The sequence below is a fragment of the Croceitalea sp. W27 genome (assembly GCF_055693185.1).
This window is the reverse complement of record NZ_CM146327.1, coordinates 2,630,755-2,688,425: the sequence shown is the minus strand read 5'-3', so window position 1 is coordinate 2,688,425 and position 57,671 is coordinate 2,630,755. Positions and strand designations below refer to the sequence as shown.

42 protein-coding genes and 1 tRNA gene (2 of these 43 only partly in view) are annotated in these 57,671 nt (G+C 37.4%); 30 read left to right on the top strand and 13 right to left on the bottom strand.

Features of this window, described 5'->3' with window-relative positions:
- Both ACZ1GR_RS12165 and ACZ1GR_RS12160 read left to right on the top strand, forming a co-directional pair.
- Window positions 1-1,478: the 3' portion of a hypothetical protein gene (locus ACZ1GR_RS12165; RefSeq protein WP_472609233.1), read on the top strand. Its footprint begins 649 nt before the window's first position; 1,478 of the gene's 2,127 nt are visible here — the last part of the coding sequence; its start codon lies beyond the left edge, outside the window; it ends in the stop codon at window positions 1,476-1,478.
- Window positions 1,479-1,481: 3 nt separating this feature from the next.
- Window positions 1,482-7,079 (top strand): T9SS type A sorting domain-containing protein, encoded by a 5,598-nt coding sequence (locus ACZ1GR_RS12160; RefSeq protein WP_472609232.1) that lies wholly within the window; start codon window positions 1,482-1,484, stop codon window positions 7,077-7,079.
- Between the two features lie 195 nt (window positions 7,080-7,274).
- On the opposite strand, the gene ACZ1GR_RS12155 is transcribed toward ACZ1GR_RS12160, so the two are convergent.
- Window positions 7,275-8,366 carry a Fic family protein gene (locus ACZ1GR_RS12155; protein ID WP_472609231.1) on the bottom strand — a complete coding sequence of 364 codons (1,092 nt, stop codon included), beginning with the start codon at window positions 8,364-8,366 and terminating at the stop codon, window positions 7,275-7,277.
- Window positions 8,367-8,613: 247 nt separating this feature from the next.
- Here ACZ1GR_RS12155 and ACZ1GR_RS12150 point away from each other — a divergent pair, with 247 nt between their 5' ends.
- The 14 genes from ACZ1GR_RS12150 to ACZ1GR_RS12085 all read left to right on the top strand — a co-directional run bounded on the left by ACZ1GR_RS12150 (window position 8,614) and on the right by ACZ1GR_RS12085 (window position 21,211).
- Window positions 8,614-9,474 (top strand): hypothetical protein, encoded by an 861-nt coding sequence (locus ACZ1GR_RS12150; RefSeq protein ID WP_472609230.1) that lies wholly within the window; start codon window positions 8,614-8,616, stop codon window positions 9,472-9,474.
- The gene (locus ACZ1GR_RS12145) at window positions 9,471-10,790 is read left to right on the top strand and encodes a hypothetical protein (protein ID WP_472609229.1); all 1,320 of its coding nucleotides are present in this window, start codon (window positions 9,471-9,473) and stop codon (window positions 10,788-10,790) included. The genes ACZ1GR_RS12150 and ACZ1GR_RS12145 overlap by 4 nt, the downstream gene beginning before the upstream one ends.
- 23 nt (window positions 10,791-10,813) lie before the next feature.
- Window positions 10,814-11,803 (top strand): hypothetical protein, encoded by a 990-nt coding sequence (locus ACZ1GR_RS12140; RefSeq protein WP_472609228.1) that lies wholly within the window; start codon window positions 10,814-10,816, stop codon window positions 11,801-11,803.
- Window positions 11,804-12,178: 375 nt separating this feature from the next.
- Complete coding sequence (locus tag ACZ1GR_RS12135; protein ID WP_472609227.1) at window positions 12,179-12,754, top strand: Crp/Fnr family transcriptional regulator; 576 nt, start codon at window positions 12,179-12,181, stop codon at window positions 12,752-12,754.
- 178 nt (window positions 12,755-12,932) lie between these two features.
- The gene (locus ACZ1GR_RS12130) at window positions 12,933-13,598 is read left to right on the top strand and encodes a peroxiredoxin family protein (protein ID WP_472609226.1); all 666 of its coding nucleotides are present in this window, start codon (window positions 12,933-12,935) and stop codon (window positions 13,596-13,598) included.
- Between the two features lie 80 nt (window positions 13,599-13,678).
- Window positions 13,679-14,464, top strand: a complete 786-nt coding sequence (locus ACZ1GR_RS12125) for a hypothetical protein (RefSeq protein ID WP_472609225.1) — start codon at window positions 13,679-13,681, stop codon at window positions 14,462-14,464.
- An 87-nt stretch (window positions 14,465-14,551) separates the two neighbouring features.
- Window positions 14,552-15,631 (top strand): zinc-dependent alcohol dehydrogenase, encoded by a 1,080-nt coding sequence (locus ACZ1GR_RS12120; RefSeq protein WP_472609224.1) that lies wholly within the window; start codon window positions 14,552-14,554, stop codon window positions 15,629-15,631.
- A gap of 90 nt (window positions 15,632-15,721) precedes the next feature.
- Entirely contained in the window at window positions 15,722-16,195 is a 474-nt protein-coding gene (locus tag ACZ1GR_RS12115) for a YybH family protein (protein ID WP_472609223.1), read from the top strand.
- 12 nt (window positions 16,196-16,207) lie between these two features.
- The gene (locus ACZ1GR_RS12110) at window positions 16,208-17,320 is read left to right on the top strand and encodes a DUF2911 domain-containing protein (protein ID WP_472609222.1); all 1,113 of its coding nucleotides are present in this window, start codon (window positions 16,208-16,210) and stop codon (window positions 17,318-17,320) included.
- A 108-nt stretch (window positions 17,321-17,428) separates the two neighbouring features.
- On the top strand, window positions 17,429-17,818 hold the full coding sequence (locus ACZ1GR_RS12105) for a nuclear transport factor 2 family protein (protein ID WP_472609221.1): 390 nt from the start codon (window positions 17,429-17,431) through the stop codon (window positions 17,816-17,818).
- A 275-nt stretch (window positions 17,819-18,093) separates the two neighbouring features.
- Window positions 18,094-18,768: a ZIP family metal transporter gene (locus ACZ1GR_RS12100; RefSeq protein ID WP_472609220.1), complete on the top strand. Its 675-nt coding sequence runs from the start codon at window positions 18,094-18,096 to the stop codon at window positions 18,766-18,768.
- Window positions 18,769-18,928: 160 nt separating this feature from the next.
- Window positions 18,929-20,104, top strand: a complete 1,176-nt coding sequence (locus tag ACZ1GR_RS12095) for a glycoside hydrolase family 5 protein (RefSeq protein WP_472609219.1) — start codon at window positions 18,929-18,931, stop codon at window positions 20,102-20,104.
- Window positions 20,105-20,189: 85 nt separating this feature from the next.
- A complete protein-coding gene (locus ACZ1GR_RS12090; RefSeq protein WP_472609218.1) occupies window positions 20,190-20,756 on the top strand; it encodes an aldose epimerase family protein in 567 nt (188 codons plus the stop codon).
- Window positions 20,729-21,211 carry an aldose epimerase family protein gene (locus tag ACZ1GR_RS12085; protein ID WP_472611816.1) on the top strand — a complete coding sequence of 161 codons (483 nt, stop codon included), beginning with the start codon at window positions 20,729-20,731 and terminating at the stop codon, window positions 21,209-21,211. Before ACZ1GR_RS12090 ends, ACZ1GR_RS12085 begins: the two co-directional genes overlap by 28 nt.
- Before the next feature lie 23 nt (window positions 21,212-21,234).
- On the opposite strand, the gene ACZ1GR_RS12080 is transcribed toward ACZ1GR_RS12085, so the two are convergent.
- The 8 genes from ACZ1GR_RS12080 to ACZ1GR_RS12045 all read right to left on the bottom strand — a co-directional run bounded on the left by ACZ1GR_RS12080 (window position 21,235) and on the right by ACZ1GR_RS12045 (window position 35,738).
- Window positions 21,235-22,323, bottom strand: a complete 1,089-nt coding sequence (locus ACZ1GR_RS12080; RefSeq protein ID WP_472609217.1) for a formylglycine-generating enzyme family protein — start codon at window positions 22,321-22,323, stop codon at window positions 21,235-21,237.
- Window positions 22,324-22,514: 191 nt separating this feature from the next.
- Window positions 22,515-24,953 carry a hybrid sensor histidine kinase/response regulator gene (locus ACZ1GR_RS12075; protein WP_472609216.1) on the bottom strand — a complete coding sequence of 813 codons (2,439 nt, stop codon included), beginning with the start codon at window positions 24,951-24,953 and terminating at the stop codon, window positions 22,515-22,517.
- Between the two features lie 151 nt (window positions 24,954-25,104).
- On the bottom strand, window positions 25,105-28,137 hold the full coding sequence (locus ACZ1GR_RS12070; RefSeq protein WP_472609215.1) for a DNA polymerase III subunit alpha: 3,033 nt from the start codon (window positions 28,135-28,137) through the stop codon (window positions 25,105-25,107).
- Window positions 28,138-28,271: 134 nt separating this feature from the next.
- Window positions 28,272-29,486, bottom strand: a complete 1,215-nt coding sequence (locus tag ACZ1GR_RS12065; protein WP_472609214.1) for a DNA polymerase Y family protein — start codon at window positions 29,484-29,486, stop codon at window positions 28,272-28,274.
- A gap of 118 nt (window positions 29,487-29,604) precedes the next feature.
- Window positions 29,605-30,327 (bottom strand): hypothetical protein, encoded by a 723-nt coding sequence (locus tag ACZ1GR_RS12060; RefSeq protein WP_472609213.1) that lies wholly within the window; start codon window positions 30,325-30,327, stop codon window positions 29,605-29,607.
- The gene (locus tag ACZ1GR_RS12055; RefSeq protein WP_472609212.1) at window positions 30,324-34,319 is read right to left on the bottom strand and encodes a BspA family leucine-rich repeat surface protein; all 3,996 of its coding nucleotides are present in this window, start codon (window positions 34,317-34,319) and stop codon (window positions 30,324-30,326) included. Before ACZ1GR_RS12055 ends, ACZ1GR_RS12060 begins: the two co-directional genes overlap by 4 nt.
- A 362-nt stretch (window positions 34,320-34,681) precedes the next feature.
- The gene (locus ACZ1GR_RS12050; RefSeq protein WP_472609211.1) at window positions 34,682-35,320 is read right to left on the bottom strand and encodes a hypothetical protein; all 639 of its coding nucleotides are present in this window, start codon (window positions 35,318-35,320) and stop codon (window positions 34,682-34,684) included.
- 22 nt (window positions 35,321-35,342) lie between these two features.
- Complete coding sequence (locus tag ACZ1GR_RS12045; RefSeq protein WP_472609210.1) at window positions 35,343-35,738, bottom strand: BfmA/BtgA family mobilization protein; 396 nt, start codon at window positions 35,736-35,738, stop codon at window positions 35,343-35,345.
- Between the two features lie 872 nt (window positions 35,739-36,610).
- Here ACZ1GR_RS12045 and ACZ1GR_RS12040 point away from each other — a divergent pair.
- From ACZ1GR_RS12040 to ACZ1GR_RS12010, 7 genes are all read left to right on the top strand, one after another.
- Window positions 36,611-38,179, top strand: coding sequence for a sugar porter family MFS transporter (locus ACZ1GR_RS12040; protein WP_472609209.1), 1,569 nt, complete (start codon window positions 36,611-36,613; stop codon window positions 38,177-38,179).
- Window positions 38,180-38,200: 21 nt separating this feature from the next.
- Window positions 38,201-39,118 carry a glycoside hydrolase family 127 protein gene (locus ACZ1GR_RS12035; protein ID WP_472609208.1) on the top strand — a complete coding sequence of 306 codons (918 nt, stop codon included), beginning with the start codon at window positions 38,201-38,203 and terminating at the stop codon, window positions 39,116-39,118.
- Between the two features lie 203 nt (window positions 39,119-39,321).
- On the top strand, window positions 39,322-40,800 hold the full coding sequence (locus ACZ1GR_RS12030) for a sulfatase-like hydrolase/transferase (protein ID WP_472609207.1): 1,479 nt from the start codon (window positions 39,322-39,324) through the stop codon (window positions 40,798-40,800).
- Window positions 40,797-41,924, top strand: coding sequence for a galactokinase (gene galK / locus ACZ1GR_RS12025; RefSeq protein WP_472609206.1), 1,128 nt, complete (start codon window positions 40,797-40,799; stop codon window positions 41,922-41,924). Before ACZ1GR_RS12030 ends, galK begins: the two co-directional genes overlap by 4 nt.
- Window positions 41,924-42,961 (top strand): UDP-glucose--hexose-1-phosphate uridylyltransferase, encoded by a 1,038-nt coding sequence (locus ACZ1GR_RS12020; RefSeq protein ID WP_472611815.1) that lies wholly within the window; start codon window positions 41,924-41,926, stop codon window positions 42,959-42,961. The genes galK and ACZ1GR_RS12020 overlap by 1 nt, the downstream gene beginning before the upstream one ends.
- 10 nt (window positions 42,962-42,971) lie before the next feature.
- Window positions 42,972-44,063: a formylglycine-generating enzyme family protein gene (locus ACZ1GR_RS12015; RefSeq protein ID WP_472609205.1), complete on the top strand. Its 1,092-nt coding sequence runs from the start codon at window positions 42,972-42,974 to the stop codon at window positions 44,061-44,063.
- Window positions 44,060-45,091 carry an aldose epimerase family protein gene (locus ACZ1GR_RS12010; RefSeq protein WP_472609204.1) on the top strand — a complete coding sequence of 344 codons (1,032 nt, stop codon included), beginning with the start codon at window positions 44,060-44,062 and terminating at the stop codon, window positions 45,089-45,091. The genes ACZ1GR_RS12015 and ACZ1GR_RS12010 overlap by 4 nt, the downstream gene beginning before the upstream one ends.
- Window positions 45,092-45,232: 141 nt before the next feature.
- Here ACZ1GR_RS12010 and ACZ1GR_RS12005 read toward each other — a convergent pair whose 3' ends face one another.
- On the bottom strand, window positions 45,233-46,480 hold the full coding sequence (locus ACZ1GR_RS12005) for a site-specific integrase (protein WP_472609203.1): 1,248 nt from the start codon (window positions 46,478-46,480) through the stop codon (window positions 45,233-45,235).
- Window positions 46,481-46,719: 239 nt separating this feature from the next.
- Window positions 46,720-46,800 (bottom strand) — tRNA-Leu (locus ACZ1GR_RS12000).
- 151 nt (window positions 46,801-46,951) lie between these two features.
- On the opposite strand from ACZ1GR_RS12000, the gene ACZ1GR_RS11995 reads away from it, so the two are divergent.
- From ACZ1GR_RS11995 to pth, 3 genes are all read left to right on the top strand, one after another.
- On the top strand, window positions 46,952-47,893 hold the full coding sequence (locus tag ACZ1GR_RS11995) for a ribose-phosphate pyrophosphokinase (RefSeq protein WP_472609202.1): 942 nt from the start codon (window positions 46,952-46,954) through the stop codon (window positions 47,891-47,893).
- A 69-nt stretch (window positions 47,894-47,962) separates the two neighbouring features.
- Entirely contained in the window at window positions 47,963-48,616 is a 654-nt protein-coding gene (locus ACZ1GR_RS11990) for a 50S ribosomal protein L25/general stress protein Ctc (RefSeq protein ID WP_472609201.1), read from the top strand.
- A gap of 89 nt (window positions 48,617-48,705) precedes the next feature.
- Entirely contained in the window at window positions 48,706-49,335 is a 630-nt protein-coding gene (gene pth, locus ACZ1GR_RS11985; protein ID WP_472609200.1) for an aminoacyl-tRNA hydrolase, read from the top strand.
- Between the two features lie 5 nt (window positions 49,336-49,340).
- Here pth and ACZ1GR_RS11980 read toward each other — a convergent pair whose 3' ends face one another.
- Together ACZ1GR_RS11980 and ACZ1GR_RS11975 are read right to left on the bottom strand one after the other, a co-directional pair.
- Window positions 49,341-49,982, bottom strand: a complete 642-nt coding sequence (locus ACZ1GR_RS11980; protein ID WP_472609199.1) for a fibronectin type III domain-containing protein — start codon at window positions 49,980-49,982, stop codon at window positions 49,341-49,343.
- 38 nt (window positions 49,983-50,020) lie between these two features.
- Window positions 50,021-53,788, bottom strand: a complete 3,768-nt coding sequence (locus ACZ1GR_RS11975; RefSeq protein WP_472609198.1) for a reprolysin-like metallopeptidase — start codon at window positions 53,786-53,788, stop codon at window positions 50,021-50,023.
- Window positions 53,789-53,841: 53 nt separating this feature from the next.
- Here ACZ1GR_RS11975 and ACZ1GR_RS11970 point away from each other — a divergent pair, with 53 nt between their 5' ends.
- From ACZ1GR_RS11970 to ACZ1GR_RS11955, 4 genes are all read left to right on the top strand, one after another.
- Window positions 53,842-54,768, top strand: coding sequence for a bifunctional riboflavin kinase/FAD synthetase (locus ACZ1GR_RS11970; protein WP_472609197.1), 927 nt, complete (start codon window positions 53,842-53,844; stop codon window positions 54,766-54,768).
- Between the two features lies 1 nt (window position 54,769).
- Window positions 54,770-56,086, top strand: a complete 1,317-nt coding sequence (locus ACZ1GR_RS11965) for an HTTM domain-containing protein (RefSeq protein ID WP_472609196.1) — start codon at window positions 54,770-54,772, stop codon at window positions 56,084-56,086.
- A 54-nt stretch (window positions 56,087-56,140) separates the two neighbouring features.
- Window positions 56,141-57,409, top strand: coding sequence for a serine--tRNA ligase (gene serS, locus ACZ1GR_RS11960; RefSeq protein ID WP_472609195.1), 1,269 nt, complete (start codon window positions 56,141-56,143; stop codon window positions 57,407-57,409).
- 158 nt (window positions 57,410-57,567) lie between these two features.
- Window positions 57,568-57,671 carry the 5' portion of a DUF6090 family protein gene (locus ACZ1GR_RS11955; RefSeq protein ID WP_472609194.1) on the top strand. The gene runs 613 nt beyond the window's last position, so 104 of the gene's 717 nt are visible here — the first part of the coding sequence; the start codon lies at window positions 57,568-57,570; the stop codon falls past the right edge of the window.

Sequence of the window (57,671 nt, the reverse complement as noted above, 5' to 3'; positions counted from 1 at the left end):
CTTTACCCCAGCCTTTGGGCTTTGCGAGCATATTTGCTGATGGCAACGTGTTACTGAACTGGAACTTTAATTTGCTGCAAAAAACCTACAGCAGTTATATTTTGGAAAAGTCAACGGATGGTAACTCCTTTCAGAAAGTGAACGGACAGCCTATCTTCAATGCACAAAATTCAGAGGAAAATGAGCAAGTTTCCCTATTTTATAATGACAGTATTCCCAATAACAAAACATTTTACTATCGTGTAAAGGGTATCACTCCTTTTGGTGAAACAGGGCCTCCTTCGCAAGTTGAATCGGGTATGGGTTTGGCTTCGCTCGATTATACGCCGCACATTCTCAGAAAGAGAATGCCCGATGAAAATACGGTTGAGCTAGAGTGGGAATTTGCAGAGGAAGGTAATTCTGAGATTATTGGATTTAAATTGAAAAGGGCCAACAAGGCAGAGGGACCTTATGAAACTGTACTGTCCAATATTTCGGCTAATTCCCGAACGGCCACCTTTACCGGTTTAAAGCGCATCAACTATTTCTCGGTGGTGGCAATAGGAAAAAATGGTGCTGAAAAACCATCATTCCCCGCTATAGTACAACCTTTGGATTCTACCCCACCTGCTCCTCCGGTTGAACTGGCAGGTCAAATTGATACAACTGGAGTCGTAAATCTCTCATGGAAAGGAAATTCGGAACCTGATTTAGCTGGATATCGCGTTTTCCGTTCCAACAACCCTAAAGCTGAGTTTAATCAAATCACACTTTCATTGGTGCGACCCAATCAGTATAAGGACACAATTCCGCTAAATAACATGAATTCTAAAATATACTACAAGATAATTGCAGAAGACCAACGTTACAATACCTCTGATTTTTCAGAAGCTTTGGTTTTACAAAAACCGGATTTGATTCCACCTTCGCCACCTGTAATCTCTAATTATGAAAACACAGAAAGAGGGGTTAAGATAAATTGGATCAACAGTTCTAGCGATGATGTTTCTAAACATATCATTTATCGTAAAAATTTGGCCAATGAAGGAAAAGATTGGGAGCAGTTAACGGAAATACCTGTTGAAAACGGGGCCGTGGAATATCTTGATTTGGATATTGAAACGGGCAATCCTTATGCATACACCCTAGTGGCGATAGATGAAACTGGATTGGAAAGTAACCCTGCCAGCCAAGTAATCCTTACAACACCCAAAAAACTATATGCCGAAACGATAACCAAATTCAATAGTGTTGTCGATAGGGATAATCGCAGAATACTTTTGACGTGGCGCAGTGATATTTCAGCTATTTCAGAATTTCTTATTTATAGGGCTGAGGGCAATGCTCCCTTAACATTGTACAAGACCATTGAAGGAGATAAAAAATCTTTTACAGATTCCGATTTAGTAGTGAGTACTGAATACATATATGCTATCCAATCAGTAACCAAAGATGGTACTCAGTCCCAATTAAAGAAAATTAAGGTAACCTATTAAGCTATGAAAAGGTCAACTAACGTTTTTATATTTTCCATTTTTTTAGTCCTTTCGGGGTGGTACACCAATGCACAGTTCAAGTATAAGATTGATTATCAAGGAGAGTTCATATTTTGTGATGGTGGTCAAGCATTTACATATGCCGCATCGTTGGGTGATTCTCAAGGGGATACTTCAGGGCCAAATATCATAAGTGGTAATGCTAGGGTTTGCCCTGTTGAGACCGCTTTTATTTTTAGGGACGAAATCATATCAACTACAAAAGTTTATGCGGGTATAAATAGGCGATTAACCCAAAACTTTTCTTCTACGAATAGATTTTTTGATTTTTGTGAAGTAACTACAGGCATTGGCCCTAATGGAAGTAATCTAGTGCCAGATAACCGACTTTACTTGAGTAGGTTCAATGTATATTTAATTGAATCTTTGGCGGATGTCAACAATTATAATGCTTCAACGAATATATTGCCAGAGTGTAGCGGAGGTTCGATATCGATTGCCCGAGATGTCTGTGGAAGTACATCTTACGCAGTAGAATATCAAATAGGTAGCGACGCTTGGACAAACTTTCTAAGCTATAGCCCTAGAAATTCCAGTTTTGGAATAAACTTAAGCTCTTTTCCAGGGCTGGCAACAAATCAAAATGTTCGAATACGGGTTCGGTACAACAATGCAGCACCATTTGAATATTCTGATGTATTGACATTTGCGTTCATTCCTTGTGCCCCCAATATTGATAATATTCAAACAACTGATGCTTCTTGTTTTGACAGTAATGACGGTGGAGTGCAATTAACATTTGACAGGGCATTGGAGTCCGGTGAAGAGTTTCGAGCAACATTGAGCGGGGTCACCCCAGAAGGGTTTGTCATACCCGAAGATGATGTCAGCGCCAATAGTTTTGGAGCGGGCAATACATACACATGGCCAAGTGGTCTGGAGCCAGGGGATTATACGGTTACCTACCAAACTTTCATCCTGAATGGACCGGGTTCTGGAGATGACACCCCAACTACAACTGGAGAAACGGGGACTTTTACAATTAATCGCCCCAGTGAGGTGACGGTCAGTTTGAACAGTGTTGACCAACCTGAATGTATTGGTGAATTAGGCCAAGTAACATTGACTGCTTCTGGGGGGCAAGATTTGCAAGGGGGTACTTATCAATACTCCAATAATGGAGGAGCTTGGCAAGACTCCCCTGTTTTCGGAAACCTTCCACAAGGAAGTACAAATAGTTTTAAAAGCCGATTGGTTTTAAATGGAGGTGGTTTTTGTACAAGCCCCGGTACGGTCTCTGTTACTATTGACCAAATCACTAATGGGATAACCATCACATCAGCTTCTGTGAATCAGCAAGTAAGCTATCCTGGTGCTAATGATGGCGAAATTCGTATAAATATCTCTGGGGGGGCACCAAATTTTACATATCAGGTAAGCGGGCCTGTATCCCGAAATTTGTCATCAGCAGCTAGTTCTGGAGTTATTGCAGGGCTTCCTGAAGGCACCTATACAGTTTCGGTTACAGACGGTACTGGCTGTATCGCAAATTTTAACAGTACAATTTCTCTTAACGCTTTTCCTGTCCCTACAATAAATACAATGCAAGTGACCCAACCAATAAGTTGTTTTGGAGATGCCGACGGACAGATTACTGCCACGATAGCAGGGGGTACGCCTCCCTATAATTTTGAATGGTCTAGAAATGGTATAGTATTGGAAAGTGGCTCTACAAATTCTACTTTTGTTCGCAATAATCTTGAACAGGGTACGTATACGCTTACAGTATCTTCTTCCGCAGCTCCGATAACAGTTCCAGCTGCTAGAGCTAGTGAATCACTTAGTCTCACTCAACCGACAGCGCTAACGATTGCCAACGCAACTCCTGGTGATATAAGTTGTTTTGGAGGAAATGATGGTACAATAGCCGTTACTGTAAATGGAGGAACTGCGCCTTATCGTTATCGCATCTCAAATTCTGGTAATTTTACTTCCGCGAGTGGAAACTCATTCAACATACCTGTGAATGCCCCAGGGAATTACCCACTGTTAATTCGCGATGCAAATAATTGTGAAGTTGTTTTTGGCACCACGTTGACCATCAATGAACCCTCAGATGCCATACAGATAACGGAGATTACTGCTTCGCATGTAGACAACACTATAAATGGTGGTACGGCAGGTGTTCTTGAAATAAATGTGATTAATAATTCTGGAATATCATCCACTTCATGGACGAGAAATGGAACTGCGTTCACGCCGCCAGCAGGTTCTACCCAAACCCGCTTGATCAACTTGCCCGCAGGAAATTATAATCTAGTTTTAACCGATACCAATGGTTGTACCGGCAGCTTGACCAATCCCATAGAAATTTTAGAACCCGGACCATTGGCCATCACAGACCTTTCGGGGACCGATATTTCCTGTTTTGGTGAGTCAACGGGTAGTTTGAATGCTGTAGTAACCGGTACGCCCCCTTTCAATTTTATATGGGAGAAACAAGGCGAACCTACTTTTTCGGCACCCAACAGCGCCACTATTTCCAATCTGACCGCCGGAACATATACACTCAGGCTTACAGATGCCAGCGCAACTCCTGAAGTAAATGATTCATTTACTTTGGTAGAACCTAGTACTCCACTTTTTGCTTCTACCACACTGATTGATGTCTCTTGTTTTGGAGGTAACGATGGGGTAATAACGGTAAATGCTACGGGCGGTACAGCCCCTTATAGTTATTCATTGAATGGAGGTGCATTTCAAACGAGTAATACGTTTACAGGTCTTGCACCTGCAAATTACAGCATCAGTATAGAAGATGACAACGGTTGTGTTTATGACATCGGGGCAAACATCTCTGAGCCAAATCAGATTCAGGTGAATCTAAATAACCTTGTTAATGTTTCTTCTTCGAGCGGAAGTGACGGTTCTATAGAAATTTCTATAAATGGTGGAACGGCTCCCTATGCCATAACATGGTCTGGCCCTGGAGTTTTCACCTCAAATCTTGAAGATATTTCAGGATTGGAGGCAGGATTATATACTCTTGAAATCAGGGATACACGTCACAGCACCGATGCCAGTGGTTGCTATTTCATTCAAAATTTTACGGTAACGGAACCTGGACCTTTATCAATCGATACTGTTGATGTTATTGATGTGGATTGCAAGGGTGAAGCCACTGGATCTATTTCTGTTGCCGTTACAGGGAACCCTCCATTCACTTACACTTGGGAATTTGATGGAAATATCATCCAAAATGCTAATTCAAATATCCTGTCGAACCTTGTAGCTGGCACATATACGGTAATAGTTGAGGACGCTTCCCAAAATACTCCCGTGGTTCAAGACATCTTCGTAGGCGAACCTACTGATTCCCTTTCAGCATCCGCAGTGGCCTCAGAAGTGTCATGCTTTGGTGGTAGCGATGGTGCTATACAAATCAATGCAGTGGGAGGTACAGCACCCTATTTATATTCTTTAGAAGGTTCTGCTTTTCAGGCTTCAAATACATTTCAAAACCTTACAGAGGGATTTTATACTGTAGTAGTACGTGATGCAAATGACTGTGAATTTACATTGCTAAATGATGTTTTTGTAAATGAACCTGCAGAGTTGATACTGATTGTTGACCAACAGACCAATCTTACTGCTGCGGGCTCTAATGACGGAGCGATAGCCATTACTGCAGCAGGTGGTACTTCACCCTATACCTATGAATGGTTTTCAGATACGGGTTTTTCGGCTACGACAGATGATATTTCCGGTTTGGTAGCAGGTAATTACACAGTAATCGTGAGGGATGCCAACCAAAGTAATGATACTGATGGCTGCACGTTGACCCAAGATTTTGTTATCACGGAACCTGGACAATTGATAGTCTCCGCCCAAGTGACGGTATCACTGGATTGCTTTGGAGATGATTTTGGTGAAATTATCGCAAATGTACAGGGAGGTATTCAGCCCTATACCTACGAATGGTTTCAAATCACTGATGGAAACAATATTCTATTGGGCGAGACCAGTGACATTCTAGGAGATTTGACTGCAGGTCAGTATTTTATCCGCGCTACTGACGCCAATGGTGTGGTCATGGATTCTAGCCCAGTACTTTTGCAACAGCCACCGCTTTTAACAGTGCAGATAGCGAATACAACAGATATTCTTTGTATTGGCGAAGCTACTGGCGCTATAGATATTACGGTTCAAGGAGGAACACCGCCTTACAACTATTTTTGGGGCAATGGAGAAACAACAGAAGACTTAGAAAATATTGTTGCCGGTGAATATGCCGTTGAAGTGGTTGATAGCAATGGGTGCTTCTTAGAGACCAGTGTAGTGATACAAGAACCTCTAGAGGCATTAAGATTGGATAATATCACAATAACCAATGTATCAGCATATGAAGGTAATGATGGAGCTATTGACTTGGATATTTTTGGTGGTAGTGGTGATTACACTATGGAATGGATCCGTCTTGCAGATAATGGTTTACTAGGTACTCAAAAAAGTCTATCCAATCTTTTTGCGGGAGAGTATCAGTTGAATGTTACAGATGACAACGGATGTACCCTAACAGAGACTTTTGTGATTACGCAACCTGATATCATCGATAGTATAGTAACACCACCCACTTGTTTTGGAGGTTCAGATGGTAACATTGTTTTGGAGGTGAACAGGGGTAATGGCACTTTTTCTTATTTGTGGAGTACAGGCGAAACTACAGAAAGTATTTTTGGTCTTGGAGCCGGAAGCTATTCCGTAACGGTTACAGGATTCGCCAGTGGGCCAGAAATGAGAACTTATGTAATTGAGGACCCAACGCCCTTGGAAGTCGACTTGGGTGAGGACCAAGTTCTTTGTAAAGAACAAATATTGACTTTGGATGCGACAGTAGAGGGTGCGGATATTACATATGAGTGGTCTTCCAATACAGGCTTTACAAGTGATTCTCCTGTTGTCGATTTGAATCAAAGCGGCACTTACACCGTCATTGTCAGCAATCCAAATGGTTGCACAACCACGGGTACGATTGCCATAGATGTTATTGAAGATGAAATCAGTGCTGAGTTTGCCATGTCTAGTCAAGCATTCGTAGATGAATCTGTAATTGCTGTGGATATTAGCTATCCACTTCCAGACACTTTAGAGTGGATCCTGCCCAACGAAGCCACGATCCTTAAACAGGATAGAGATGAGTTAGAAGTAACATTTTCTGAACCTGGAGAATATGAAATAGGTGTCATTACCACATTGGGCTTATGTACAGCGAGTCAATTCAAGAAGATACTAATAGTTGAGCATGACGGCACTCTTACAGGATCTAACAACGCTAGTAATAGTAATTATTTAGAAGATTTTATTTTATATCCAAACCCAAGTGATGGTAGATTTACAGCAGATGTAAAGCTTTCGGAGCGAACAAACATCAGTATTAAAATATTCAGTTTTGCCAACAATACATTGATAGCATCTGCTAAAGAACGGGGTGAGAGCAGTTATTCAATTCCGTTTGACATTTCTGCAATGCCAACTGGGGTCTATGCTGTGTTATTGGAAACTCCCTATGGTACCAGGTTGCAAAAAGTTATAAAACGATAGATAATGATTAAGTACTGTGGTGTAGCTTACATTTTGTTCTTACGATTACCGTATTAACTTATGCCCTTAGACCGAAGTAGTAAAGTTGTAATCAATTTTTAAACTTTCACTTAAAATAAATGTCCAATTTGTATAGGACACTTGTCTATCATAGTAAGATTGATTTTCAATTTTGCCCACTTTCTTTGCTCAAGTTTAGATATTGATCTCATATCGAGTACTTCGCCCCCCACCCATAGGTTTGAAAATACCTTTTGCCACTAGGTCTTGTAAATCTCTTGTAGCGGTGGCTTTTGAGGTGCTAGCAATGGAAACATATTTTCGAGCGTTCATTCCCCCTTCAAAACCTTGGTGACCTTCATCCAACATTCTACGAACCACTTTTTGTTGTCTTTCGTTAAGTTCATTTTTATGTTGGTCAAAGAACTTCGTTTTCTTTAGGGTAAATTCAATTTCTTGCTCCGCATCTATTTGGGCGTCTAAAACTGTTTGGACAAAGTAGTTTATCCAATTCGTGATTTCATTGGAGCATTGTGCCTTTTGCAAGGCATCGTAATACGAATTTTTGTTTCCTTCAATAGATTTGGAAAGACTGAACAAAACGGGGCGACCAATACTTTGTGAAAGTGCTTTCTCAGCCACAGCTCTACCTATTCTACCATTGCCATCTTCAAAAGGGTGAATAGTTTCAAAATAGAGATGAGCAATTGCAGCCCTCAAAATAGGTTTCTTAATGTCGCCTTGAGATTCATTGAACAATTTAATAAACCCATTCATTTCTGAAGGCACTTTACTTGACGGGGGGGCTTCAAAATGAACCACCTCTCTACCCATCCCACCAGAAACGATTTGCATTGGTTCTTCATGCGTGCGCCATTGGCCTATTTGAATTTGGGTGTTGCCTTTCATCAACATGGTATGCCAATTAAAAAGCATTTTGCTTGTCAGCGGTTTTTTAAAATTATTACGGACCGCAAGCATCAATTCAGCCACTCCCTCCGCCCGTTTGTCTTTGGTCAATGGCAATTCTGGATTAAGCCCCAAGTTTCTTCGAATAGAAGACATTACATCATTTCGACTTATATATTCCCCTTCGATTTCTGAAGTCTTAATAGCCTCAGAGACCATAAGATTAATCATGGCCTCGGTTTGCTCGGTTTCTGAAAGCCCTTCTAACACCCCACTGATACGCCCAGTTCTCTGTGCAAAATCATAGAGTAAATCTTCAATAGCATCGGTTTTGTATTGAAAATTAGGCCAGTCTTTTTGTTGCCAATTGTATCTCATGAGCCGATTAGAAACCTTATTCGGCTCAAAAGTAATAAAAATATGAGTTGAATAGATGGAATGTTTGGCTCAGTTCTACTTTAAATATATTAAATAGAGGCTATTTGATTATTAAAAATGTAAACTACTTCTTACATTGGCTTGAAAATACCGATATTATTATTTTTATTAAATCCCGAAATAATTAATGAGAACTTCTTGATATTTAAAAGTTTGAGCCCCTTTATTAATAAATATTAAATTAATCTTGAAAGAAAGACTTGTAATAAAAGGTACTGTATTAACCTATGGAGAAAAATGGTATGTTGGAGAAGAATTATTTTCCTCTATCCTATTATCATCAACACATAGCTGGATTTTTAAACACTATTCACCGCAGGATGACTTGATTACTAAAATGGATTCATGGAAATCCAGAGAATTTGGTAGAATCAAAGCTTCAATTTATGGATTTGTAAGTGACTTGCATAATATTTCAATAAACTACTGTTTACTGAAGGAAACAATTGAAAATAATGAAATAAGTAAGCATAAAACTAGAATGTATATTGGCTTACTCTTAGAAAATTATTTCACAAATATTAGAAGCTTATATGATTTTCTTTTTCATATAATTAAAATATGCCTGTCTGATAATCAACTAAAAGCGTATCCCGAAAAGGATTCTTTAAATAACCTGATTAGATTTTCAAAAAAATCAAATAACAAAGAAAAACTTCCTCTGAGGATAAGATTGTTTTTGCTCGACATTGAACCATATTTGGAGGAAGTTAGAAATATTCGCGATGCTATAATTCATAAGGGTAAAGAAATTATAATAACCCAGAATGGGGAAGACGTGCTTTTTAGAATACATAAAACAGGTTTGTACGGTAATGATACTATTTTACCAGATATTCTGCATTGTAATAAAGCAGACTATGATATGAAGGAATATATAAGAGAATTGACAATTAGCCTTTTCAAATACACGGAGGACCTAGGAGAAATTCTTTTACTTGAACTAATTGAAAAGGAAAAGTTCAAATGGAGTCTCCATTCAATTACTAATTATTGTATGGAGGAATTCACTTCATTTATGTTAAAACAAGAAATACAGGAGAAATGAAAGAATACTACTGTACAACTCTAAAGTTTAAAGACCGAGAAGTTACTCATAAAGCACTTCATGCACACTTGTTCATTTCAGATAAAGAGATGTACTTTCAAATCATTGACAATGATGAAAATTCTCAGATTGACCGAAACTTTATGATTTCTCTGAATGGCATGGATAGTTTTGAAGAGAAATTTGAGGTAATAGAAACCGAAGTTGCTTTGTTTTTTGATAATACTAAAATATATCGAGTAACTTCTTTTCAAACCGATTCTCAAAACAAATATTTCACAATTTATGTTAGTAATATTGCTTTAATAGTTGCAAATACTTATAAAGAGTTGATAAATGAAGGAGAGACATTTTTGGATGATAATGGATTGAAGATTGTGAATTTATTTTATTCTTTCTTCAATAATCTAAAGGAAATTAATGAATTCTCCATATTGCGAATGCAGGGTATGGAAGAATTCTATGAGATAGATGCAATGTCTTTCAGACCAGAATTGAAATTTATAAGCAATGAAAAAAGAGGCAGTAAAGAATTAACTATTAAGAAACTTCCAATACTCAAATATAAATATGAAAATATCAGCTTTGAAGAAGCAAAAAAACGAAATGAAATAGTTTGCAGTTTTTTATCTTTTTGTTTTGGAATAAGAATAAGTATCCAAAAGCTTATTTACAGAAATGATAAGCAGATTTTTATTTATAGAAATACACTACCTAAAACTCAGATATTTGTTTCGAACTTTTTTACCGTTTTCAGGTTACTAAAAGAGAATCATAACATCCAAAGAATACTTAAAACTTCATGGTTTAAGGAATACATAAAAAACGAAGAAAAGTTAAATAAGGCAATAGATAATTATCTACATTCTAGAGAAGTAAACCTTAGTGCTTCTTTCCTATTGTTATTTAATATTATTGAAATATTCAATATTAAACCTGCAATAGAAAAATTTGAATTTAATAACCAAAAGGAGCAGAAATTTAATCTGGCATTTGAATCAATTTCAGAAGCATTAATTAATAAAAAGGATAAAGATTTATTGAGAGATAAATGGCAAGGGTTAATTAATAACATTACTGTTAAACCATTAAAAAGTCCGTTGGAAGAAACATTAAGATTAAACAACATCAATCCGTCAAACTATGGGTATACGTTTAATAGGTTAAAGAAAACACGTGATAAGCTAACTCATGGGAGTGTGGCATCAATTAAAGAAAAGGATTTGAAATCTCAGATTAGCTGCGTTAGAAAAATATCGAAAAGCCTAATTCTTTCTAAGTTAGGTCTAAAAAGCGACCTAAAAAATTCGATATAAGTTCGTTATCAATTAATAAAACTATGAAAGACATTTTCGAGCAAAATAATTATCGTTTTGGAGTTGAGAGTTTTCTACTTATGTATTTAAGTCGTTTTCAGTTTGTGCTGGGTGCTGATTTGGAAAGATATGCAAATAGCAATGGAGTTTTTAATAAAAATAATCCTTGTCATATTTACTTTGTTCTTAGACGACCCAAAGTAACTGTTGAACCAAAATCAGTCAAGCTAGACGGAAATAAAGCTCGGTTAGATTTTATCGTCCACGGTCAAGAATCCTATGGGGTAACGAGTATGAGGTTTGAGTTCAAAAAAGCACAATCAGAACTTAAGTTTTATTCGAAATATCCTTATAATTTCTTCACTATTTCGGATAAGAATGGGGTTTTGATGGGCGCAAGACCTAGTATACTTTTGGATAGTAATCAGGTACAGGATAATATTAATACCCCCGCATTAGACTATGAGGTGCTATATATTGGACAAGCTTATGGAAAAAACGGGAAACGAACTGCATTGGAGAGGCTCTCGGCTCATGAAACAGTACAAAAGATTTATACCCATTCCTCAACTCAATATCCCGATTCTGATATTTGGATTTTGTTGACACGATTTACTCAAAAGAGTATGTTAATGGTGGCTGGTTCAGATATTATCAATAGAAATGTTGAAGATGCTAAAATTGAAGAGAAAAAAATTGACCATATGTTTGAAAATAAAGGCTTGTCTTTTACTGAAAAACAGAAAATAAATTTTACAGAAGCTGCTTTGATTAAATATTTTGAACCTAAATATAATATTGAATTCAAAGACTCATTCCCAAGCTCCAAACATAAATCGTACTCTGAATGCTATAGTCTAGATGTACGCGCATTAACAATTGAACTAGACACCTCTGAAATGAAAAGAAATATCTATACTGAAAAAACTGGACGAAAAGAACATCACATGCAAATGTTTGAGTTCAATTCTGACGAAGATAGAATTAGTTTACTTGGATTTAACGATGGATAAAATGCAAAAGTTAAATTTATGTTAAAAGGTGAGCCTCGCGGTGCGTCTAAAAAACGAGCCCTTGGCAGGCCTTTGATACAGGGCTTTTCGAAGAAAAGTTCGAGTCCCGTCCAGACCGCAGAAGCTCTCAAGAAATTGGGAGCTTTTTTTATACTCGAAATTAATTAGCTCTTCCATACTTCTTAGTACGAGTTACGCATTTTTTTTATCTGCAGTGAAACCGGAACTTATAGAAAAGGCCTACCAAAAAAATTTCTATTGATAAAAACAAAGGCTAAACTTAACTAAGGGCCAGTGGTAAAATCGAAAGGTCTATGTATATTTATAAAGTCGCTAAGTAATACAGATTTCGTTTTAAAAAAGAAACGTAAACCGATGAGCAAATACCAAGGAATATTAGATCACATCGCCAGATATGTTAAATTGTCAGAGAGTGAAATAGCCGAGTTTACTTCGATATTGAAAATCACTAGGGTAAAGAAAAGGCAATTTATCATCCAACCCGGGTTCGTATCTGAATATCGGAATTATATTGTGGAAGGTGCAGTGAGGGTTTTTTATTTAGATGACGCCGGAAAAGAACATACGGTAAGTATAGGTGTTGAAGATTGGTTCTTTACAGATTTTACCAGTTACCTTAACAGAACTCCAGCAGAATACTATGCAGAAGCCCTTGAGGACTCTATAATTATACAAATGAAGTATGACGATGTAGAAGCAATTTGCGAAAGAATACATGCTTTATGCCAATACTTTAGGCTTTATATAGAAAAAGCACTTTCCTTTTCAAATCAGCGGGTAATTACCAATATTAGTAAGACTTCAGAGGAACGCTATTGGGACTATGTCAACAAATACCCCCAAATCGCCAATAGGGTACCACAGTATGTCTTGGCGTCTTATTTGGGAATTTCCCCAGAATCAATAAGTAGAATTCGTTCGAAATCATAAATCTTGATATACATCAAGATTAGGTCTTGATGCGCATCAAGCGCTTTTCTTAACACACGTCATATTCCTCTCTTCACATATGACGCAACTTTGTCATGTCTAATAATTACAAAAAAATAGATAATGAGAACATAGGTGATTTAAACCTTCATCCTCATTTCATATAAAATTAGCAGTCATGAATTCACAAGCAATTCCTTCCTATAAAGAAGGTTCAAAAGAATTAAAGGAAAAACTATCGCATACGCTTTCAGCAAATGCGTTCGAGGTCTTTAATTCAGATGCGGAAAGAATCGGTAAGGAATATACAGCTGTGTTAAAACTCAAGGTCGGGGATAAGGCACCAAATTTTAAGCTTGTCAATACAGACCATGAATATGTCAACCTCTATAAGGTTTTAGAAGCAAAAAGAGTAGTGCTTACCTTTTTCAGAGGTACTTGGTGCCCTTACTGTAATTTAATTTTAAGCCAGTATCAGGCGGTGCTTCCTGAAATAGAGAAAGCAGGGGCCACAGTACTTGCTATCTCCCCACAAACACCGGATGCCTCTTTAGAGACAAAGAAAAAAAATGGGCTGGAGTTTGAAATCTTGAGCGATAATGGAAATATAGTTTCCAAAGAGTTTACCACAATTCATAAAAATCCCGAAGGATCACTACATGAAATGACCGAATTGGGATACGACTATGATTGTTACAACTGCGATGAGAAAAGTGAAATTCCGGTTCCCGCCACATTTATTATTGAACAAGATGCAACGATTTCCTTCGCAAAAACAGAAGGTGGAGATTATAGAAATCGTGTCGAACCTATTGATATCATCAGTGCTTTAAATAGAAAATAAACAATCCCATCACCAATTAAATTCAATTTTTTTAATCACAACAACAGTAAAACAAAGTAAAACACAGTAATCAAGTTATCATGAAAAAAGTAATTTTTAAAATCTTACCCTTCGTACTCATCACATTTACCATTTCTGTGCAAGCACAGGAAGCAAAAGAACTAATTGTCAAAGTGGTAGAAGCCAATGGTGGCAAAAAAACCTTGCGCAAATTAAAGGATGTATCCTTTGACTATATCTTCAAAGTTAAAGACAACAACATTGAAGACATTTCTAAAGAACGATACATCTTTAATGGTGAGGTTTCTTATGCAGATTATACCAAAAGACAGGTTTACGCCATACCTCAGATGCCTGGCGAAACATACACACAGTTCTTTAACGGTACAAGTTCAATCTCTAAAATAGACGGAAAAACGATTACCGAGCAACAACCGGCCTTCATTGGTCATATTCTTAGAAAAACAAACTATTACTGGTTCACCATGATGTTCAAATTGGCTGATCCAGGTGTAAATCATAAAATGTTACCCTCAAGAGAAGTAGACGGTGTGACCTACAAGATCGTTGAGATGACCTTTGGTGATAATATCGGGGAGTCAAGTAAGGATAAGTACATCTTGTACATCAATCCAGAAACATATTTGGTAGATCAATTTCTATACAACGCAACGGGATTCGGTGTTACGGAGCCAAGTATAATGAAAGTGAAGTACGAGAAAGTAGATGGCATCTATTTATCTACCTATCGCAAATACGCCCCAGCGGACTGGGATGGTAATAAGTTAGAAGGACCATGGACAGAGCAGTACACCAAGAATGTGAAGTTCAATAATGGTTACAATTTGGAGAACATTCAAAGTTAGCACACGCTTATTTAACCATATTAAAAATCTCAATAAACAGAAAATTTTAAAACTAAATTAAATTAAAAACAAAGTAAATAATTAATTATGAAAGCAGTAGTATATAAAGAAAGAGCAAAAATCGAGGTCGTAGATATTCCAAAACCTCAATTGGTAAAAGATGATGATGTCATTGTACGCATTACCCTTGCAGGTGTTTGTGGAGCCGATTTGGAGTTCACTCAAAACGGACCTGAAATGGGCTTGTTTGAAGGCATGCGAATAGGGCATGAATTTGTTGGTATCATTGACCAAGTAGGCAAAGACGTTCATACCTTAAAAGTTGGAGATCGGGTCATAGCTTCCGCTATGTTTGTTGACGGAGATTGCTACTATTGTAAACGTGATTTACCTAGCGCATGTGACCATGGTGGACTTTTTGGAACTCCGCTTTTCGCTCAACATGGTGGCGATGACATCCAAGGTGGACAGGCAGAATTCATACGTGTCCCTTATGGAAATTCCTCCCTGTTTAAACTTCCAGAAGGCTTAACCGGCGATGAGCATGATACCAAAGTTCTTCCTCTAGGAGATAACTTCGCAACAGGTTACCATGGTGCATTAAATGCAAATATCAAAACAGGAGAAACGGTAGTAGTAATAGGTGATGGTGCTGTAGGCCTTAGCGCAGTAATGGCCGCAACATTATTTGGCCCTTCTACCATTATTCTCGTTGGACGTCACGATAGCCGATTGGAATTGGCGAAAACTATTGGAGCAACACATGTTGTAAATTCTAAAAATGAAGATCCTGTTGCCTTTGTGAAATCACTGACGGAAGGAAGAGGCGCAAATTCAATTATCGATTCTGTTGGTAATAAAACAGCAATTGCCCAAGGTATGGAAATGACCCAGGCCGGAGCCTCGATAAGTGTACTAGGTTTTGGTCACCTTTATGAGACAGTAGAGCAACCTTATTCATCGGCTTTGTTTAGAAACATAACGATTCATACAGGTGTTGTAAACGTAGCCGCGTACATGAAAAAATTACTTCCTATAGTGGAAAGAGGGGTTATTGACCCAAGTAAGATCTTTACCGACATCTTACCGTTATCAGAGGCGGAGAAAGGATATGATTTGATGCGTGACCGTTCATCGGGAACGCTTAAAGTGGCTTTACGTCCATAACATCTTTTAAAGTTGATGTGTCGAAAAAGGTTTCTAGAAAATCTTTTTTGACACATCATTCAACTCCATAATATAAAACGCATTACGAATATGAGAAGATTATTTTTAGTTGTTTATACAGGGATTTTATTGGCCTCCTGTGCCAATGAACAAACAACGGCAGACAGAGAACAGGAAGAAGCCAATTTAATGGAAACCAGTCGCAAATGGTCACAATCATTTTCTACGGATGAATATTTTAGTTTCATCGGTGAAGGTGGTATCATGATGGCCCCGGGCCAACCCCTTTTAGAAGGCCATGAAAAGATTAGAAGCGTGTTACAAGAATTTCAATCACTACCCGGTTTTAAAGTCACTTGGGAACCTCAACAAGCACTAGTATCTATGAGCGGAGATTTAGGTTACACCATAGACAAAATGTTAGTGAATTTTGACGATGAAAATGGCGTCACGGTAAATCAATTTCAAAAAGTCGTTTCTATTTGGAGGAAGAACGAACAAGGCGAATGGAAAATGGCTGTAGACATTTGGAATGCTGACCCTACCCTAACATCAATCAATTAATAATTTTTCAGCATGAAAAAGCAGATAATGCCCTTTCTAACACTAACCATTTTTTTAACACTTTTTACCATGTCAAACTTAGGAGCTCAAATCACCACACCAGCTAAAAGCCCTGAAGCGGAGGTCAGTCAGCGTGTTGGTATTACCGATATTACTATTCATTACAACCGGCCTTTTGTGAAAGGCAGAAAAATCTGGGGCGGTTTAGTGCCTTACGGATTTAACTATTTAGGTTTTGGAACTTCTAAAGCTGCACCTTGGAGGGCGGGCTCAGATTATAATACCACGATTAGTTTCACGCATGAAGTTAGTATTCAAGGTAACAAAGTTCCTGCTGGTAAATATGCCTTATTCATGGCACCTGAGAAAAATGGTGAAGTCACTATAATCTTGTCTTCCAACACAACGTCTTGGGGATCTTACTTTTATGATGAAAAAGAAGATGTGCTCCGTTTTAACGTTACTTCGCAAGATAAAAGCACTTCAACCGAATTATTGACCTATAGTTTTGATACGGTTAAACCAACAAGCGCCACGGCTTCTTTGAATTGGGGCACCAAAGAGATTCCCTTTACCATTGATGTTGCGGTTAATGAAATTGTAATGAAGGGTATTCGGAATGATTTGAGGAATCCGAAAGGATTTCAACAATCTACTTGGGATGCTGCCGCAAACTATGCCTTCAGTATTGGTCAATTAGAGCAAGCTTTGGAATGGGTGAATGCATCTATAGAGGGGAACTTTTTTAGTAAAGAAACCTTTAGCAATCTTTCCTTGAAATCTCAAATATTAGAAAAACAAGGCAACACTACCGAAGCAAATGAAATATTACAAAAATCATTGCCTTTGGGGAGCCCCGATGAATTGTACAGATTGGGCATAGGTTTAATTACAGATGGGCAATTGGATAAAGCCCTTGAAATCATGAAAGCCAATGTCAAATACAACAAAGGCGCTTTCCCCAGCCATTATGGTTTGGCTAGGGTGTATTCAGCTAAAAAAGATTTTAAAAATGCCCTAAAAGCTTTGGAAAAAACAGGTGACGATACGCCAGAACATTTTAAACCCAGATTTAAACAGTACAAGGAACGATTGCAAAAGAAAGAAGATTTTAATTCAAAATAGTATGTGGTCTTTCGCTTTAAATCAGAGGCTAACTTTAATAAAAATCAAGTAACAATAAAAATTAAAACAGACATGAAAAGAATTCTATTAACATTAATAATAATTACTATGACAAATACAACAAAAGTAAATGCACAACAAACAGATGTGCAGCGCATTGAGACAACATTGAATTACTATCTAACAGGATTGGTAAACAATGATGCCGAAACCTTAACAAAAGCCTTTCACCCTACCTCAACAATGAAGTGGATTGGTGAAAAATACACTGAAGTCAATGCTATTGAAGGATTAACTGAAGGCATGGATGGAACTCCGTACAAAGAAAAGATAAAAACAAGAGTTGTTTCCATAAGTATTGCGGGAGATGCTGCAAGCGCTCAGTTAGAGATTCAATTTCCCACTTTCACTTATATCGATTTTATGCACGTATTAAAGATAGAAGGTGAATGGAAAATAGTTAGTAAAATATTCCACACTAGACAAGATTCTAAGTAATAGAATGCTTCTAAAAAAAGCTTTAATCTTAAAAAAGGTAGGTTCATTTACACCTGTTTTTGAACCTATCTTTTATGGGTACAGCGCGGCTTTACACCACCGATTATTCTTGTGATATAAAACTTGATGTACATCAAGTTTTCTTTTTGATGGAGGTCAAGCTTTTTTCTTAGCACAGGTCATATTAATCCCTTCACATTTAACGCAACTTTGTAATATCAATATTGACCAAATAAGCGTCTAAACATTTAATTGAAATTCTTGAAAATATCGCTATGAATAAGTATCTACTTCCTGTAATTGCCATTGTTATTGGAGTCACCATTGCCTTTGTAACCAAAAATCAAAAATCAATAGGTACCAAACTCCTATTATCTTTCAGCGGTGCTTTTTTGTTGGCATTAACTGTTTTTGATCTATTACCAGAGATATATCATCATTTAGAGCCTAGACAAACCGGACTTTTTATCATGTGTGGTGTTTTATTACAAATTGTTTTGGAGTTTTTCTCAAAAGGTGCAGAGCATGGTCACGACAACACACATGAGAAAGACAAAAGGTTTCCATGGGTTTTATTTATAAGTCTCTGTATTCATAGTTTTTTAGAAGGCTTTCCTATTCATGAACACAATGATATGGTCTATGGTGTATTGATTCATAAAATTCCGATTGCTGCATTGATAACCACATTTTTATTTCAATCCAGCTATAACAAAACTCAAATTATTGGCTTCTTAGTAGTCTTTGCATTGATGACCCCGTTAGGCACCTTCGTTTCTAATAATATACTTTTAGCACCCCAACATATAAACATTGTTAATGCAATAGTGATTGGCATCTTTTTACATATTGCCACTACTATTTTATTTGAAACCGGCGAAGGCCATAAATTTAATTTATCAAAGTTGGCAATGATATGTTTAGGTATTTCTATAGCTCATTTCATTTAAAAAGAAGGGTTCATTTGCAAACATTGGTTAATCATTTCATGAATAATATCATTATTATCTACTAAAGAGAAAGCGTATGCTACATTTCTAATGACTATTACATCATTCAGAATATTTGTTGAGTGGTTCTTATTATTAACTTTGAAAGAAACTGCTTTAAATGAAACATCTATTCGCATTTTATTTTTTAATCGCCCTTATATTTTCTTGTAACTCAGATTCCGGTAGTATTACAATTATACCAGAAGACGATTCGAATACTGAAGAACCGGTAGGTGAAAATCCTGATACGGGTAATGGTTCAGCAGGTGAATTTGATAATGGGATGATAAGAAATCTTTCACCTTCAGAGATAGTTTCTGAAATGAAAATAGGTTGGAATCTCGGGAATAGTTTAGATGCAGAAGGTCCTGACGAGACTTTCTGGGGAAACCCGGTAACCACTCAAGCAATGATCAAGGCAGTGTCAGATAGAGGTTTTAATACCTTAAGAGTTCCGGTCACATGGCGTTTTCATCAAGGTTCAGCCCCTAATTATATAGTAGAAGAAGATTGGTTAGACCGAGTTGAAGAAGTAGTGAATTACGGCAGGGCCAATAATATGTATGTTATTATCAATGTACACCACGATGATCCATGGATAATACCCACGGCCGCTATGACAAATGAAGTAAGCGATAGGCTCACCAAGTTATGGACCCAAATCGCGAATAGATTCAAAAATTACAGCGATTATGTAATCTTTGAAACCTTAAATGAACCAAGACATGAAGGCACACCTGAAGAATGGAGCGGTGGCACAGCTGAAGGTAGAGAAGCCGTAAATCAGTATCACCAAGTAAGTTTAGATGCTATTCGAGCGACGGGGGGCAATAATAATTTGAGACAAATTATGATCTCGACCTATGCGGCAAGTACTTTACCATTAACAATGAACGCTTTACAGATTCCGAATGACGATCCAAATACAATTGTATCACTTCATTCATATTTTCCCTTTCCGTTTACCCTTGAAGGCACTGACCAGACCTGGGGTACAGATGACGACAAGGCCCAACTTACAGCAGAAATGGACCGAATCAAAGCAAAGTTTATAGATAATGGAAAAGCGGTAGTTTTAGGCGAATGGAGTTCGGGAAACCAGAATAATCTAAATGATCGTCTTGCACATGCCACCTTTTATGCGCAAGCTGCAGCCGAAAGAGGTTTCGCTAGTATATGGTGGGACAATGGCAATACCAGCGTATCAAACGATGGACTAGGTATATTTGACAGACGAACACTAACCTGGCCATTTGGCGAAATAGCTGATGAGATTGTAAATGCTTACGATTGAGACGAGTTGCTTTTAGCATAGTGAAATATTAGTAAAACTTCCCGTACCCAAAAACAATTTTTGTACTTAGCTAACATCGCACTTCATGATTCTTGAACTTAAAAACCAAAATGGCCTTAGTGCCACTTTAACTGATTATGGGCAACGTCTAATGGCTCTCAACCTTCCCGATAAAAATGGAAAAATAGATAATGTTGTTTTGGGATATAAAGACCCAAAAGACTATTTAAAAAAAGAACCTAACTATTACGGAGCTTTCGTAGGCAGGTATTGCAATCGAATCGCTGAGGCCCAATTCAAGATGGACGATAAGATAATAAAGCTTACTAAAAATAATACCCCCAATCACCTTCATGGTGGAAAAAAAGGTTTTGCAAGCAGATATTGGGATGTTCTTGAACTAAAAGAAAATACGATTACCTTTTCAGGAATCTCCAATCATGGAGAAGAAGGTTATCCCGGAAACTTAAGTATTACCGTAAAGTATACCCTAACGGATAACAATGTCTTACGAATAGAATACAAAGCCCACACAGATAGTGCAACACCAGTTAATCTTACGCACCATTCATTTTTTAATTTAAAGGGAGAAGGTTGCGGAACAATTTATGACCATGACCATATATTAACGCTGATACTTTTTTACCTATAAGGGCAGATGGCATTCCAATAGGGCATTTAGAAAAAGTAAATGCTACCCCGCTCGACTTTCGAAAGCCTAAAAAAATTGGTAGGGACATTCTAAGCCCGCATTCGCAATTGAGTACAACCAATGGTTATGACCATACCTATGCAATAAACAAATCTCCAAAAGACAAGAATCTTTGTTTTGCTGCAAAGGTTCATGAACCTTCTAGTGGAAGAACCATGGAACTATATACCGATATGCCGGGAGTTCAACTTTACACGAGTAATTTTCTTGACGGCACCGATTCTGGAGAAAGTGGCAAACCTTATATAAAGCATGGGGCTCTTTGTTTGGAAACCCAGTTTTTCCCTGATTCGCCAAATCAACCTGATTTTCCAAATACTATACTCAAGCCAGAAGAGACATGGACATCAATTACTGAATATCGTTTTAGAATTGAGCATGGAAATCCCGAATGAAAATTTGAGAGAAAGCAAAGAGACTATTTACCGTCCCAAACTGTACGAAAACCGATATGCTCGGCAGAAGAATCTAGTGTGGCAGCCATTCTTGCCGAAATACGATAACTAGAGCAATAAGACGCATTACATAAAAAAGAACCTCCCTTTATCACTTTCTCTTTTGCATATGGGTTATTGGGGTTATGCGCAGAAAGTGCTCCTTGAGGATTGACTATGGGAATAGCGCTTACCGCTAATTCTCTATAATACCCGGTATTATACCAATCGTTGGTCCATTCCCACACATTACCGGCCATATCATATAAACCATTTGCATTTGCAGGGTACGAACCTACTGGGGCCGTACGGGTATAATTGTCTTCATTTGTATTGTTATAAGGAAAAGTTCCCGTCCACGTATTGGCTTTAGAGACCAATTCGGCAGATGAATTACCCCAGTAATAGATTTTATCGGCAGCTCCGGCTCTTGCCGCCAATTCCCATTCAGCTTCAGTAGGCAATCTTCTACCTGCCCACTTACAATAAGCCAAGGCATCTTCATAGGCGATATGAACCACAGGATGATTTTCATATCCCTCAATAGAGCTGTCCGGTCCTTGCGGATGCTTCCAATCTGCCCCAATAGTCCAGCGCCACCATTGGGTGAAATCTCCTAGATTTTGCACAGGATTATCCGTTTTCAAAAAAGTCAAAGAACCCGGTTGCAAGATAGAGTCAGCTGGCTTGGGCGTGCCGGCCGGTACTTGATCTTTCATCTCATCCCAATCAATTCCTCTTTCAGCAATAGTCGTATAACCAGTAGCTTCAACAAACTCCTCAAACTGACGGTTGGTCACTTCAGTGATATCCATAAAAAACCCATCAACGATTACCTTATGCTTTGGTTTCTCGTGATTCATGGCAAACTTATCCTGATCAACCGCACCTTGAACGAAACTTCCTCCAGGCACCCAAACCATGCCCAATGGAGGTTTTATATTTTCGGGTGGAAGTATTTTTACTTTATAAACTGCCTCATCTTTTGTCTCCTTTCCGCTTTTCTTTTGAATATTGTTACATGCACTAAAAAGAAATAAACTAGTAAGTAATAATAGAAATCTATATGTCATAAAATTGATTTAATTATTCAAATAACAGCCTAAAAAATATCAGTTCTATTCTATCCGCAAAATCGATTTTATTCAAAATTGTAATAAAATCTAACTGTTTAATGAACTCAAAACTGGGTAGAATAATATTCCATAAAAAAAGAAAAATAGTCCAAATTCAGCAATTTCAAATGCATTCTCTAATATGCCCTTTATGCACTTATTGGCATTTGCCGTGTAGAATGTAAAAGCAAATTTCTCTTTATTTTTTTATAAAGTTCTTCTGATTTTATAGGCTTGGTCAAAAAATCATTGACATTAAATTCAGTTATTCTTTCTTTTGATTCACTGGTACAATCGGCCGTAACAACTACAATAGGGATATTTTTAGAACATTGAACCTTACCTGTTCTTATTTTTTCGGCCGTCTCAAATCCATCCATAATTGGCATTTGTAAGTCCAATAAAATTAAATCGAAAGTACCTTTATTCAAAAGCTCAATGGCCTCTTTACCATTATTAGCTATTGTAAGTGATGTATTCTTCCATTTTCTTACGAGCATTTTAATTACCGTTTGATTCATTTTATTGTCTTCGACCAATAAAATATTTGCATTGTTCAGATTTTGGCATTCTGAAATAATTTCAGATTTCTTAGAAATGGATGGACTAACAGCTTTGACATCTAAAGAGACTTTACAAACTGCGCCATGGCCGGGCTTATTATTTTCAATAGTGATATTACCGTTATGTAAATCGACATAATTTTTCACGACGTATAGGCCTAAGCCCAGACCGCTATACGCTCTGGTGTCACCAAAAGATTTTTTAGTAAAAGACTCGTAAATAGTACTCATTTTCTCCTCAGGAATACCGATTCCCGTATCCGAAACCAAAAATTCCAGAGCCATGGTAGTTCCTTTCTTTTGCCTGAATCGCACCTTAAAATCAATTTGGCCAGAGGTCGTAAACTTAATGGCATTATCTATTAAATTATTCATTATCTGGGCAATTTTCAACCTGTCTCCAATAATTTCTGTCGGGAAATTGTCGGGAATTTGAAAATTGAAATCCAACTCTTTTGCCGTTGCTTTTTTCTTGTTGATTTTTACTATTCTTTTCAAAAGCAAGTCTACATTGAACTTTTCCTCTTTGAGTACCTGGGTCCCTTTTTCAATAACAGTAAAATCCAAAATATCATCAATGTAACCAAGTAAATTTTCAGACGAATTCAAAATAAGCTTATACTTTTCGTCTAAGGCATTACCCACTTCATCTTGCTTCAATGAAGATGTAACCCCCATAATCAAGTTTAAAGGTGTTCTAAGTTCATGGCTTATATTAGAGAGTAAAGAAGACTTTATTTGATTCATATCTTCTGAACGCTGAAGGGCCAACAATTGATTTTTTTCATTGTCTCTTCTTAAGTTTCTGATTCTATTGCTCATAGAAATCGATAGAAAAATAATCTCTAACCCTATTCCAAATTTTGCACCATTATCAGATATAAACGAATTCTCAATTAGATTAAAATTATTTAAAATGAAGACGATGAAACCAATCAATAAAAATGAAATACCAGCTATAAACCAATTATCCACCTTTTGTTTCTTTGATTTTAAGAACACTATACAAGTAATCATTTGCAGTATGACAGCTATACCCAAGACATTGGCCAAAGGATAAATTGTAGTCAACGTACCTGGCAATATGAACAAACACATCGTGAATATCAGGGCAATATTCAAACCATTACCGATTAAGTTTAAAAATTTGTTATGATGCCCTATATCAAGAAATTGTTTACCGTATTTATTAAAGAAAAGCATCGATAGCAAAGCGGTCATTAAAACCCCTCTATCGGATAACCAACCACCTTTTGGCATGATATATTGATGAAAAAAACCATCTAGGGAAAATTGTAATGCCGCAATAAAAAACACATAAAAAGCATAATAAATAAAGGCTTTATCCCTTAGGGCAAAAAAGAAAAACAAATAGATGATAAAAGCTAAAATTAGAATACCGTAGAAAAAACCATAGAAGACCTGTTCTTTATAGGTTAGGTATAAAAAAGCATCTTTTTCATGAAGCTTTAAGGGTAGCATAAGTACTTCTCCATCACTTTTTAAATGAAGATAGCCCTCCACTTTTTCGTTTCCATTTAAGGTGATTTCGAAAATTGATTTTCTATGTAAAACAGTTTTTTTACTAAAAGCAATTTTATCACCACTAAACTGCCTACTTACTTTTTCTTCACCATCGATAAGGTATAAATTAGCTATATCTGTAATAGGCCTTCCTGTTTCTAAATAATAGCTTTTTACTTTTGATGATGAATTTTCAAGATTGAACTTTATCCAGTAATGATGATCTGTAAAACCAATATTTTCTTTGAGTTCGGTTAAAGGAATGAAAGGTAAAGTTGGCGCTTTCTTTTGTATAGTTTTAAAATCATATGTTGTTTCACCTGCATCAAAAATAGAAGCACTAGAACGTATGGAAATTGGTTGCGATATATTATTTCTTTCAAAACTTTGCGCTTCTATGTTAAGCGTCGACAATAATGTAAGGGCAAAAATATAGTTGCCAATTACTATGTTAGGCAATTTGGTCAAGGTATGCATAAAGTAGGTTTTAAAAAATGCCATCTTTGGGAAATAGCACCTTCTCAATATTATTGTAAAAACAAAATATTTACTGATTCTAAAATTACAGTGTAAATAAATAAAATCATTAGTAGCATTACCTTATTTGTAAGTTATTCTGTACAATTATTCGTTGTCTCGCATTTTATATTTACTAAACAATCTTATCCTCAATAGCATTATTCATTCGCTTTTTGGCAAATTGTTCTTTACTTCCTGTTTTCATATCGGCATATCTAGGATCGGGAATATAGTCTTGCTTTTGCATTTTAATAACTTCGATACTCAAAAAACCAAATTCACTGACCACCTTACCATAAAAACGATAGATTCCCTTACCTCTAAAGCGATACTTAGCTGCAACCGGTGGAAAAAGCACGGTATCAAAGACTTCGCCATACTGATCTAACAGTGTAGCAAAATGCATCCGTTTTCCCGTATGGGTGCTTGTGTTTTTCACGGTAACCAAATACCCATAAATATCAATATGCCTATTTAAGTACTTTTGAAGATCTTGCTGTCCATTCGTACTTTTAGGTTGTTCTAAAAGAAGCTCAAAAGGACTACACAAGGGGAAGCCTAAAAGCTCCCACTGTTCGAAAGCGTTCTCTGTATTTGTGGCATATAACTTCGGAATTTCAAACTTTTGATGCTTGGCCGTGAAAAGTTTAGGGTGAGATGAACGTTTGTTTTTTGAAAGTAGCATGTGAGCTTTCCATAATAATTCGTGTTTGTTGACTTGAGTGAATCTAAAAGCATCTATTCTAATAAGAATACTCAACTGCTCTATCGAAATAATGACACGGTCTAAAAAATCTTCAAGCGATAGAAACATTCCTTCCGCTGTGCGTTCTTTTATGATACGCTCCATAACACGCTGCTCTAGATCACGCAAATACATCATTCCTAAATAAATAGACTTTCCATAAATCACATTAACAATTTGACTCTGGTTAATGCAAGGTGGGTGTATCGTTGCCCCCATCATACGGGCATCGTGCACATAAAATTCAGAACGGTAAAATCCGCCTCCATTGTTAAGTACTGCCACCATATATTCCAATGGAAAATAGGCTCTCAGAAATAAGCTCTGATAGCTTTCTACCGCATAAGATGCCGAATGACCCTTTGCGAAAGCGTAGCCCGCAAAACTGGCTACTTGATGCCATATCTCATTGATTAGTTTTTCATCATATCCCTTTCGGAGGCAATTGGTCCGAAACTTGGCCTTTACTTTTTCAAACTCTTCTCTAGACCTAAACTTGCCGCTCATTCCCCTTCGCAGAACATCGGCTTCACCAAGCGTTAAACCTGCAAAATAATGGGCTACCTTAATCACATCTTCTTGGTATACCATGACCCCATAGGTATCTGGCATAATATTCAGCATCACAGGATGCCCCTTTTCTTCTGCCCTACCAGAATTACGATGTCTCAGAATATATTCTCGCATCATTCCGCTTTTTGCAACACCGGGGCGTATAATTGAACTCGCCGCGACCAAGCCTAGATAATTATCTACCTCTAACTTTTTAAGCAACATACGCATAGCAGGAGATTCCACATAAAAACAACCCATACACTGTGCTGTTTTTATTAAATTATTAATAACGGGGTCTTTATAAAATTCTGAAACATTGTGAATATCAAAATTTGCTTTATCTGGCTGATTCTGCTTTACGATGGCTACGGTATCCTTTATTTTTCCTAAGCCCCGCTGTGCGAGAATATCGAACTTGAATAGGCCCACATCTTCTGCAATTACCATATCAAAATGCACCGTAGCGAAACCCTTTGGGGGCAGAAAAGTAGCAGAAAAGTGCTGCAAAGGCTTTTCGCTAATAAGAATACCACTTGCATGAACACTCACATAATTGGGCATTCCTTCAATCAGCTTTCCATACTTAAGTACGAGTTTAGCCATGCTATCCATACTTGAAGAAACACCTTTACCTTCACTTAGTGCATCTATCTCCTCTTTAGGCAGCCCGAAAACCTTGCCCAACTCTCGTACCACGCCTTTGTACTTGAACGTAACATAGGTGCCCACAAGGGCAACATGGTCAAAACGGTCAAAAATATAGCGGGTCATGGCCTCACGGTCTCGCCAAGAAAAATCAATATCAAAATCTGGGGGATTGGCACGGTATAAATTGATGAAGCGCTCAAAATATAAATCTAACGCTATAGGATCTACATCTGTAATATAAAGTAGGTAGGCCACAATACTATTGGCTCCACTACCTCGGCCCACGTAGTAAAAACCTTGTTTGCGAGCCTTAGCCGTAATATCCCAATTGATAAGAAAGTAGGATACAAAGTTCTTGGCCTTAATAAGCTCCAGTTCTTTTTTAAGCCTTTCTTCAATTACATGGGATATTTTTCCCTTGTAGCGCATGGGCAAACCCTTCATGCATAGATTTTCCAATAAACGCTCATCCTCTTCCCTGCTACTACTGTAAAACTTTAAATTTTGAGAATCTCGATCGACAGAAAAATCAAAATCAATACTGCATTCGTTAAGTAAGCGTTCGGTATTTTCAAGGATATAGGTATGTTCAGAAAAAGCCTTGGTCAAATTCTCTAAGGGATGCATTTTTTCATCTTCATTGGCAACTTCACTATCATCAAGTTTACTTAGTAAAACGTTGTTGGCTATGGCCCGTAACAATCTGTGGGCATTAAAATCACGCTTATTTCTAAAAGTTACCCGTTGCTGTACCACTAACTTATTGGTATATCTTTTAAATCTTGAAAAAGGAAGTCGTCTTAAATCTTTTATAGAAACCCCGATAAATTCGTGTGCTAAAAACTCCTCTTTGTCACTTAAGAGTATCGCCTCAAAAGGATAGACCACAAAAATATTTTTAAAAGTAGGTGCGTGTATGGGTATTTCAATTTTATAATGGAGATGATATGATAAAAACTCGTTCAGTTCTTGATAACCCTTATTGTTCTTGGCAATACCAACAAAGCATTGATCAACTCCATTTCTAAAATCAATACCTAAAATAGGTTTAACGCTATACTTAGGAGCTTCCCTAACAAAATTCAAACAGGCCGAAGTGTTGTTGATATCGGTTAGCACCAATTGCTTAACGTCATTTTCTTGAGCTAGATGCAGTAAGTCTTTTTCAGAAAAAGTTCCGAATCGTAAACTATAGTATGTATGACAATTCAAATACAAGTTCAAGTTCAAATTCAAAATTGCTCGATGCCCGGTGTTCGTTGTTCTTGGGCTGACTGATTTACCATTCTTAATTTCTTTTGCTCAAATCTTATGTCTTACATCTAACAGCGAAGCGGTCTCACCTCTTCATTTCATTGTTTTCTATGCGCCAAAACTATCGGAGGTTGGCCATTAAAAGGATTATGCATTCTACCAATGGTTTTTGCACCCATAGCCGATGCCCTAAAAACCGAGCGGTCTCCATAACGGGTGCGTACATGATCCATCGCCTTGTACAGGTTCAATGCCTCCTCGGTGTCGTCAAAAAGATTGATCTGATAATTGCCCGACACCAAATGACTAAAGCGAATTCCTACCAAGCGTACCAACATACGTTTGTTGTACAACGAATCAAATAAACCCATAATCTTAGGAATAAGAATATGGTCTGCACTCGTATAGGGAATACGCATTTGTTTAGAATAGGTGTTAAAATCTGAATACCTGATCTTAACCGCGATACATGCCGTAAGCTTTTCTCCACGGCGTAATTGAAAAGCCAGATTTTCTGCCATCGCCAATAGAATACCACGAAGTTTTATTACATCTATCGTATCACGGTCAAACGTACGCTCATTTGAAATGGATTTTCGCTCATGAAACGGAATTACCGGGGTATTATCCAATCCATTTGCTCTTTTCCAAATGACTCCTCCATTAGCTCCAAGGACTCTTTTCATAATATCCACAGGCATTTCTTGTATGGTCTTTACTTGTCGAATACCAAGGTTTCGAAGCGTTTGATAAGTCTTATCACCTACCATGGGTATTTTTTTTACGGAAAGAGGCGCCAAAAATGGTTTCTCATAACCAAAGTCTATCTTTAACTGATTATTGGGTTTGGCCTCATTAGTAGCCACTTTAGACACTACTTTATTTACCGAAAGTCCAAAAGATATGGGCAACCCGGTTTCTTGTATAATTTTTTGGCGCAGCTCAGAGGCATATTTATAACTGCCGAAAAAGCGGTCCATTCCAGAGAGGTCGGCATAAAATTCATCGATACTCGATTTTTCAAATACAGGGACTGCCTCTTTTATAATCTCGGTAACATCGTCAGAAAATCTACTGTAAGTACCTGCATTTCCTTTTATGACCCTAGCTTCAGGGCATAGTTCCCTTGCCATTCTCATGGGCATGCCCGAATGAATACCATAACCTCTGGTTTCATAACTACAGGCAGCTACGACACCTCTGTCTGTAATACCACCTACCAATAATGGCACGTTCTGTAGCTCGGAATTTAGCCTGCGTTCCACGGATACAAAAAAAGTATCCAAATCCAAATGTAAAATGGTCTTGTTCACTATCTCAAAAAAGGATAGCTAATTTATGGATTATTTCCTTTTATATGGATTATTTCCAAAATATGTGATTAAAAAACATCAATACCAATCTAAAAATTTTTGATTTTATCATTAAGCACTAGTCTGGTGAAGACACCTCTAGTCTCGAGATTGAAAAATTTCCCGAGTCATCCTTTGACACTACCTCAATCTCATAATCGGTATTTAACGTAAAAGAGATAGGGGCGATTTCGGACGTGGTCAAATCGACAGATTCAAAAATCAATTCATTTTCTTCAAGGATTTTAATATCATAGGTCAAAGGGTCACCGTCCTCGTCACTACCCACCCAGAAAACGATCATCTCTGATGTGGCCTCATCAAACACAACCATAATCTCAGCAGTGTAAGGAGCAAAATTTCCTATCGGGGTACCTGGAGTGGTAAAAGAGTAGCTATCTCCTGCGGTCTGGCCATCTTCATTTACGGATGTCACTGACCAAGAGTAAGTCTTACCACGATCCAATTCTACATTAGCGGTTAAGCTGTTAAACGAATTATTGAAAACCTGATTGTTACCCTCTAAAACGGCCAACAAATAACTATCGGCAAACTGGGCGGCATTCCAAGTAAACAAGACCGATACTTTAGAATCATCGCTAACTACCTCCTCGTAATCGGAACAGGGTTCTCCATTGGCTGGCAATGTACCAATAGCTTTAGCTGGAGGTGTTTCATTTTGAATCGGAGGCTCTTCTGTGCCCTCATTACCATCACTATCTCCTCCATCACTACAAGAAAAGAACAATATTGATACCAAAAAAATCAATACAGAAACTTCTATTTTGAGAAACTTTTTCATCGCTTAATGATTTTAACGGTTTTTACATTCTCAGCTTCCAATATGTTTACCAAATACAATCCTGAAGGTAGGGAACTGATATTAACATCTGCTTTTTGATTGGAGAATTCCAAGGACCTCAAAGGTCTGACCATCCTACCCTCCAAACCATAGATAACAAGTTCTACATCTTTTGAGGCACTTAGTACACTAAAATAATCTGATGTTATCGTGGGGAAAACAGAAATGGAATCGTCCACAAAGAAGCTGTCTTCTATCTTGCCCTGACAATCACTCTCACCCGAAATGAGTATTTCAACCTCTCCATTCAGGTTTTCTAAAAAAATGGTATGCTCCCCATTATTTTCAAATTGAAAGTTAAGATTTTCTCCATTAACTGAAACCGTATAATTTCTACTACCAGAAACGAGGTACGAAACGGTTCTCCCCTTTGTATCCAAGGCTTGTCTTTTTCCGCTGACCGACTCCAAAGAATTTATCGTTACCCCAAAGGTCCGCTCAAACAATATCTCCGGTATACTTATAGTGACCGTATAAGCTCCAATCGGCAAATCATTAATTTCTAATCCATTGTCAGAATGAACATCATCGAATTGATCGGTAATCCCACCTCCCTCAATTGAAATATCAAGTAGATATCCTGAAGAGTTCATGCTTATCTTTATGGAACCATCGGAGCTATCCACACAGCTGGGGGTCAAGGCCAAAACTTGAATGGCATCGCTTGCTATGACATCACATCCGTTCTCATTAACCACAGCACCTGGCTCTGAGTTCAAACATAAATCGAACTGGTCTAAAACCCCATCATCATCATTATCCTGATTACACAAACCGAACTCTCCGCCATCAGTAATCGTCCAACCGTAGATATCAATTATAAATTGTCTGGCATCATTTGCTTCACAGAATTGACTATCACCTGCATCAAAAACGACATTATTTTGAAGACTTGGTAAAACTGACCAACCTAGTAGTGTATTATCATAGTTTTTAGTGGAAATACCCGCTTCAAAAAACATTTCGGACATATTGGTGACATTGGAAACATCCCAGTTGCCCAAGTCTTGATCAAAAGTTTCAGCCTGTCTGAACATGCCTCGCATATCTGTTACTTGAGATATATCCCAAGGGCTTATATCTTGATTGAAAGAATGTGCATTATTGAACATATTACTCATACCCACTGCGCTCGAAATATCCCAAGAACTTATATCTTGATTAAAAGATGTCGCAAAATTGAACATTCCATTAATAAATTCCGCATTGCTCATATCCCAATTGGATAAGTTTTGATCAAACTTATAACACACTCTAAACATGCTATCAAACCTATTGACATTGCTTACATCCCACTCATTAAATGATTCATTGCCAACCAATGAATGGCAGAGTCCGAAAGAGTAAACCATTTGTTCAACTTTTGATAAGTTCGGAGTGTCCGTTGCAACAACGTCCATATTTAAACATTCTGCAAAGGCATTATTGAAATTATCCCAAACAATATCTCCCCATTGCTCCACGGTCAATAATTTTTCTCTATCTAAGCGATTATTGCCAAAAAATCCATTTGAAGGATAATACCCACTGATTTGAACTTCATAAATTCCAGGTGTAGCATAGGTATGTAATATATCTCCTCGGACATTAGTATCTGAAGTACCATCGCCCCAATCGATATTGTATTGATAAATAGCGAATTTATTTGTCGAAATCAATAGTTGATTGTCTTCTGAATCACCAAAATTATCTGTCTTCCATGTTGTTATATAAGGACGTTGCCCTTCAATACAATTCTTGCCATTGTCGTTGATTATCCATCCATAGGTATCTATGAGATTTTGTCTTGCCTCTTCGGCTTCACAGTATTCGTGGTTAGAGGCATCAAACTGGACATTTGGTTGTAAAGAAGGAAGATTATTCCACCCGATGAGCATGTCGTTGTAGTTTTGATACGACATTCCTGTGCTTTGAACGAACATATTCGACATATCCTTGACCTGAGAAACATCCCATCCTGCCAAATTATAATCGAAGCTCCAATTCATAAAGAACATACTTGCCATACTTGTGACACTAGAAACATCCCATTGGCTGATATCTTGATTGAAAACTGGGTTACTAGAGAACATAAAGTCCATAAATTGAACCTTACTGACATCCCAACCCGAAATATCCTGATTAAAAGAAGTTTGACTGAACATGGCAGCCATATTGGTAACGTTGGAAACATCCCAATCTCTAATATTACCGTTGAAATTTGATGCTCCAGAAAACATTGTCTGCATTTGTGTGACTTTACTTACATCCCAATCATTCAAATCTTGATTGAATACTTTGGCCCCTATGAACATTGCGCCCATATTAATTACATTGGAAACATTCCATGCACCAATATCTTGATTGAAAAGCTCAGAATTACGAAACATATTCACTGTTTCAGTAACGCCGGACGTATCCCAAACCTCAAAGGATGTATTCCCTTTTAGATTATTACAATTCCAAAACATCAGTGATAACCGTGATACATTTGATAAATCGGGTACATCTAGGGCAACCACATCTAAATTTTCGCACCCTGCGAAAGCCCTAGACATAGAGCTCCAAGAAATAGTGCCCCATTGATTGACTTCAACAAGTTTTTCTTCATCACCAACAAAGTTATTCAAGTCAATATTGTTAAAATAAATGTGTGGAAAATCCCCGGATACAGAAACCTGATAAGTCCCCGGGGTCGCATAGGTGTGTGTAATATCCGTTGTTACATTGTTATCAGAAGTACCATCTCCCCAATCCACAAAATAATCATAGGTCTCTCCGGGAAAAGTTGGAATGGTAATTTGATTATCTTCGGATAAGCCAGGATTGTCAGTTTTCCAAGTGGTTATAAAAAAACATTCGGCATTGGGTCCATCATCCGAAATTGACCAGTTGTAGGTGTCTAAAATAAATTGTCGCATTTCGGCAGAAGCACAGTACTGACCATTACCCCCATCAAATACCACATTGCTTTGAAGAGTAGATAATTTTGACCATCCTTCTAGAAGGTTATCGTAATTGGCTGTTGATAAAGTTACGTTTAGAAACATAGATGTCATATCGGTAACATTCGAAACATCCCAACTTCCCAAGTCTTGGTCAAAAGATACCGCCCCGTTAAACATCCCTATCATATCAGTAACATTGGAAACATCCCACCCTGAAATGTCTTGATTAAAATCCTCAGAACTCGCAAACATCTGTATCATCCTTTCACAACTTGAAACATTCCAAGAATTAAGGGGTTGGTTAAACTGTGACGCTCCTCCGAAAAGCAGGGTCATATCCGTAACCTGAGCCACATTCCAACTATTTAAGGGCTGATTGAAATTTTCACACCCGGCAAACAACCCGAACATGTTTGTAACACTTTCTACATCCCAACTGTCTATATACTGATTGAGCAACTTGCACCCGCCGAAGGTGTTTACCATACTGGATACGCTAGATGTATCCCATCGACTCATTGAATCATTACCTATCAAAGACTCGCAATTGGCAAAAGTGCTATTCAATTCAGAAACGAGGCTCAAATTTGGTATGTCTTGGGCTTTTATATTCATATTTAGGCACGCAAAGAAAGCAGAGTTCATTTGTCTCCATTGAATATCACCCCACTGATCAACAGAGATAAGTTTTTGATTATCTACTGGAGAATTAACATCCAGAGTACCCTCAAAAAAATTAGTGCCTGGAAATTCTCCAGCTATGGAAACCTGATAGGTGCCGGGCGTAGAATATGTGTGGGTTATATCCCCAGTTACATTGCTATCAGAAGTTCCATCCCCCCAATCCACAAAATAGTCATATGTTTCACCCAAATGGGTTGGGATAGTAATCTGATTATCTTCAGAACCACCCGGATTATCGGTTTTCCAAGTGGTTATAAAAGCTTGCGAAAAAATACTAGTAAAAGACAATAAGAAGATTAGGAGGAGGGATTTTTTTATCATGTGGAGTATTTTCCACTCTAAAATACCAAAATTGTTAAGAATACCTCAATACCTCCGATAAATGTAGAAAAAATTAAGATGTATGTTTAGATAAATTACCCTGCGAATAAAAAGACTTAATATCAATAAGAAAAAAGCCAAGATATAAAACCTCGGCTTTATTTTTAAGTACTCGAGGTGGGAGTGCTATTTTTTCCCAACAACTTAGAATACATAGGCTTTCAAAAGGATAATAATTGGAGTGCAACCGAATCTGCAACCTTTAACAATACTTTATGCTTTTAACAATCAATACCCTATAAAACATGTCAAACTAAATCTCTATTCTCACAAAAATTCTAATTGCTAAAGTAGTTTACTATTTAATCTGACCTCTGCCTTATCCGATTCACATAGCCAGAAATTGGACTAGTCCTTTCTGGTTCTTTTAATTCAAAATTATTTTTTGCAAAAATTTTAGCTATTATTTGCCAATTCTCCGTTTTCCATTTTTTTGATTTTATATAAGCATAGAATTTTCTCGCTTCCACCTCTTCCCAATTGTTTTTTTTAAAGAAAAGCAAAACTTCTTTTTCATTAAATTTTATTGGGTGCCGTTTAAAAAAGTTTTCTTTTGTTTTATGTTTATAAGAAGGTACCAGATTTTGGCTAGGTTCTGGGATGTTGCTGGCCAAATTTTGAACCTGCTGTGTACTAAGACTTGTACCAAATATGAACATCTTAATCTTTGAACCACGGGCTGGATGGTATGAAGGATAATATTTTAAATACTCCCATTCATTCAGATTCCTCAGGTAATTGTGATAAGTAGTTTTAGATTTAATTTTAGCATGTTCCATGATAAGCTCGCGATTAATCGTTAGCGTCTTTTTAAAAAACTCACGATTCCATTTTTGAAAGAATGCCAAATAGAGTGTTATGTGACCCTGTTTAATCCGCTCATCTCTATTGAACTGTTGAAAGACTGCATTAAGGTGCGTTATATAGTTTACTTTCTCCATATCCTAAATATCATTTTTAGAATTATGATTCGTTTGATTCTTTCCAAAGGTTCAATTCTTCTTCCAAAGTCCTTTGACTCTGCTTTTTCTCTACGAACATTGGGGTCTTTTTTTCTTGATCATCAGTCATAAAAAGTGCTTGTAACATTCCAATGGTTGGTTTTGTTTGGGTCTTCTCAATGTCTTTAATAATGGCGATTATCGCATTGAGTCTTTTTAACAGGCGCTTTTCTACCTGAAACAAGTGATTCGGAATCTCATCATCCGGTGAAAGTTGATGCTTTTCAAAAAACTCAAGCATTGCTTCCAACGTATTAGTATTGGACTTGGAAATTTCTTTGGAAAACTTCCTGAATCTGACAGCTGTCACTTTCTTGACGTTAATAGCAGAAAACTTATATTTTGAAAATTCTTCCATCTATTTGCTGTAAAAAAACACTTGTTTATTGGAGATTCGCAGCGATTTACAGCAAACTTTAGAGTCAGTGCGTTTTTTATTTTTCATAATTATTTGATTATTAGGTATTTACGTTTGTAAAAATGATATAACATCGCATCGCGTGTTATCCTCTTGCTCTTCCATCCCTTCATTTCATTTTCGGGATTCCAAACTTTTTATCTTTAATACAAAAGCTTCTTCCTCTTTAGTAATACTATTATTACCAGCAAAATAGAAGCCATATAATTTGGTTTAAGATGGTGCCAAATACTTGCCAAAATGGCATTTATCCAAATACTTATTATATCCTGAGCGTTTTCCTTTCCATTTAGTTTAGAAAGTAAAGGTTTGATATTTATCGGTGCGTTTTGTTAGTTAAGATGAACATATAGACAATCTCAGATATTGTATATCCAATTACTTCCCATAGTGCCTTCACTGTTACCTTTTCTGTAACCACATCTAAAATTTGGTTTGAGTAAGGACTTATAAAAACAAGCCCGCGAATGATTATGCAGTCTGTCTCAAACCAAATTTTGAACCTTAGTGCAAGAAAGTGTGTTTAGTTGAAACTGTTAGCCAACGTTTATAATCTTAAATCTCTATTTAGCAACGAAATATATACTTTCAGTATGAGGAAAAGAAAAGGGCAATGATAATTCTAAATTGAAGATTGTTACTTGAAATGGAGCTTTTGCATAAAACTCCAATATCAATTTCCTACAATTACGCTAAATTCCCGATTATAAGTAATATGTTAAGTTACAGGTATTATATATTAAAATAAAGCTATAGCCAAATTGAGCTATAGCCTTATTTTACCCTTTGTTTCTATTATAAAAAACCAAAATATGGCTAATTACAGAAATAACGCATTCTTATATTCCACTATAGTAGCAATTGGTGGTTTTATTTTCGGTTTGGATGCAGCATTAATATCAGGCACAGTAAATTTTATTACCCAGGAATTTGGATTGACAGACATTCAATTGGGAACCGCTGTTAGTGCTCCAGCTTTAGGGGTATTACTGGCTTTGCCATTTGCTGGTTATGCATGTAATCAATTCGGTCGTAAAAAAACTTTGCAGATTGTTGCCATTTTATATCTTTTTTCAGCTATAACTTCAGCATTTGCCCCTAATTATTGGACGCTTGTTATCGCTCGTTTTATAGGCGGATTAGCTTTTAGCTCTATTTCACTCGCATCTATGTATATTGGAGAAATTGCGCCACCAAAACTAAGAGGTAAGCTAGTCTCCATGACACAAATAAATATTGTGGTTGGACTTTCTGCAGCCTATTTCATTAATTACCTCATTTTACAATCCACAGGTTCTGAATCTAGTTGGGCTGAGAGTTGGGGTATTACAGAACATACTTGGCGTTGGATGTTAGGTTCGGAAATTATTCCTGCATTCATCTGGCTACTATTATTATTTATGATTCCAGAAAGTCCCTCTTGGTATATCCTAAAAAACAGAATTGAAGATGCTAGAAAAGCATTGAGCAAAATTCTGCCACCTAATGAAATTGGACAACGCATTACAGAAACACAGCAAAGTATAGCGAACGGAGGTGAACAAAATCGCTCTACCATGGCGCAGCTAAAAGAGATATTTAGTAAGCCTATGCGAAACATTCTTATTATAGCCACAACCATTGCCATTGTGCAACAATCTACGGGTATCAATGCCATTCTTTTTTATGCACCAACGGTTTTTGAACAATTGGGCATGGGAACAGATGCTGCATTTACTCAAGCCATCTGGATTGGCCTTACCAGTATTATTTTTACCGTATTGGCCATACTATTAATAGATAGAATAGGGAGAAAACCAATGATAATTTTTGGGATGATTTGGATAATTATAAGCCTAGGTATGTGCTCTTATGGTTTTAAAAGTGCTAGATATTCTATTACGCAAGAAGCCATTACCGAAATGAAGGATATATCAGGCATTGAAAACCTGAATAGCATCGTTGGGGTAGAATACCAAAGTGATACCGAATTTAAAAATGTACTTAAAGAAAAATTGGGTGAAGATAGTGCCAGAGCAAACTCAGCAGTGCTTTTAGAAAAAGCTGCAAGCCTGAACGCAACACTTATTTTAATAGGTTTATTAAGCTTTATAGCGGCATTTCATTTCTCTGTAGGGCCAATTATGTGGGTGTTATTTTCAGAAATATTTCCTATTTCTATAAGAGGTATTGCAATTCCGCTCTTTACCATTGTCACAAGTTTGACAAACTACTTGGTACAGCAGTTTTTCCCATGGCAACTGGCAACAATGGGCGGTGGAGCAATTTTCTTATTTTATGCTGCTACTGTAGCTATTGGGCTTATTGTCATAGTTAAATACCTAAAAGAAACCAAAAACATGAGTATTGAAGACATCCAATTAGCGCTTCAAAACAAATAATTCAAAAAATTAGCAGATAGAATGAGTGTTCCTAATCATAAAAACGATTCAAATTTACCTATAAAACCAAATACCAAACTAAAAAGTCTACCTATTGGCAACTGCCAATGGACCAGTGGTTTTTGGGCAGAAAAGTTTAAGCAGGCAGAAGAAATCATGGTACCCTACATGGGTGATGTACTTTGTGGCGATGTGGGGCATGCGTTAAATAATTTTAAAATTGCGGCGGGTCTCAAAGAAGGAGAGCATAAAGGAATGTTTTGGCATGATGGAGATTTTTATAAATTTTTAGAAGCAAAAACCTACATCTATGCGTACACTAAAAATAAGCAGATTTTAAAGGAATTGGATGAGTACATTGCTATTATTGAGCAAGCACAAGAAGAGGATGGTTATCTGCAAACACAGATTCAATTAAGTGAAGATGCGGACCGCTATGAAAACAGAAAATACCATGAAATGTACAATACAGGACATTTATTAATCAGTGCCTGTATTCATTTTAATAGTACTGGTCAACGCAATTTTCTAGATATTGCTATTAAGCACGCTGATTTATTGCATACCATCTTTATGCCAGACACAAAACACTATGGCAGATTTGGCTTTAACCAAACCCAAATTATGGGGCTGGTAGAGCTATATAGAGTTGTTGGGGATAAAAAATACTTAAAACTTGCTGAAAAATTCATTAACAACCGTGGTAAGTATGAGATAAAGCATGATAGTACCACAGAGGGTTACCCTATTGGTGATATGGTACAAGAACGTACTGCATTAAGAGATTCAGAAGAAGCAGTGGGCCATGCGGTACTAGCATTATACTACTACGCAGGAGCAGCGGACGTATATTCAGAAACTGGCGAAAAAGCACTTATTGATGCTTTGGATAAGCTTTGGGAGAAAATATACATACGTGGAATTCCTATCCAAAAATAAACAGCTATCTGACTATCATAGAACAGCAAGAATCCGTATCAAAGGAAAATATACATCAGGTTTCTGAGCTTTTAACCCATCCTGATTTTATAATCGCTCGCAGAGCCTATTGGTTTTTAAGGAATCAGAAGCTTTCTAAGAAAATAGAAAAGGCTCTTAGCCATTTTTATAAAAAACATAACGAACGACTTTAAACGAACACCATGCTATCACCAAAACACATCCTATTTGCACTCATAAGCCTCGCTATTTTTTCCTGCAAAGAAAATCCCAAGCCAGCATTGGCAAAGAACCAAACGGCAGACGATAGACCAAATATCATTCTAATCGTAACCGATGATTTGGGATATTCTGATGTGGGTTTTAATGGCTCCAAAGATATTATCACCCCTAATCTAGATGAATTAGCACATAACGGCGCTATTTTTTCTTCGGGATATGCTGCACACCCTTTTTGTGGGCCTAGTCGCGCTGCATTGATGACGGGTCGGTATCCGCATACTATCGGGTCGCAATTTAACCTTCCTGCGAATAGTGAAGTTAAAGTTGGCAAAGGGATTAGTCTAGAGGAAACTTTTATGAGTACCATGCTGCAAGATGCAGGTTATAGTACAGGAGCGGTCGGTAAATGGCATTTGGGCGCTGTACCGAGCTATCACCCCAACGAACGTGGTTTTGATGATTTCTACGGATTCTTGGCAGGCGGACACAAATATTTTCCTGAAGAATATACCGCAAAATACGAAGCGCAAAAAGCAGAAGGCAGAGCATTAATTTTTGACTACCTAAAACCGTTGGAGCATAATGGGAAAACGATTGAAAATCCGACAGAATACCTAACGGATGAACTCTCTAGAAAAGCGGTAGATTTTGTGACCCATGCCAGTACAAAAGAAAATCCGTTTTTCCTCTACTTGGCCTATAACGCTCCTCATGTTCCACTAGAAGCAAAGGAAGAGGATATGCAGAAATTTGCGCATATTAAAGATAAAGACCGAAGAACCTATGCAGGTATGGTATATGCCGTAGACCGCGGTATCGGCGATTTAGTAGCCGCTCTAAAAGCAACGAGGCAGTATGAAAACACCTTGCTTGTTTTTATGAGCGATAATGGTGGTAAACTTTCTAAAGGCGCTACAAACTATCCTTTACGTGAAGGAAAAGGAAGCACCTGCGAAGGTGGGTATCGCGTACCGATGTTCTTTCATTGGCCTGAAAAAATTAAAACCGGAAAAACATTTTCCCACCCTATTTCTGCATTGGATTTTTATCCTACTTTTGCTCATGTTGCCCATGCCGAAATCCCTAATTCAAAAACCTTGAACGGTAAAAATATCTGGGAAGCTGTGGCAACCGACAAAGACCCGAGAAAAGATGAAATGGTTTTTGTATTACGCCATAGAGAAGGATATAGTGATGTTGGGGTTCGCCAAAACCAATGGAAAGCCTTAAAAACCAATCAGAATAAATGGGCTTTATATGATATTGATGCCGATATGGGTGAAACCAATGACCTAAGCGCCCAACACCCTGAGCGGCTTAAAAAAATGGTAGCGGCAGCAGAAAAATGGAGTAAAACCCATACAGAACCCCAATGGTTCGACCCTGAAGAATTACGTATAGATTGGAATGAAAAACAAATGGGGGAGTTTGGAAGTACCTTTAAATTGGAAATGAAATGATTGAGGCAAATGGTAATCAACTAATTGTTCGCTCTCCTGGCAGAATCAATTTGATTGGTGAGCATGTAGATTATAATGATGGTTTTGTGCTACCCGCAGCCATTGACAAGAGCATTACAATGACACTTAGGAAAAATGGCTCCAAAAGTCGCTGTACTATTAAGAGCAAAGGTTTTGATAGTGTTTTGGTTGCAGATCTTTACAGTCTCAAACCTGGAACTGAGGGCTGGCACAATTATGCTTTAGGTGTTTTGCACGAAATACAAGTATTGAATCCGGGATTGAAAGGATTCGACTGTGAGATGGAATCGAATGTTCCAGTTGGTTCTGGTGTCAGCTCATCAGCGGCATTGGAATGTGGTTTGGCCTTTGGTCTAAATGAGCTCTTTGAATTGGGATTTGACAAATTGGAATTGATAAAAATCGGCCAGAATGCCGAGCACAATTTTGTGGGTACAAAATGTGGAATCATGGACCAGTTTGCCTCTGTTATGGGGAAAGAGAATCATGCCATACTTTTAGACTGTCAATCGTTGGACTTTGAATATATCCCAATAAAACTAGAGCCTTACCGACTGTTAATGCTCAATACCAATGTTTCCCACAATCTTTCCACGGGAGAATATAATATAAGACGTGAACAATGTGAAGAAGGACTGGAACTACTTGTAAAAAAATATGGTATTGAAAGCTCGTTTAGAGATGTTTCCATGAAAAAATTGGATGAATCAAAAAAGGAACTAGGACCAATCATCTATGATCGCTGTTCTTATGTTGTTGAAGAAATCAAAAGGGTGCAAGAAGCGGTTGTGGCTCTTAAAAATGATAATCTTGGATTATTTGGTCGATTCATGTTTGAAACCCATCGGGGCCTGAGCAAAAAATACGAAGTCAGTTGCCCAGAGTTGGATTTTCTCGTAGAGTTGGCCAAGACCGAACCTCAAATACTAGGGGCTAGAATGATGGGTGGAGGTTTTGGCGGATGCACCCTGAATATCATTCATAAAAAAAGTATCGATCATTTTGTTAACAAGGTTTCGGTGGCTTACAAGGATAAATTCGGAATAGACCCTTCATATTTTGTAACCGTGCCGAGCGATGGCACTTATTTAATCAAAGAATGATGAAGTTAGACCTTAATGAACAACCTCACAGACGTTATAATATCCTGACTGGAGAATGGGTATTGGTCTCTCCTCACAGAACAAAGAGACCATGGCAAGGGAAACAAGAAAAGACAGTAACCGATGATAGGCCTTTCTATGACAAGGCTTGCTATTTATGTCCTGGAAATAAAAGAGCTAGTGGGGATATCAATCCAAACTATACATCAGTCTATAGTTTTAAAAACGACTTTTCCGCGCTTTTGGAAGACACTCCATCGACAACAATTGAAGATGGCCTTTTAGTCGCAAAAGGAGAAAAGGGCATTTGTAAAGTGGTCTGTTTTTCACCTAATCATTCGTTGACTTTACCACTTATGCCAGTTCCTAGTATTGAAGATGTTATTACTATTTGGCAAAAGGAGTTTGATGAACTAGGAGCTATAAGAGATATTAATTATGTTCAAATTTTTGAAAACAAGGGAGCTGTAATGGGTTGTAGTAACCCGCATCCACATGGGCAAATTTGGTCCCAGAATTCAATTCCCCAAGAGGTTATAAAAAAAGGGGAACAACAATTGAGGTATTGGCAAACCAATACAAAAAGTCTTTTAGGGGACTATTTAAACCAAGAAATAAAAGCCAACGAGCGCATCATCTGGCAAGATAAATACTTTATAGCGGTTGTTCCTTATTGGGCTATATGGCCATATGAAGTCATTATAGCACCTAAAAGGCATCTTCAAAGAATAACAGATTTGACGGATAAAGAAAAAGCGAGCTTCGCAAAGGCCATAAAAGTTACCACCACCAAATATGATAATCTTTTTGAAACATCATTCCCCTATTCTTCGGGTATTCATCAAGCGCCTACTAATGGATTAGCATATGACGAGTGGCACTTTCATATGTCATTTTATCCGCCATTACTACGTTCAGCTACCGTTAAAAAATTTATGGTTGGGTATGAAATGTTTGCAAACCCGCAACGTGATATCACAGCTGAACAGGCTGCTCAAACACTACGTTCTTTATCTGAAACGCATTATCTTACTTAAAAATAGTACCATGCCTAAAACATATATGGTTTTAGTTCTTTTAAGCTTGATTGCCGTTGGGTGCAAAACAGAACAAAAGAAACCATTATCCTCAGCAGAACCTATAGTATTAGATTTTATAAAAGATATGCCCAAAGGGACAGAAATACCCAATGAGATGGTATGGATACCAGGTGGAGAATTTTATCAAGGTGCAGTTGACCATGACACCATTGCTATGCGTCATGAAAAACCTAGACATAAAGTATTGTTAGATGGATTTTTTATGGATATTCACCCAGTCACCAATGCCGAGTTTAAAAAATTTGTTGAAGAAACAGGTTATATTACTATTGCAGAACGAAAGGTGGATTGGGAAGAACTAAAAAAACAAGTACCACCAGGCACACCAAAACCGCATGATTCCATACTACAACCCGGGTCTATAGTTTTTAGAGAATCGGTAAAAAGTATTGCCAATTTACATGATATCTCACAATGGTGGGATTGGAAAATAGGAGCGAATTGGAAACAACCCAATGGACCTAGTAGTAGCATCAATGGCATGGATAATCATCCTGTCGTACATGTTTCTTATGAGGATGCATTGGCCTATTGCAATTGGGCTGGCAAACGCCTGCCAACAGAAGCGGAATGGGAATATGCAGCTCGCGGCAATAATATGGAAAGTATTTATTTTTGGGGAAACGACACCAACTACTTAAAAGATAATGCCAATACTTGGGAAGGGCAGTTTCCTACCACAAATACAAAAGCAGATGGTTTTGAGCTGCGGGCACCCGTAATGAGTTTTCCAAAAAACGATTTTGGATTGTATGGTATGGCCGGCAATGTTTGGGAATGGACCTCTGACTGGTACAATGTTCGCTATTACAATGAACTTGAAAAAAGCGGTGCGGTTAAAAATCCAAGAGGTGCTGAAGAACCTTTCAATCCAAGTAATCCTTATGCACAAGAGAAAGTAATTAAAGGGGGATCTTTTCTTTGTAGTGCTAGTTTTTGTGCCAGTTATCGTATTAGTGCGCGTATGCAAACCAGTATAGACTCTGGAACTGAACATTTGGGGTTCAGAACAGTAAAAAGTGCTTTGAACAACAAATGAAATCACAAGAAATTATTATAGAATCATTTGGTTTTACTTCAGAAAATGAAGTGAAAAACATCATACTTGAAAATGATTTTTTAAGAGTTGAAATCTTAAATTTTGGATGCACTATACACACTATACTACTAAAAGAGCTAAACCATGATGTTGTGGTCGGCCCTAAAACCTTGGAAGGTTATATAAAGCAGTTTGAAGGCAATGCATATTATTTTGGGGCTACCATAGGCAGACATGCAGGAAGAATAAGTAATGGAGGTTTTTCTTTAGATGATAAAAGATATGATTTAAACCACGCAAATAAGGTTCACCTTCATGGAGGAAAGAATGGCTTACATCAAAAGATATGGTCAATAGAAAAAGTTGAAACAGTACCTTATCCAAAAGTGATACTTTCATGCGAATCTAAAGATATGGAAGAAGGGTATCCTGGTAATCTTAAAGTAACCGCCACCATATCTTTAACTACTAACAATGCTATAGAACTTGTTTATGAAGCTGCAGGCGATAAAGACACTATTCTAAATTTAACCAATCATACCTACTTTAATTTAGGTTCGGATTCTATTACAAATCACAATTTGAACCTTGCTAGTGATACTATTTTAGATTGCGATGAAAACTTGATTCCGAGCGGGAAAAAACTGAATATTCACCAAACTGCTTACGATTTTACTAAAGCCTCCTCACTACAAAAAATAGAGAAAAATAATGGACTTGACAACGTTTTTTGTTTTGATAAGAATGCAAATGATGCCTGTAAAGTCATTTATTTTGAACCATCTACTGGCCTAGAAATGAGAATTTCAAGTAATCAGAACTGTGCAGTAGTATTTGCTCCAAAAAATTTATCTTTTATTAAAGAGAGTAAGCATAAATTTCATGAAACCTTATTCTATCCCGCAATTTGTTTTGAAATGCAAAACTATCCGGATGCTCCAAACCATGCAAATTTTCCTAGTTCCTTTTTAAAAAAAGATGAGCTTTACATTAATAAGACTATTTATGAATTTAATGTTGCGCATTAATCGGCAGGGTAATTAAGCAATAATAGTAGAATTAAAATAGGATAACCTCTTCAGTAATATTCTTTTTTAAGTAGCCTTCTTAGAACTATAGTAAATTGAATTCTCCTAGAATTCTTTACCTGATTGTAGAAATTGTTCTCTTTATTTCAAAACTCTTTTTATTAAGAACTGTGTATTTCCATTTTCGAACCTTATTCTAAGTTTTTTCATATCCTCTGATAATTTAGAGTCTAAAATTTTAGCATAATGTTGGGTCGTTTTAAGAGATTTATGTCCTAGCATCTTACTAACTGATTCTATGGGTACCCCATTGGATAAAGTCACCGTAGTTGCAAAGGTATGTCTCGCCATATGGAAAGTCAGTTTCTTGGTTATTCCGGTTAGATTACCTATCTCTTTAAGATATCCGTTTGTTCTTTGATTACTATATACTGGAAGAAGCTTACCATTAAACTTAATTTGACCTGAATACTTACTGATAATTCGTTCAACAATAGGCAAAATCGGTATACTACTTAAAGATTTTGTTTTTGTTCTTTTCACTTTTATCCAACGTTTACCATCAATTCCGATTACTATATCACTCCCCGTCAGTTTTTCAATATCAACATATGCGAGACCTGTATAACAACTAAAAACAAAAACATCTCTAACATGTTCTAACCTTGGAATAGAAAAATCACTTTGTATAAGTTTCACAAGTTCATCGTTACTCAAAAATTCCTTATCGATAGTATTTGCTCGAAGTTTAAAATTATAAAATGGGTCTTTATCTAACCACCCATTTGCATAAGCAACTCTTATGATTTTTTTAAAATAGGCAACATATTTCAACGCTGAATTATGCGAAAGGTTCTTCTCGGTTTTTAAGTAATAGATGAACCCATTAACAAAAGAGACATCTATCTTATTTACTTCATAATCATTTAAACCATAGTTAGTATCAATGAAATTATTCAAATGCTTTTTAGTAGTATTATATCGTTGAAGTGTTCGAAATGAAAAGTCTTTACCTACTAACCTTTCCATTCTTAGATTGTGCTCTTCAAACACTTCCAAAATCAATTTTCGTTTTTTATTTACCCCTATGTATTCATCTCTGATATATACAGCAGAAACCATTTCCTCATCTATATTCAATAGATTCTGATAAATCTCGTACACTCTGTTTTTAATAATATCAAGTTGACGATTAGTTTGCTTTGCTTCAATAGAATATCCTATTACCTTATTAGATTTAGCATTCCATTTAGCTAAAGATACTTTCTTCATTGTGCTTACTTCTGCTCTTTTTCCATTGACTGTTATCCGAAGATAAATAGTGCCTCTAGATGGATCACTAGTTCCAGCTTTTCTGATATAGAATAGAATGGACAATGAATTTTGCATAATATTTTTGGCTTATATTCTATAAACCTAAGAAATTAATATCAAAATAAAACTTTGTAACCATTTGAATTTAAGATGATTAAAATTAATTCGGGTGCACTAAAACTTTTTTATTTAGTGCGCCCGAATATGACACCTTTTAGTTGAATTTAAATGATATGAAATGAAATTGATGAAAATAAAAAACCCTATAAACATTGAGGTTTATAGAGTTTTGATTTAATTTGATGAGTAATTAGTACTCGAGGTGGGAATCGAACCCACACTCCAAAGGAACTGGATTTTGAATCCAGCGCGTCTACCAGTTCCGCCACTCGAGCAATTATTTTTAATCGGACTGCAAAGCTAAAAAATAATTTCCGTTCAAACCTAAAATTCATACAATTATCCTTTAGCAACCCAGATTAATTTTTAAATTTGCACCTCCTTAAAAGAAATAGGCTTTAAAAAGCTCAACGCTAATTAATTATAATGTCTTATCAAGTTCCGGAACCTAAAATTTTTGCCTGTACGCAGAGTACTGCCCTAGGTGAGAAAATTGCAGCTTCTTACGGTGCAAAATTGGGTAAGGTTATATTTTCCAGATATAGCGACGGAGAATTTCAACCATCATTCGAGGAATCTATCCGTGGCACACGAATTTTTATCATCGGTTCAACAAACCCAAGTTCTGAAAATTTAATGGAAATGTTGTTGATGATCGATGCAGCTAAACGTGCTTCAGCCAGACATATTACTGCAGTTATGCCTTATTTTGGTTGGGCAAGACAAGACAGAAAAGATAAGCCCAGGGTTCCTATAGCTGCCAAATTGGTTGCAAAAATGTTAGAAGCTGCTGGTGCGACACGAATTATAACTATGGATTTGCATGCAGATCAAATACAGGGCTTCTTTGAAAAGCCCGTTGATCATTTATTTGCATCCACGCTGTTTCTTCCATATTTAAAAAATTTAGGTCTAGACAACCTCTGCGTAGCTTCACCCGATATGGGCGGCTCAAAAAGAGCGTACGCATATTCAAAGGCATTAGAAAGTGACGTTGTTATATGTTATAAGCAACGTGCCAAGGCCAATGTCATCTCCCACATGGAACTGATAGGTGACGTTCAAGGAAAAAATGTTGTGCTTGTTGATGATATGGTCGATACGGCAGGTACGCTTACCAAAGCTGCAGATTTGATGATGGAAAGGGGTGCACTAAGTGTTAGGGCAATTACAACTCATGGCCTGCTTTCGGGCAATGCTTATGAAAAAATAGAAAAATCACAGTTGAAGGAATTGATTATCACAGATTCCATTCCGATTGAAATAAAGGGTGATAAAGTAAAGGTATTGAGTTGTGCAGACCTCTTCGCAGATGTGATGCACCGTGTTCACCACAACACATCGATATCTTCAAAATTTTTAATGTAGCCTTCGACTACCTTAAGGCCTTAAGCCTTACAATTCGAAATTGAATTTTAAACATTTTTAATATATATAATGAAGTCAATTACTATCAAAGGATCTCAAAGAGAAAGCGTGGGCAAGGTTTCTACCAAAGCTTTACGTAATGCTGGAAAGGTTCCTTGCGTACTGTACGGAGGGGATAAACCATTACACTTTTCAGCTGATGAATTATCATTCAAAAAATTAGTGTACACCCCTAACGCATATACCGCTGTAATTGAGTTAGAAGGTGGCGAAACTTTTAAAGCAGTTTTACAGGATATTCAATTTCATCCTGTAACGGATAAAATTTTGCATATCGATTTTTACCAATTGTTTGCTGACAAAGCCGTTACTATGAATATTCCTGTTCGTTTAGAAGGAAATTCACCAGGGGTAAGAAACGGTGGTCGTTTATTATTTAGAAAAAGAAAACTTTCTATCAAGGCCTTACCGGACTTATTGCCAGATTTCATCACTATTGATATTTCTAAACTTAAAATTGGAGGTACAATTGCCGTTGAAACTTTATTAAGTGACGATTTCACTATTCTTCACCCAGACAGTACTGCTGTCGTTCAAGTAAAAGCATCTCGTAATGCTGTTGAAGATGATGAGGAGGATGAAGAAGGAGAAGAAGGTGCCGAAGGCGCAGCAGATGGTGGTGATACCCCAGCTGAGGCTCCTGCAGCAGAAGGTGCAGAATAAACTAATTTTTATAAAAGCTAAAGCATCCATAATCGAGTTAAAAGCTTGATTTTTGGATGCTTTTGTATTTTTGGGCAAATACAACAAAGATGTTCAAGTGGTTATTATCCATTTTTAAAACCGAAAATCAAATTCTAAGCGAAACCGATATTATGAAAAAGTTTTTAGTGGTTGGATTAGGAAATATTGGCGATAAGTATGAAAATACACGACATAATATTGGCTTTAAAATTTTGGACACACTGGCACAAAAGGAAAGCTTTGTCTTTGAGGATGCAAAACTTGGCGCAATCGCAACTTTTAAATATAAGGGCAGAAGTATATTATGCCTGAAACCATCAACATTTATGAATTTGAGCGGTAAAGCCATTAGATATTGGTTGGATAAAGAAAAAATTCCACTTCAAAACCTTCTGGTAATCACCGATGACATCAACTTACCCTTCGGTACGATAAGGGTGAAGATCAAAGGCAGCGATGGCGGGCATAATGGTTTAAAAGACACACAAAATATGTTGCAGACCACAAAATACAATCGTTTTCGGTTCGGGGTAGGTGCAGATTTTGGTACAGGCAGACAGGTAGATTATGTACTTGGCGAATGGAATGAAGGTGAATCTAAAGCTCTTCAAGAAAGACTTGAAAAATCATGCGATGTAATCAAATCTTTTGTTTTTGGTGGTGTGCAGAATACGATGAACCAGTTTAACGGTTCTTAAGACCATTACAAAACCTTAAAATCGTAAACTCCGGAATCTGATGTGCTTCCTGCGCTATCGGTTGTAACTACTCTCCAATAATAAGTAGTCCCCGAGCTCACTGTTACCGTCACTTCCATTTCAGTTGCAGTGGTACTTTCCAATAAGCTCGTAGGCGGATTTTCTTCAGAAAAATAGACCTCAAAACCTGTAATATCGTCTTCTACATCGGCTCCTATCCATTGAAGTACAACTTGATTCCCTTGATTAGCTTGTACTGTACTTCCGGATACGGGAGATACAATCTGCGCCGGAAATGGCGGATAACTTATTTGCGGACCCGCATTGTAAAACAACCAATTTTCACTAGCTGCCGTAATATCGGAGTCATTGTTTGATGAGGTCACCGTCCAAGAATAAGGTGCACCTTTTTGAATTGACAAACTCGCCGATGTTGAGGCTGTAGTAATTGTTTGGGGCGTATTTGTATTCAGGTTTACAACACTTAAAGTATAAGTTTGTGTATTTGCCGAAGGCTGCCACTCAAAAGTCACTTGACTTAAGGTTTCATTAATGCTTATACCTGTATTGCACTCAGAATTTTCTAAAGGAAAAACGAGTAGTGCAGCTTCTGGAGACCTAGGAGCTCTATCTTTTTTACACGCCACAAGTAGCAGTATCAATATGAAAGAAAAATGCCTTATTCTCATTTTTTCAATACCTTAAATTCTTCTTTAAAATTAACTCCAGAAACTCTTAAAAAATAAATACCTGCCGCATAGGGGCCAAATTCCATCTCAAGATTTGTTCCATTCAACACTTCATCACTTTCTTTTATCAAACGACCATTACCATCAAATAGTTGTATGGTTACCTTCTCTATTTCTTGATTTAAAAACACATTCAATGTTTCTTGAACTGGGTTCGGATATACTATCGGTATTGTTGCAACAAACAACGACTCTTTAAAACTACCTTGACAGGGAAGATTCGTGAATACTCGAAGTTCATTTATACCAGGTTGAAGATCGACGGTTAGTTCAGAGTTCTCGGTTTGCGTAACCACACCGTTTACCTCAACGTTGAACAAGCTAGCCCCCTGAAGACGAACTACGGCTTGCATAGCACCTTCTATAAGTTCTGCCGAAACTGCTAAAATTTCGGGTTCGTCAATCACGATATCAAAACATCGTTCTTCGTACGTGATTCCTGCATTTGTGCCCGTAATACATAATCTATAATTACCCCCTAGTAGGTTGTCGAACAAAAATATATCGGTGAAGCTTCCATTAAAATTTCCGTTATCACCAACTAGGGTAGCAGTATATGAAATGGCATCGTCAACTGCTTCGATTTCAATAGAACCATCATTATTATTATTACGGCAAGATTCGCTCTGTACCTTTACACTAAAATTATCCGCCGCAAACCTGTGTACGGCACAGCCTGTAACATCGACCTCAACACCTTTCGGCGTTCCTAAACACAAATCGTCACCATCATCGAAAACACCATCTTCATCATCGTCTGGCCTTAAAATACCTTCAACACAAAACGCCAATGAAAAAAAATCTAAAGAACCTCCATCACCATTAGCGGTATCTTGAATTTCAAGTACCCAATCTCCAAGAGAAGATTCTCCATTAAATGAACTTAAAGAGCCCAAAGGCTGTATTGTACCATTTATTGCAGGAGTATTAGTTGAACAACTAAGTTCAACCCCTTCATCATCAAAAACTGCACTAATATTATTAAGGTTTCCACAATTTTTAGATAATAAGGTAATCGTTGTGCCCGAAGGTGATGTAAGTGTAATTATCAGGTCTTCTAAAAATGTATGCGAAATATCTAGACTGACATCTAAATCGGCAATAGGTAAATCTTGTAAAACACTTATGGTACTCGTAATCGTAGATGCATTACCCGCTGAAATTTCTACAGGAAAACCTCTACCATCTAGAGCTGTGCAGGTCACTGGAGATGTAGTAAAACTAAAAGGCATTCCGAAAGTTCCTGTTCCACAGTCATTCTTAGGTCTTATCCTCCAAAAGTAGCTGGTTTCAGGGAGCAAATTGCTGGGCTGATACGATTCAAAACTTACCGTAGCACTTTCAATAAGTGTTGCAAAAGAAGCATCTGTGGCAATTTCAATATCGTAAACAGTATTGTTCAAATCGGCCTGCCATTGCAATTGTGGACTAATTCGGGTATTGGTCTCTAAATCAATTGGCGAAAGCAAGGTTACAGCTGTAAAACTTGTATTGTACACCTTAAGGTTGATACTATTTTCAACCGTTAAACCTGCAGCCGCTCCCCGTATTATTATTGGATAATCGCCAACGGCAACACTTCCTGTATTTGACAAGGTCAGTATTACATTGGTACCATTTGTAGACGCACTAATTGGTGAGAAATTAACCGTTAATCCTGCAGGTGTATTTAGCGCACTAAAAGTAACTTCTTCATTAAAGCCGCTATAAGTTTCAAAGGTAAAAGGAACTAGTACTTCATTCGGTTGGCACGTTTCAAAACTCAGCTCTTGAAAGTTCAAAACTACCTGAGATTCTTGAATGGTGAAGTTTGTGGAATTTACGGCCAAGAAAATATTATCTGAGGCTCGTACCATAATCCGCGTAGTTGTGCTCGCTTCTCCGGGCAATTGTACAACTGCACTACCAGTGTTTGGCACGTCATCACCAATAAGAAAAGGAAAGGTGACCCCACCATCTGTAGAGAGTAAAATGTCGACGGCCTGTGCATTTATCGGCGCTTTATCGGTATTCGCAACATCCCATGTGATTTGCTGAATGCTACCTGCATCATAAACTTCATTTGTGGTTTGCGAAGTGACCAAAAAAGGGCCAGCGGCATTTACGGTAGTAACTTTAACCAATTCTGCTGTTACCTGCCCGCCTCCAGCTGCATTGTCCCTAGCAGTGAATGCAAAATTAAAGTCACGTTCTATTGTTGCGACCGTCTCCCAAGCGGAACTCTCTGCGGGATTAGTTTGGGTGAGATTTCCTTGAATTATTCGTGATAGCCTCGGAAAATACCTTTCAGGACTTGTTGTTGGTTTTTGAGACCTAAAGTTTGCCCCACTTGCGTTTTCAGGACCAAAAGTACTGGTTACCACTACCCCATCATCAATCTGCTCCCAAGTATAGGTTAAAACATCACCCGCATCTACATCGGCGGCATTCGCCGTTAACACAAAGGCCGTACCCTTAGGAATAGTATAATCTGGAACCGGATCTATCGTCGGTGGTGAATTCGTTAAAGCTGCGGTCTGACCACAGCTTGTAGTCTGTAAATAATTGGTAATCTGAACAATGCTATTGTAATGAAAATAATCATCGCCATTAGGCGCTACATTATTACCTTCAACAATACCTGCATACCCCATGATAGTGGTTCCACTAGCAGGTTCGGCTTGTACTCCCGTATCTTCCGTCTCAAATGACCAAGTGTGGTTAGCTCCGAACTGGTGTCCAAGTTCGTGGGCTACAAAGTCGATATCAAATAAATCTCCTTCAGGGTCCGTACCAGATGAAAAAGCACTTCCTTTTCTATTATCTGAACATACAGAGCCAACAAAGCCTGCATTTCCGTTGTTGGACCCACGTTGAAAAACGTGCCCGACATCATAATTTTCCTCACCAATGGTAGCGGTCAAAGTGCTTTGCGCCTGTGCATTTAAATTTCCTGTGTAGGGGTCTGTATTAGCATCCGTAAAAATGACTTGGTCGTTATTCGCGACCAATTGCAAACGTACCCCTAAGTCCGTTTCAAAAACTTCGTTCACTCTCGTCAGCGTTGCGTTTATGGCCGCTAAGGCATCGGCAACCGTTCCGCCATGATATTGTGTGTATTCTCCAGTAGCCGAAACCGCAATCCGATATGTACGTAAGGTCTGGTCGTCGACGATAGCCTTTGAGATTGTAGATGCCGATAATTTTTGAAACCCCTCGGTATCACAACTAAAACCATCTTTAGCCGTTGCCCTGCTATTGCCCCTAAAAGCAATATACTTTTCAGAATTCTTTTTCTTTTCGATAAAAGTGGCTTTTTCATCATCCGATAAAGAAACTAACATTCCCTGCACTCCTTTTGGGGAAGAACTAAAGCGGATTTTATGCTTTTTATCTTCACTCCACCCCGTGTATGATTTAATTTGAGGGTATTTTGCTGCCAGAACAGGGTGAAAAATCGGGGTTTCCTCAACCATAAAACCAATTAGCTTTCCCGTAGCTTCAGGAAAATAAATCAATTCTTGGGTGCTTGTTTTTGCACCTTTGTCAAGTGCACTTTTAAAAATTGCTTCCTTTAAATCAAATTCAGAAACTTTACCTATTATTGAATTTGTTTGATTTTCTTCACTAGCCGCAAGAGGTTTCCAATAGGTATCTTGTGACCATCCGGAAAAGGCAACAAAAAATATGGATATTGATAAAACAAAATGTAATTTAGCTTTCATTCTAGGGGCATAAGCAGTTCATAAATTTAAGCCTTTTTATTTTTAGCATCCAAGTGGTAACAGTCCAAGGAATTTCTAAATTCAAAAATAAACTTCCCACAGCGATTACTATTGGCACCTTCGACGGAGTGCACATTGGTCATCGCCAAATACTCCAACGCCTCATAAATAATGCCAAAGAAGCCAATTTAAACTCGGTCTTGGTTACATTTTTTCCCCATCCTAGAATGGTGCTGCAAAAAGAGAGCAATATAAAGCTCTTAAATACTTTGGATGAAAAAATAGAAATACTGCGCGATTTAGGTCTAGATTATATCATCGTACATCCCTTCACAAAAGAGTTTTCTCGTTTATCGGCGATAGAATTCGTCAGAGATATTTTAGTGAACCAACTAAAGGCGAAAAAAATAATTATAGGGTATGACCATCGCTTCGGCAGAAACCGAAACGCTAATATTAATGACCTTATAACTTTCGGAAATACGTTGGACTTTGAAGTCGAAGAAATTTCAGCTCAAGAAGTAGATGAAGTTTCCGTGAGTTCTACCAAAATTCGTACGGCTCTTGAAGAAGCCGATATTACTACTGCAAATTCTTATTTAGGCTACGCCTTTATGCTTACTGGAACGGTTCAAAAAGGCAAAGGTTTGGGTAGGCAAATCGCTTTCCCTACCGCCAATCTAAAAATTGCCGAATCTTATAAGCTTATCCCCAAGAACGGGGTTTATGTTGTGCAAAGCAGAATTGATGAGAAAGTTTATCATGGCATGATGAACATTGGTTTTAACCCAACAGTTGAAGGCACTGAAAAAAGTATTGAAGTACACTTTTTCGACCTCGATCAAGACCTTTATGATAAAAAAATAAAGGTCGAACTTTTACACCATTTGCGTGACGAACACAAGTTTGATTCCGTAGAGGAACTCAAACTACAACTTTTAAAAGATAAGCAAGCCTCATTAGCCTTAATTACGAATTAAGATGATTCAGCGATTTCTTTTTAAACGTATTGATAATGCACAGCTTATCGTTTTTAGGGTTTTTTATGGGCTGTTGGTTTGTGCAGAGTGTTTTGGGGCCATCATTACAGGTTGGGTTCGAAAAACCTTTATAGAGCCACAATTCAACTTCTCATTTATAGGTTTCGAATGGTTACAACCCTTACCTGGTAATGGCATGTATGTTTACTTTATTGTCATGGGTATTTGTGGTATTCTCATCACCGTAGGGTATAAATACCGCTATAGCGCTTTAACTTTTGCCTTTATGTGGGCCGGTGTTTACTTAATGCAGAAAACGTCATACAATAATCATTACTACTTACTCATGTTGCTGGCCTTTATCATGGCATTTTTACCGGCAAATCGTAGCTTTTCTCTAGATGTTAAATTAAAACCATCCCTCGAGTCTCAGAGCATGTTCAATTATGTGCGATGGCTAATTATTTTACAACTATTTATAGTCTACACCTATGCTTCTTTGGCCAAACTTTATGGTGATTGGTTCGACCTTAGCATTATAGAGATACTCATGGCAAGTAAAAAAGATTACCAGTTTATAGGTGAGTTTTTACAACAACGCTGGGTGCATAGGTCGATTGCTGTTTTTGGTATTCTCTTTGACATGCTCATAATTCCTGCGCTACTCTTTAAACCTACCAGAAAAATAGCTTTTGGTCTGTCTATCTTTTTTCACCTGTTCAATAGCTTTGTTTTTAGAATAGGCATTTTCCCCTACCTCTCTTTAGCTTTTTGTGTTTTCTTTTTTGATGCACAAACCATTAGAAACCTGTTTTTGACGAGAAAAAATGTAGAAATAACCCAAAACAATAAAACACCGAAAAATCATAAATGGATTCTTGGGGCTTTAGCCATCTATTTTGTAGTACAACTTGCATTACCCCTACGCCATTATTTTTTTAAGGATAATGTGCTGTGGACCGAAGAAGGACATCGCCTAAGCTGGCGGATGATGTTACGAAGCAGGGTCGGTAGCATTCGCGTTTTTGTTGAAGACAAGACCACTGGCAAACGAGAACAGATAAAATTAGATGATTATTTGACCAAGAAGCAAAAACGTAAAGTCGCCTGTTACCCCGATTTTGCTTGGCAATTTGCACAACATCTTAAAAAGGAAAACGCCAAACAAGGCAAAGAAGTTGGTGTTTTTGTGATAAACAAGGTCAGAGTCAATAAGAGTAAGTATTATGAATTCATAGACCCCGATGTTGACTTGGCCAGTGTGCCATGGAAACATTTTTCGCATAACGAGTGGATTTTACCGGCTAAAGAAGAATAATTTTCTTTCTAATCTTGGCTATTACTTTAAATTTGCTTCACCAAAATAAATTTCATGCTTCAGCTTCAACGTATAAGAGATAATAAGGATGCCATTATCGAAGCCTTAAAAAAACGGAATATCGATGCCGATGCCATGTTAAATGGTGTGCTTCATTTAGATGAAAAAAGACGGGCATTACAAACCGAATTGGATAATACCCTGGCAGAATCGAATTCACTTTCTAAAGAAATAGGAAATCTATTCAAAAGTGGAAAAGGAGCAGAAGCAAATGGACTTAAAGCAAAAACCACCACTTTAAAAGAAACTTCTAAAAAATTAGGGGAAGATTTAAACAACACAGCCGAAGAGCTTCAGAATCTGTTATACCAAATACCAAATGTGCCTCATGAATCTGTGCCAGCCGGTAGTACCGATGAAGATAACGAAGAGATTTTTCGAGAAGGTGAAATTCCAGAATTGATTGAGGGTGCTTTACCGCATTGGGAGTTGGCCAAAAAACATGACATCATAGATTTTGAATTGGGCGTAAAGGTAACAGGAGCAGGTTTTCCCGTTTATAAAGGAAAAGGGGCCCGGTTACAACGCGCTTTAATCTCCTATTTTTTGGATAAGAATACCGAAGCCGGTTATACCGAAATTCAAGTACCCCATTTAGTAAACGAAGCATCAGGCTATGGCACCGGGCAATTACCGGACAAAGAAGGGCAAATGTATCATATACAGGCTGATGACCTGTATCTTATACCTACTGCTGAAGTACCGGTGACCAATATCTTTAGAGATGATATTGTAAAAAAAGAAGAATTACCCATCACCTACACCGGTTACACGCCATGCTTTAGACGCGAAGCTGGTAGTTATGGCGCCCATGTTAGGGGACTTAACAGATTGCACCAGTTTGATAAAGTAGAAATTGTTCGCGTGGAACACCCAGAAAATTCTTACGCCGCTTTAGACGGCATGGTAAAACATGTTAAAAACATACTACGTGAATTAGAATTACCCTATCGCATACTTCGGTTATGCGGTGGTGATTTAGGCTTTACCGCCGCCCTCACTTATGATTTTGAAGTATTTTCTACGGCACAAGACCGTTGGTTAGAAATTAGCTCGGTCTCTAATTTTGAGACCTACCAGGCCAACCGTCTAAAACTGCGGTTTAAAGATGAAAATGGCAAAAACCAGTTGGCACACACGCTAAACGGAAGTGCATTGGCCTTACCACGTGTGCTTGCAGGTATTCTAGAAAACTACCAAACTAAAGATGGTATTAAAATACCCGAGGTTTTAGTACCCTATTGTGGGTTTGATAGTATTTGATTAAGCGTTTGTAAATGCATACTATTCGATTATTAAACGGTTATTTACTGTAACCAGCACTATTTAAAGTGTTTTTACTAAATTAAGCCTATAGTAGAAATATAGTTACTAGTAACTATATACTATTGTTGTGCTTCATTATAACCAACCGCTAACCAATGATAAAATTCTTTAGAAAAATTCGACAAAACTTACTTTCGGAAAACAAAACTGGAAAATATTTTAAGTATGCTATCGGAGAAATTGTACTTGTGGTTATTGG

Coding starts and splice junctions, on each gene's coding strand:
- ACZ1GR_RS12100 (WP_472609220.1), top strand. CDS start 18,094: ATGAATAAGTATCTACTTCCTGTAATTGCCATTGTTATTGGAGTCACC.
- ACZ1GR_RS12015 (WP_472609205.1), top strand. CDS start 42,972: ATGCCTAAAACATATATGGTTTTAGTTCTTTTAAGCTTGATTGCCGTT.
- ACZ1GR_RS12135 (WP_472609227.1), top strand. CDS start 12,179: ATGAGCAAATACCAAGGAATATTAGATCACATCGCCAGATATGTTAAA.
- ACZ1GR_RS12060 (WP_472609213.1), bottom strand. CDS start 30,327: ATGAAAAAGTTTCTCAAAATAGAAGTTTCTGTATTGATTTTTTTGGTA.
- ACZ1GR_RS12020 (WP_472611815.1), top strand. CDS start 41,924: ATGAAGTTAGACCTTAATGAACAACCTCACAGACGTTATAATATCCTG.
- ACZ1GR_RS12050 (WP_472609211.1), bottom strand. CDS start 35,320: ATGGAGAAAGTAAACTATATAACGCACCTTAATGCAGTCTTTCAACAG.
- ACZ1GR_RS12145 (WP_472609229.1), top strand. CDS start 9,471: ATGAAAGAATACTACTGTACAACTCTAAAGTTTAAAGACCGAGAAGTT.
- ACZ1GR_RS12120 (WP_472609224.1), top strand. CDS start 14,552: ATGAAAGCAGTAGTATATAAAGAAAGAGCAAAAATCGAGGTCGTAGAT.
- ACZ1GR_RS12040 (WP_472609209.1), top strand. CDS start 36,611: ATGGCTAATTACAGAAATAACGCATTCTTATATTCCACTATAGTAGCA.
- ACZ1GR_RS12010 (WP_472609204.1), top strand. CDS start 44,060: ATGAAATCACAAGAAATTATTATAGAATCATTTGGTTTTACTTCAGAA.
- ACZ1GR_RS12075 (WP_472609216.1), bottom strand. CDS start 24,953: ATGGCATTTTTTAAAACCTACTTTATGCATACCTTGACCAAATTGCCT.
- ACZ1GR_RS12095 (WP_472609219.1), top strand. CDS start 18,929: ATGAAACATCTATTCGCATTTTATTTTTTAATCGCCCTTATATTTTCT.
- ACZ1GR_RS12130 (WP_472609226.1), top strand. CDS start 12,933: ATGAATTCACAAGCAATTCCTTCCTATAAAGAAGGTTCAAAAGAATTA.
- ACZ1GR_RS12055 (WP_472609212.1), bottom strand. CDS start 34,319: ATGATAAAAAAATCCCTCCTCCTAATCTTCTTATTGTCTTTTACTAGT.
- ACZ1GR_RS12090 (WP_472609218.1), top strand. CDS start 20,190: ATGATTCTTGAACTTAAAAACCAAAATGGCCTTAGTGCCACTTTAACT.
- ACZ1GR_RS12045 (WP_472609210.1), bottom strand. CDS start 35,738: ATGGAAGAATTTTCAAAATATAAGTTTTCTGCTATTAACGTCAAGAAA.
- ACZ1GR_RS12105 (WP_472609221.1), top strand. CDS start 17,429: ATGACAAATACAACAAAAGTAAATGCACAACAAACAGATGTGCAGCGC.
- ACZ1GR_RS12155 (WP_472609231.1), bottom strand. CDS start 8,366: ATGAGATACAATTGGCAACAAAAAGACTGGCCTAATTTTCAATACAAA.
- ACZ1GR_RS12115 (WP_472609223.1), top strand. CDS start 15,722: ATGAGAAGATTATTTTTAGTTGTTTATACAGGGATTTTATTGGCCTCC.
- ACZ1GR_RS12030 (WP_472609207.1), top strand. CDS start 39,322: ATGCTATCACCAAAACACATCCTATTTGCACTCATAAGCCTCGCTATT.
- ACZ1GR_RS12005 (WP_472609203.1), bottom strand. CDS start 46,480: ATGCAAAATTCATTGTCCATTCTATTCTATATCAGAAAAGCTGGAACT.
- ACZ1GR_RS11990 (WP_472609201.1), top strand. CDS start 47,963: ATGAAGTCAATTACTATCAAAGGATCTCAAAGAGAAAGCGTGGGCAAG.
- ACZ1GR_RS12080 (WP_472609217.1), bottom strand. CDS start 22,323: ATGACATATAGATTTCTATTATTACTTACTAGTTTATTTCTTTTTAGT.
- ACZ1GR_RS11965 (WP_472609196.1), top strand. CDS start 54,770: ATGATTCAGCGATTTCTTTTTAAACGTATTGATAATGCACAGCTTATC.
- ACZ1GR_RS12035 (WP_472609208.1), top strand. CDS start 38,201: ATGAGTGTTCCTAATCATAAAAACGATTCAAATTTACCTATAAAACCA.
- pth (WP_472609200.1), top strand. CDS start 48,706: ATGTTCAAGTGGTTATTATCCATTTTTAAAACCGAAAATCAAATTCTA.
- galK (WP_472609206.1), top strand. CDS start 40,797: ATGATTGAGGCAAATGGTAATCAACTAATTGTTCGCTCTCCTGGCAGA.
- ACZ1GR_RS12125 (WP_472609225.1), top strand. CDS start 13,679: ATGAAAAAAGTAATTTTTAAAATCTTACCCTTCGTACTCATCACATTT.
- ACZ1GR_RS12140 (WP_472609228.1), top strand. CDS start 10,814: ATGAAAGACATTTTCGAGCAAAATAATTATCGTTTTGGAGTTGAGAGT.
- ACZ1GR_RS12110 (WP_472609222.1), top strand. CDS start 16,208: ATGAAAAAGCAGATAATGCCCTTTCTAACACTAACCATTTTTTTAACA.
- ACZ1GR_RS11995 (WP_472609202.1), top strand. CDS start 46,952: ATGTCTTATCAAGTTCCGGAACCTAAAATTTTTGCCTGTACGCAGAGT.
- ACZ1GR_RS12160 (WP_472609232.1), top strand. CDS start 1,482: ATGAAAAGGTCAACTAACGTTTTTATATTTTCCATTTTTTTAGTCCTT.
- ACZ1GR_RS11975 (WP_472609198.1), bottom strand. CDS start 53,788: ATGAAAGCTAAATTACATTTTGTTTTATCAATATCCATATTTTTTGTT.
- serS (WP_472609195.1), top strand. CDS start 56,141: ATGCTTCAGCTTCAACGTATAAGAGATAATAAGGATGCCATTATCGAA.